We start from the raw sequence: 54,536 nt of genomic DNA, 5'->3' as shown, positions 1-54,536 counted from the left end.
TGGCCGACCGCCTCGGCGAACTGGTGCCCGTGCTCGGCGACGACGTCCGGGCCGGCCTCATCCGGCTGCGGCGCGACGTGCACAACCTGCGGCACGACCGGGCGGCGGCATGCCTCGGGGCGCTCCGTCCGCACCTGAACCCCGCGATACTCGCCGAGACCGAGAGCTGGTGTGCGCTCGGACTCCGCGCCGAGAAGTGCGAGGAAGCCGCCGCCCAGGCGCTGGAGAACGAGAAGACCCATGCCTCCCAGGGCTTCCGCGCGCTCTTCGAGCACGACGCGATGGCCCTGAGCATCCAGCTCTCCGGCGACCGCCTCTACCGCGGCCTGCGCGACTTCGTCGCCGGCGATGACCCCGCCTCCCTCAAGCCGAGCAAGGCCCGGCTGCGGGAGTCCTCCCTGGTCAACTTCGCCTACCGGGCCGCCCTCAAGCCCTCGCCCTTCGGCCGGTTCACCGAGATCGGCGCCTTCCCCCCGGACGATCCGGCCGCCGGAGCCCCCGCCCGCCGCGCACCGGGACCGACCGAGTCGGTCACCACCTTGAACCGGCTGCTCGTCAACTGGGTGCTCGCCGCACTGCCGCGCATCCCGGGCGGCCTGGAGTCGGGCCACCTGGTGCTGAACTCGACCCTGCGGGCCGGGCCCGAGTCGATCGAGTTCGTCGGCGTGGCCCCCGGAACCCGCGAGGACGGGAAGATGGCCACCGAGACCGTGCTGCGGATCCGCCGGGAGGCGATCTTCGGCGCGCTGCTCACCGCGATGCCCGACGGCTCGGCCCCCGCCGCCCCGGTGCTGCGTGAACTCACCGCGGTCACCGGCCAGGAGAAGGCGAGCCGCGACGTCGTGCACGGCCTGATCCGGGCCGGCGTCCTCTTCTTCCGCCCGGAGATCGACGACCACGACCCGGACTACTCGGCGAAGCTCGAAGCGACGCTCGCCGCCGGCGGCACACCGGAGACGGCCGCGCTGCGCGAACACTTCGGCGCCCTCCGGAAACTGGAGACGGACTTCGCCCGGGCCGGGGCCGCCGAACGCCAGCGCCTGCTCGACGCGGCGTACGCGGCGATCGGCGGCATCGCCGCACTGTGCAAGGTGTCGCCGCCCCCCGAGGACGTCCTGAAATCACCGGTCTTCGAGGACACGCCCGCCACCACCGCGCCCCGGTCCTGGCACCTGCCGACCGTCGAGCGGAGCCTGCCCGCCCTGACCGGCCTCTGGCGGCTGGCGACGATGCTGGACAACGGCCAGGTGAAGCGCATCGGTCTGCACGCCTTCGCCACCAAGGTGCTCGGCGACCGCGTCTCCATGCCCTTCCTGGACTTCTTCAGGGCCTTCTCCTCGCTCACCGACCAGGAACAGACCGATGTCTTCATGGGCCGCGACGTGCCGGCCGTCGCCGTCTACACCGCGCAGCGCGCGAAGGCCCTGGACACCGTCCGCGCGGGACTCGTGCCCGGGGACGGCACCGTCCACCTGGACCCGGCCGACATCGAGCGCGCCTGCGACGGGGTGAACGACCTGCTGGACACCGAGTCCGTGACCTTCCGGGCACAGTTCGCGCGCGGCGTCCTGCCGGGCCGCGACCGGACGCTGGTCGTCAACGGACTGCTCACCGGCTACGGCGTCTACTTCTCGCGGTTCGGCTCCTTCACCCGGGGCAGCGACGACTGGTCGCTGCCCGAGGCGCAGTGCGCGCACCTCGCCCGCCGCTTCCCCGGCCAGACCGACCTCAACTCGGTGCTCGGATTCAACTTCAACCTGCACCCGTCCGTGACCCCGCGGGTGGTGAACTACCCGGGCGCGGTGTCGCTCGGCGAGCAGCGCACCGTGTACGGACTGGACCGCCTGGAGGTCCGCGCCGACCCGGACACCCGGTCGCTGCGTCTGTGGGACCCGGAGGCGCGGGAGGTAATCGACCTCGTACCCATGAACTTCATGACCCCCGTCGGCGTACCGCTGCTCTACCGCCTGCTGGAGGCTCTCTCCCCGTCCAACCGCTATCTGTGGAAGCCCCTGGACGACATCCGGGACTCGGGCGGACCCGTGGCGTACGGAGAGAGCGTGCCGCGTCTGGTCGTCGGCGACGTCGTGGCCGACCGCCGCTCCTGGAACGTGGCCGCCGCCGACATCCCCATGCTCCAGGACCTGAGCCGGGACGACTTCCAGGCCCTCATGGCCTTCGACGCGTGGCGCCGCTCGCGCGGTCTGCCCCGGCACGCCTTCGTGCTGTGCCAGACGCCGGAGGAGCGCGACGTGATGGCCGGGCGCAGCCGGAAGGTGACCCGCCAGTGGGCCGACTACGCGCACCTGCGCCGCGCCAGCGTCCACAAGCCGATGTACGTCGACTTCCGGAACCCCTACCTGGTCCGGAGCTTCGCGAAGTCCGCGCTGTCGCGCGGCGATGTGCTCGTGTCGATCCGCGAGTGCCTTCCTTCGGTGGACGACTACGGCCCGGAGACGGGCTGGAACGCAGCAGAGGAGTTCTTCGTTGAACTATGCACCGACAAGTAGTGGGCCGACCGTGACGCACGAATGGCGGGTGGTGCACTTCTACGTGCCGCACTCCCTGCACACGCCCCTCCTGTGCGACGTGGTGTACCCACTGCTCCGCGACGAAGGTCTCCAGGACCACTTCTTCTTCCTGCGGTACTGGCAGGGCGGCCCCCATCTGCGGCTGCGCATGCGCTGCGGTCCCGGCGCCGGATCGGCCGATGCGGCCGAGCGGGTCGTGGCCGGCCTGGCCCGTGCCATGCCCGAGTTCGGGGCCGAGGCACAGGAGGAGTACGCACTCGGACTGACCCTCCAGGACGAGCTCGCGCGCCTGGAGAAGGAGACCTCCGCCGAGGGCCGCCCCCTCGGCTCGCTCGACCGGGTGCCGTACGCCCCCGAGTACCGCAAGTACGGGGGAGCGCAGGGGGTGGAGATCGCCGAGACCGTCTTCCGGAAGTCGTCGGTGGCGGTCCTGGACCTGCTGGCCGGCCAGCCGCGGGAGTGGGTGGCGGCGCGGCGGGCGCCGATCGGCGAGGCCGCACGCGTCATGGCGATGTTCCTCCACGGGGCCGGCTTCGGTCCGGCGGCGGCCGCGGTCTTCCTCCAGGAGTACGAGGAGTGGTGGCGCGCGTACGCGCCGGAGGCCGTGCACCAGGCATGGCCGCAGCTGTACGAAGGGGTCTCGGCGCAGATCACCGGCCTGTGCGCCTCGGTCTGGCGGGGCGCGGTCACCGACGACGTGTTCCACGCCATGTCGGTGGAGGCCACCGCACGCGCGCGTGCGGTGTGCGGTGCGCGACCGGACAGCGACGCCCGCGAACTGCTGCTCGACGGCACCCCGTACCCGGGCTGCCTCTCGAACTACATCCACACCACCAACAACCGGCTGGGGCTGGTGCCCGCCGCCGAGGGGCTCGTCGCCTACCTGCTGCGTCGCGGGCTCGATGACCTCGCGGCGCAGTAGGCCCGCGTCCGGCCGGCCGGACGGCCGCGGCGGTGCCGGAACCGGGCGGGCCTTCGGCCGGTGCGGAGCCTCCCCCGGGGGGCTCCGCCCGGCCGAAGGCGCCTTCGGCGGTGCGTTCTCGGGCGTCTCAGCAGGTCACGGGAAGCTTGTGCAGCCCGTACACGCCCATGCTGTCCTTGAACGGCAGCTCGCTGACCGGGGCCGCCAGCTTCAGGCCCGGGATACGGGCGAGCAGGGCGTTGAAGACGACCTCCAGCTCCAGCTTGGCGAGGTTCTGCCCGATGCACTGGTGGATGCCGTGGCCGAAGGCCAGGTGGTGCCTGCCGCCGCGCTCGAAGTCCAGCCGCTCCGGGTCGGCGTACACGGCCTCGTCGTGGTTGCCGGAGGCGCTGAGCCCGATGACGCCCTCGCCGGCCCGGATGAGCACCCCGCCGATCTCGATGTCGGCCGTCATGACGCGGGAGGTCACCTGGTCGGCGATGCTGAAGTAGCGGAGCAGTTCGTCGACGGCCTGCGGCGCCAGTTCGGGATCGGCCTTGAGCCTGGCCAGCTGGTCGGGGTTCTCCAGCAGGCCCACCACACCGAGCGAGATCATGTTCGCGGTGGTCTCGAAACCGCCGACGAGCAGGACGTTGGCCATTCCGATGAGCTCCGCGCGGTCGAACGTGCCGGTCTCGCGGTTCCGCACGACGAGCCTGCCGAGCAGGTCGTCACCGGGGTTCTCCTCCTGGGCGGCGACCAGCCCGGCGAAGTACTCGTGGAGCTCCTGGTGCGCGCTGTTGCGCTCCTGCGGGTCCACGTCGACCGAGACCAGCTTCCTGGTGCGGTCCTGGAAGAACGCGCGGTCGTCGTACGGCACCCCCAGCAGCTCGGAGATCACCAGCGACGGCACGGGCAGGGCCAGCGCCTCGACCAGGTCGACCGGCCCCTCGGCGGCGAGCATCGCGGAGAGGCACTCGTCCACGATCTCCTCGATGCGGGGCCGCAGTCGGAGCACCCGCTTGGCGGTGAACTCCGGGATCACCATCTTGCGCTGTGCGGTGTGCACCGGTGGGTCCATGGCCAGCATCACCGGCCGCAGCTGCTCCATGACTTCCGGCGGCGCGTCGAAGTGGAGCGGGTAGCCCGGGTCGGCCAGGTTCGAGCTGGCGTGCGGGCTCGCGAGCAACTGGCGTATGTGCTCGTGCCGGGTGAGCAGCCAGGCCGTCCGCCCGGAGGCCAGGGTGACCTGGCCGACCGGCTGCTCGGCGCGCAGGGAGGCGTACTCCCGCGGAGGCTGGAGCGGGCAGGTCCGGGGGTGGGGATAGGTGCTGTCCTGACGGTCGGTCACAGTGCTCTCCGCTGCTGGCCCAGAGGTTGATTTCCTGGATACTATCCAAACGGAGAGGCAAATTGAAGCTTTGTTCCATTGGGGTACGAGGATAGGCTCGCGGAGTTCCGTACGGTAATTCCGATGAGGTCTGCGGGGGAATGACACAGGGCCGGTCAAGGGGTTATTCTCCCTTTTTCGATGGCGGATTCGTCATGCGGCCGTATCGTGTTTCCCCTGTGGTCGAGATGATGTTCGCGGGGTCAGAAGAAGTTGCGGATCAGGGGGTCGAGCTATGTATCTTTCGATTGTCATGTGGGATCTGAAGAAGTCGGAAGCCACCGTGGAGAGCCTTCGGGACTACCTCCGGGACTATGCCGTGGACGCCTACTCGGAGCTCGACGGCATGCGGCTCAAGGCATGGTTCTCCGACGCCGGCCGCCAGCTCTGGGGTGCGGTCTACCTGTGGGACCGGGCCGACCAGATGCCGGGCATCTACAAGGTCAGCCAGGTGATCGACCTCATCGGCTACCCCCCGACCTCCGTGGGCGGATTCGCGCTGGAGGCGACGGCCGAGGGCAAGAGCGTCCACGAGACGCTGGCCGGTCTGGGTATCGCCCTGGAAGGCGGAGAGGCGTAGTCGCGGGGCCCCGGCGAGTGCGGCGCGGCCATGGTGCGGCGCCCTTTCGCACGTTCGACGCGGGCCATTCAGCGCGGGTTCGTGAGCGGCACATCTCGTAGGACAAGTGGTGCGGCGCGCGTGCTATGTTCCCTTGATGCCCAGCCTTGACGTCATCACTGAACGTTCAGATCCCGCCGTGCAGCGCATCATCGATGTCACGAAGCATTCAAGGTCCGTTGTCAAAACGGTGCTGATCGAGGACATCGAGCCCCTGCTGCAGAGCATCCGGGCCGGAGTGGAATTCATCGAGCTCTACGGGCTCGACACCGTGACCGTGCCGGGCGAGCTGCTCGACCTGTGCGCCCAGCGCGAGATCCCGGTCCGGCTGCTCGCGGCACCGGTGGCCAACCAGGTCTTCAAGACCGAGAAGAAGCCGAAGGTCTTCGGTCTCGCCCGGGTCCCGCGGCCCCACCGTCTCGCGGACCTCGCCGACCGGCCGGGCGACCTCGTCCTGCTCGACGGCGTCAAGATCGTCGGCAACATCGGCGCCATCGTGCGGACCGCTTTCGCGCTCGGCGCCTCGGGCATCGTCCTCGTGGACAGCGATCTCGGCACCATCGCCGACCGGCGGCTGATCAGGGCCAGCCGGGGATATGTCTTTTCCCTCCCGATCGTTCTCGTCTCACGGGAAGAAGCGCTCCAGTTCGTCAAGAACGGCGGAATGCGGCCCGTGGTCTTCGAGGCGGACGGGGATCTCACCGTCGGTGACCTCGGCGGCGTCGAGGAACGTGTCGTCCTCATGTTCGGCAGCGAGAAGACGGGCCCCTCCGGAGAGTTTTCCGGCATCGTCACGGAATCCGTGTCGATTCCGATGAACCCCGCCGCCGAGTCGCTCAACGTCTCCGTGTCGGCCGGAATCGCGCTGCACGGGCGGGCCCACCGGAATCTCGCCCCGCCGGCCACCGGTAAACGCTGAGCCGTCCTGACGCGAGCGTCGCCGGACGCGGAGCGGACGGCACGGCAGGGCCCCGGTACCTCGGAGCGGAGAGGTACCGGGGCCCTGCCGTTCGACGGGGCGTCCGGTCAGACGCCCGCCACCGACTGGATCCACGAGCGGTAGGCCGTGACGTTCGTGTACGCCGTCGTGGTCTGCCGGTCGCTGGTGGAGGCGACGCCCACCTGGATGCCGTTCGCCGTCATGGGGCCGCCGGAGTCGCCGCCGGCGGTGATGCCGTCGCCCCGGCGGGCGCAGATCGCCGAGCCGCCGTACGCGTCACCGCAGCCGCCGGTGACCGTCACGTTGGCCACCTTCAGGTAGCGGGACTGGCAGTTGGCCTCGGAGCCGCACCGGGAGGTCGCACCCCAGCCCCAGACCTGCACGTTCTGTCCCACGCGGACCGAACCCGGCTGGCCGAGGCGGGAGTAGGTGGCCTGCACCGAGCGGTCCAGCCGGACGAGGGCCAGGTCCGAACCGTGGGTGTAGGTCTGGACCCCGTTGGCCACCGTGCCGCCACTGTGCTGGTCCAGGCTGCCGATGCGGAACGACAGACCGCCGCCGGTGACGCAGTGCTTCGCGGTGAGGATCCAGGTGGGCGCGATGATCGTCGCCGAACAGGTCTCCCTGCCGTTGGAGAAGAGGCGCGCGGCCCACGGGGCGTTCTGCGCGTAGCCGCCGCCGATGATCTGGGTGGTCGGCGGCGGGGCGTCCCGCAGCGGGGGCTCGGGGGCGGCGGAGGCGGACGGTGCGAAGAGGGCGAGGACGCAGGCCGCCGCGGCGGCGGCAGCGGGCACGAGCCGGGATATACGCATGATTCCTCGTTTCGCGCGACACGCCTGGGTGGGCGTGTCCGTGGGGGATGGTGGGCAACAGGGTGCCGGAGCGCGACGAGGCCGGGGTACTAACGTTTGGCCATAACGCGGCCTTATGGGGCGGGAGTTGACGGAGACTCGGCGCTACGGCCGCCACACCCACGGCAGGGCGTCCGGCCCGAGCCCCACGACGACGGGCCGCCCGCCCGCCGCACCGAGGTGCAGGACGGCGCCGTCCAGGGCGACCGGCCCCCGGGACCGTACGGCGGTGCCCTCGGCGGTACGCACGTGGATGCGGCCCTCCGCGGACCGGCCGAGCAGGACCGGGCCGCTCGGTGAGGCGGCGGCGGACACCGGACCGTAGCCGCCGAACGCGGGCGCGGGGGCCGAGCCGGGCCGTACGACGGCGAGTCGCGCCCGCGCTTCCGGCCGGTAGTACAGCTCCACGGACCCGTCGGGCGCCGGGAGCGCGCCGGGCGCGTGCGCCGGCACGGGGGCGTCGGTGAGCTGGGTACGCGCGGTGACGTCCGTGTCCGGGGCGTCCTGGGTCCAGTGGTGCACGGCATGGTGCCCGGCCGCGTACACGTGGACGCGCCCCGCCGCGTCCACGACCGCGGTCGCTCCGTCCTGCACCTCGCCGCCGCCCATGTCGCGCCAGTCGCTCCAGCGTCCGGTGCCCGCGTCGCGCACCCGGGTGCTGAGCCCCTTCTCCGCGTTGCGGACGAAGAGGTGGACGCGGCCGTCCGGTGCGGCGACGGCCACCGGCGCCCCGATGCGGCGGCCGTGGTCGCGGCCGGCGGCGGGGTTGCCGAGACCCCGCCAGGCACGGAAGCCGCCGCCCGGGGAACGCTGTTCCAGGAGCACGATCTCGCGCTCGTTGTCCGCGCCGTGCCCGCCGAGCGCGGCGAACCGCAGCCCGAACAGCAACTGCCGTCCGTCCGCGGTCGTCGCGGAGCCCAGCACCGGGGCGAGCGGACCGCCGCCGAGATCGTCCGGAGCCTGTGCGATTCCGCTGCCCGGGGCGCTCTCCCTCCACCGCACGGCCCGCAGCCCCAGCACCCCGTACACGGTCAGCCGCCCGTCGGGGCCGGCGGCGACCACGGTCCGGGGCCCCGGGTAGCGGTGGTGGGTGGAGCGGACCCAGCCCTTCCGGTTGGTCAGGGGCCGGTCGCCGCCGACGTTGTAGTCACCGCACCCCGAGGGGTTGCCGCACTCCCAGTCGGGCGCGCCGCCGTACGGGACGAGGTGGGCGGCCTTCCGCTCCAGCACCGCGGGCGGCAGGTTCTTGGGCCAGTGCCGGTTGTAGTACCCGCGGAACGCCGCGACGACGAACGCGGGCACCGCCTCCCCGCGCCTCGTCGCCGCCGCTACCCAGCGGATCAGGGCGGCCCAGGCGAAGCACCCGGCCGCGGTGTGGTCGGCGTGGTCGGAGTAGCCGCGCTGCTCGCTGTCCCTGCGCCGTTCGTACTCGCTGCTGAACTGGAGGTCCGGGTCGGGGTCGAGGGTGTGCACGACGGTCGGCCGGTAGCTGTCCAGCAGCCCGACGAGGACGTCGATCAGGGACTCGTACGTATACGAACCGGCCCGCTCCAGCGGCGAGCCGTCCGCGACGACCGTACGCAGCACCAGCCGCCGGTCCCGCCAGAGACTGGGCAGCCCGAGACGGCCGCGCCCGGTGTGCATCGCGGTGTTGAGGAAGACCAGCTCCACCCGGCGCACCCCGTCGGCCAGCACGTTCAGTTCGGCCCGGTGGCCGCCGTCCAGCGTGAGCACGGACTTCTGCCAGGGGGTGAACCGGTCGAGTCCGAGCAGCTCGGCGTACGCCTGGCGCAGGCCCTGGTGCCGGGCGGAGGAGTACGCGGAACGGTCGGGCGCCGGGCGGGGGCCCCCGGGAATCCTGTTGCGGCCGTCGGCCTCGCCCGCGGTGAGATAGACGCAGACCACGGGGGTCCCGGCGTCGAGGGCCTCGCGGGTGTCCGGGTTCATGAAGTACAGGTCGTCGTCGGGGTGGGCCAGCACCTGCATGACCCGCGCCCGCCGGGTGCCGGCTATGGCGAGGCCGGGCGCGGGGTCGGGGGCCGGGTTCCGGCGGCGGGGAGCCGGGACCGAGCACCCGGCGAGCCCGGCCGTCGCGGCGGTGGTCCCGGCGGCGAGCAGGGCCGTACGCCGTGGCACGCCGGTCCGGGGCGCCCCGGTTTCCGGCAGGGCAGGTCGATTCGTCACGCCACGTGCTCCGTCCGCTTCCCCCGCAGCGGGCGAGCGGTCGCCCCGTCCTGCGTACTCCCCTGATGTCCGCGCGGGTCATCGGCCGACCGGGCCGCACCCGCGGGGGAGTAGACGGGGATCGGGGCGAGCGGGTTGCCCGGCCGATGGGCGGGATCGCGCACAGAGGGCGGTCCCGCCGGGAGGACGGGGGTGCGTACGGAGGGGCGGTCCCGCAGGGAGGGCGCCGGGGGCGAGCGGTTCCGCCGTGCGGGCGGCGGGCACGGAAGCGGGCGGGAGCGCACCGCCGGGGCCTGATCAGGGAAGCCGGGCCCGGAGCGGCGTCCGGGCCGCCCCCTGGGACGCGACCGGGCCCGGCACGCGTTCCGCGTGCCGGGCCCGGTCTGTCGGTCAGCCGCTGGTCAGTGACCCGCGGTCTTCTTCCTGCGGAGCATGAACACCGCTCCGGCGCCCAGGGCCACCAGGGCCACCGCGATGCCCGCGATCACCGGAGTGGCGCTGGAGCCACCGGTCTCCGCGAGGTCACCGCCGCCGGTCGTGCCGCCGGTCGTGGTGTCGCCGGTCGTGGCACCGGTCGTGCCGCCGTCCTCGCTCGGGCTCGGGCTGGAGGAGGGGGTCTCCCCGCCGCCACCGCTCGTGCTCGGGGCGGGCGTGCCCTGGGTCTCGCAGTCCAGGACACCCTGGAAGCGCTCCGAGAAGCCGTTGGGCCCGGTGACGGTGATGTCGTACGCCTCGTCCTCGCCGACCGGCACGGTCACGGTCTTGGACTCACCCGCGCCGACCGTGTGCTCGGCACCGGCCAGCTCGAAGGTGAAGGGGGTGTCGCCCTCGTTGGCGGCCGTGACGTCGACGCCGTTCTTGGCGCAGTTCTTCTCGGCGGTGACCGCGGGGATGGCGCCCTTCGTGGCCCAGTTCGCGGTCGCGTCCGCGGTGATCGTGGATTCGGTGGAGCCGGCCAGGATCTGGGTCTGGCTCTTGCTCGCGCTCGCGAACGCCCGGCCGACCGGGACCTGCGTGGTCGCCTTGGTCGTGAGCGAGGCCGTGCCGTCGGCCGCGCCCGCGGGAACGTCGAAGTACAGCTCGGTGCCGTTGACGGCCGACGTGACGGGCTTGCCGTCCTTGTCGGTCACCTTGACGCCGGCCGCCGAGGCGTCGGCGTTGGCGGCGACGGACACCTGGTTGGCGTCGGTGTGCACGGTCACCGGACCGAGCTTGCTGCCCGACTTGCCGGACACCACGTTCGGGTCCAGCGTCAGAGAGGTCTTCGGCTCCTGGAGGTTCTGGGCCTCGGCCTCCAGCCAGTCCGCGAGCTTCTCGGCCTGCTCGTTCTTGGCCTCGACCTTCGCGCCGTCCGAGATCCGCCAGATGGCGACCTGCGTGCCGGCGGCGGCCGTCTTGGCATCCAGCTCCCCGGCGCCCGCCTTCTGGGCGAGCGCCGTCAGGTCACTGGCCTGCGGGTAGGAGTTCTTGAGGATCCAGAGAATCTTGCCGGCGTCCTTGTTCGCGCCGAGCGACGTCTGGCCCCAGGGCGTTTCGAGGTACTTGGCCTTCTTCTGGGTCGGGTTGTGGATGTCGATGCAGTACGTCTGCAGTCGGCCACCGCCCTCGACGCTCAGTTCGAACAATCCCGCGGAGATGTCGGTGGTCTTGCCGTCACCGGTGTCGAGGCGGGCCGAGTCGAACGTCTTCAACCCGTCCAGAGTGGCGACCGCACCCCCCTGGTGATGGGTGTCGTCCTCGTCGGCCGAGGCGCTGCCGGCCCCGGCCAGGGAGCCCAGGGCCAGCAGACCGACCGCGGCCGCCGTTGCGGCTATCCGGCGACCGGCGGTTCCTCGCCCGGTCGCGACGGACGCTGAAAAAGGTGAAAACACAGAAGTCCCCTCCGGTGCGGCTCGTCCTTCGGGCGCGACGTGCGCGCCACACGAGGTACGTGGTGGGAGAGCCGCGAAAGCAGTCTCAAGTGCCCTGCGAGCACGGGCAGATCCTATGAAGCGGAAGATGTCCGATGTTCATCGTCGACATCATTTAAGCGTTCCGAATCAGAATCGTTATTGAGACCAAGCCGTGCCGGGGAGGCGGGAGGTGACGGCCCGTCGTGGGCCGGACCGTCCCCGAGAGGCGGACTGCCTGCCGAACGCCCCGCTCGTCGCGGGCAGTTGCGGTTTCGCGCGCCGTCCGACGAGCCCGGCGCACGCCCGGTGCGGGTGCGCCGGGCTCGAAGCGGAATCCCCGTCGGCCGCGGCCCGCCCCGCGCCGGGCGCCGGCGGGGAGGGGGGAGGGGAGGGGACCGGTCCGCGATCCGCCCGCCGACGGCGTCCTCCGCCGCCGGCGTGATCCGCGACGGATGTCCCGCCGCCACCGACGTAATCCGCGACGCCCGCGCCGACACGATCCGCCCCCGACGCCCAGCGGGTCCGTACCCCCAGGGGTACGCGCGCGCGAGGAGAGGGGTTCGCGTGGCCCTCGGCGCCGCCGGATGCGCGCCCGCGTTTGAGTCCGCGTCGGCGCGGGGTAGGATTTCCGACTCGATTGGCCAGGCCCGCGCCCCGTATGGCACACTGACCAGGTTGCTCGGTTGAGTGTCAATGCTGCGCGCCTCCCGCCGGGAGGACCGGAAGCGAGTCCCACAGTACTCGTCGGCCCTGTACGGGCCGGACGTACGGGAATCTTCCGGGAAGCAATGCAGGGCGCCGGCCAGGCACCCGGTGGGTGTTCCGCCCCCGGTTCCGCGGTCTCAGGGCCCGCGCCCCCTTGGTTGGGATCTTCTTCGGGAGATTTTCGTAGAGGGGATGCGACACGCCCGACCGCGTGGGTCGGAGGAGGAGTCCAGAGAACCCCTGGGTTCCAGAGCGTTACGAGAGACAGGACTACTAGTAGCCATGGCGGGACAGAAGATCCGCATCCGGCTCAAGGCCTACGACCACGAGGTCATCGACTCCTCGGCGAAGAAGATCGTCGAGACGGTGACCCGCACTGGTGCGTCGGTCGCGGGCCCGGTGCCGCTGCCCACTGAGAAGAACGTGTACTGCGTCATCAAGTCGCCGCACAAGTACAAGGACTCTCGCGAGCACTTCGAGATGCGCACGCACAAGCGCCTCATCGACATCCTCGACCCCACGCCGAAGACGGTTGACTCGCTGATGCGCCTCGACCTGCCGGCGGGCGTCGACATCGAGATCAAGCTCTGAGGGGACGGGCCGAGATGAGCAAGAACATCAAGGGCGTCCTGGGCGAGAAGCTCGGCATGACCCAGGTCTGGGACGAGAACAACCGGGTTGTCCCGGTGACCGTCGTCAAGGCCGGTCCGTGCGTCGTGACGCAGGTCCGTACGAACGACAGCGACGGCTACGAAGCGGTGCAGATCGCCTTCGGCGAGATCGACCCGCGCAAGGTGAACAAGCCCCTCAAGGGTCACTTCGCCAAGGCCGACGTCACCCCGCGCCGCCACCTGGTGGAGCTCCGCACCCCTGACGCCAGCGAGTACACGCTGGGCCAGGAGGTCACTGCCGAGGTGTTCGAGTCCGGCGTCAAGGTCGACGTCACGGGCAAGAGCAAGGGCAAGGGCTTCGCCGGTGTCATGAAGCGTCACAACTTCAAGGGCCTCGGCGCCGGGCACGGCACCCAGCGCAAGCACCGTTCCCCCGGTTCCATCGGTGGCTGCGCCACCCCTGGGCGTGTCTTCAAGGGCATGCGCATGGCGGGCCGCATGGGTAACGAGCGCGTCACCACCCAGAACCTGACCATCCACGCGGTTGACGCGGAGAAGGGTCTGCTCCTCATCAAGGGCGCGGTCCCCGGTCCGAACGGCGGCCTCGTCCTGGTCCGTACCGCGGCCAAGGGGGCTTGAGGTAATGAGCACCATTGACATCCTTTCGCCGGCAGGCGACAAGGCCGGTACCGTCGACCTCCCCGCGGAGATCTTCGACGCCAAGACCAGCGTTCCGCTGATCCACCAGGTCGTTGTCGCTCAGCTGGCGGCTGCCCGTCAGGGCACGCACAAGACCAAGCGCCGCGGTGAAGTCCGCGGTGGTGGCAAGAAGCCTTACCGCCAGAAGGGCACCGGCCGCGCCCGTCAGGGTTCGACCCGCGCCCCGCAGTTCGCCGGCGGTGGCGTCGTTCACGGCCCGCAGCCGCGTGACTACGCGCAGCGGACCCCGAAGAAGATGAAGGCCGCCGCCCTGCGCGGTGCCCTCTCGGACCGGGCCCGTCACTCCCGTATCCACGTCGTCACCGGCGTGGTCGAGGGTGCCGCCTCCACGAAGGCCGCCAAGACGCTGCTCGGCAAGATCTCGGAGCGCCAGAACCTGCTCCTGGTCGTCGACCGCGCCGACGAGGCCGCGTGGCTGTCCGCGCGCAACCTGCCCCAGGTGCACATCCTGGAGCCGGGCCAGCTCAACACGTACGACGTGATCGTCTCTGACGACGTGGTCTTCACCCAGGCCGCTTTCGAGTCCTTCGTGTCTGGCCCCCAGACCGCTGAGACCGAAGGGAGCGACGCCTGATGAGCGAGGCGACCGTTACCAGCAAGACGTACTCGGACCCGCGTGACGTTCTCGTCAAGCCCGTGGTCTCCGAGAAGAGCTACGCGCTGCTCGACGAGAACAAGTACACGTTCATCGTCGCGCCCGGCTCCAACAAGACCCAGATCAAGCAGGCCGTGGAAGCGGTCTTCTCGGTCAAGGTCACCGGGGTCAACACGATCAACCGGCAGGGTAAGCGCAAGCGCACCAAGACCGGCTTCGGCAAGCGCTCCGACACGAAGCGCGCCATCGTGACCCTCGCCGAGGGCGACCGTATCGACATCTTCGGCGGCCCGACCTCTTAAGTGAGGTCGAGTCGTCCGGAATCGGACGAGGACTGAGAAATGGGTATCCGCAAGTACAAGCCGACGACCCCGGGCCGTCGTGGCTCCAGCGTCGCCGACTTTGTCGAGATCACGCGGTCCACGCCGGAGAAGTCGCTGGTCCGCCCTCTGCACAGCAAGGGCGGCCGTAACAACGCCGGTCGTGTGACCGTTCGCCACCAGGGTGGTGGCCACAAGCGCGCCTACCGCGTGATCGACTTCCGTCGTCACGACAAGGACGGCGTGCCGGCCAAGGTCGCGCACATCGAGTACGACCCGAACCGCACCGCGCGCATCGCGCTGCTGCACTACGCGGACGGCGAGAAGCGTTACATCGTCGCTCCCCGTGGTCTGGCGCAGGGCGACCGCGTCGAGAACGGTCCGGGCGCCGACATCAAGCCGGGCAACAACCTGGCGCTGCGCAACATCCCGGTCGGTACGACCATCCACGCCATCGAGCTGCGGCCCGGCGGCGGCGCGAAGTTCGCCCGTTCCGCGGGTGCCTCCGTGCAGCTGCTGGCGAAGGAGGGCACCATGGCCCACCTTCGTATGCCGTCGGGTGAGATCCGCCTGGTCGACGCGCGCTGCCGCGCGACGATCGGCGAGGTCGGCAACGCCGAGCAGTCGAACATCAACTGGGGCAAGGCCGGCCGTATGCGCTGGAAGGGCGTGCGCCCGACCGTCCGCGGTGTCGCGATGAACCCGGTTGACCACCCGCACGGTGGTGGTGAAGGCAAGACCTCCGGTGGTCGTCACCCGGTCTCGCCGTGGGGTCAGAAGGAGGGTCGTACTCGTTCTCCCAAGAAGGCGAGCAACAAGTACATCGTCCGCCGCCGCAAGACGAACAAGAAGCGCTAGGAGCGGGTTTAGATGCCGCGCAGTCTCAAGAAGGGGCCCTTCGTCGACGGCCACCTCATCAAGAAGGTGGACGTACAGAACGACGCGGGGACCAAGAACGTCATCAAGACCTGGTCCCGTCGCTCGATGATCGTCCCGGCCATGCTGGGTCACACCATCGCGGTGCACAACGGCAAGATCCACGTCCCGGTGTTCGTCACCGAGTCGATGGTCGGCCACAAGCTCGGCGAGTTCTCGCCGACTCGCACCTTCCGCGGCCACGTCAAGGACGACCGGAAGTCGAAGCGCCGCTAGCGCGGGGTGGAAACGACTATGACTTACACCGAAGGGACAACCATGGAAGCCAGGGCCCAGGCGCGGTACATCCGCGTCACGCCCATGAAGGCCCGCCGAGTGGTGGACCTCATCCGTGGCATGGATGCCACGGAGGCTCAGGCGGTCCTGCGTTTCGCCCCGCAGGCCGCGAGCGTGCCGGTTGGCAAGGTGCTGGACAGCGCCATTGCCAACGCTGCACACAACTACGACCACACCGACGCCTCTTCGCTGGTCATCAGCGAGGCGTACGTGGACGAGGGTCCGACCCTGAAGCGGTTCCGTCCGCGTGCTCAGGGCCGGGCCTACCGGATCCGTAAGCGGACCAGCCACATCACCGTGGTCGTCAGCAGCAAGGAAGGAACCCGGTAATGGGCCAGAAGGTAAACCCGCACGGGTTCCGGCTCGGCATCACCACGGACTTCAAGTCCCGCTGGTACGCCGACAAGCTGTACAAGGACTACGTCAAGGAAGACGTCGCCATTCGTCGCATGATGACGAAGGGCATGGAGCGGGCCGGCATCTCGAAGGTCGAGATCGAGCGCACCCGCGACCGCGTCCGCGTTGACATCCACACCGCCCGCCCGGGCATCGTCATCGGTCGCCGCGGCGCCGAGGCCGATCGCATCCGCGGCGAGCTGGAGAAGCTGACCGGCAAGCAGGTCCAGCTGAACATCCTCGAGGTCAAGAACCCCGAGGTGGACGCTCAGCTGGTGGCCCAGGCCGTCGCCGAGCAGCTCTCCTCCCGCGTCTCCTTCCGTCGTGCCATGCGCAAGAGCATGCAGAGCTCGATGAAGGCCGGCGCCAAGGGCATCAAGATCCAGTGCGGCGGTCGCCTCGGCGGCGCCGAGATGTCCCGCTCGGAGTTCTACCGCGAGGGCCGCGTGCCCCTGCACACCCTCCGGGCCAACGTCGACTACGGCTTCTTCGAGGCCAAGACGACCTTCGGCCGCATCGGCGTGAAGGTCTGGATCTACAAGGGCGACGTCAAGAACATCGCCGAGGTTCGCGCCGAGAACGCCGCGGCCCGCGCCGGCAACCGTCCGGCTCGTGGCGGCGCTGACCGCCCGGCCGGCCGCGGTGGCCGTGGTGGCGAGCGTGGCGGTCGCGGCCGTAAGCCGCAGCAGTCGCCGGCAGCCGAGGCCCCCAAGGCCGACGCTCCCGCCGCCGCTGCTCCGGCTGCTGAGAGCACCGGAACGGAGGCCTGACCGAAATGCTGATCCCCCGTAGGGTCAAGCACCGCAAGCAGCACCACCCGAAGCGCAGCGGTATGTCCAAGGGTGGCACGCAGGTTGCGTTCGGCGAGTACGGCATCCAGGCGCTGACCCCGGCGTACGTGACGAACCGTCAGATCGAGTCCGCTCGTATCGCGATGACCCGTCACATCAAGCGTGGCGGCAAGGTCTGGATCAACATCTACCCGGACCGTCCCCTGACGAAGAAGCCCGCCGAGACCCGCATGGGTTCCGGTAAGGGTTCTCCCGAGTGGTGGATCGCGAACGTCAAGCCGGGTCGGGTGATGTTCGAGCTGTCCTACCCGAACGAGAAGATTGCTCGTGAGGCGCTCACCCGCGCTGCTCACAAGCTTCCGATGAAGTGCCGGATCGTTCGGCGCGAGGCAGGTGAGTCGTGATGTCGGCCGGTACCAAGGCGTCCGAGCTGCGCGAGCTGGGCGACGAGGAGCTCCTCAACAAGCTCCGCGAAGCCAAGGAAGAGCTGTTCAACCTCCGCTTCCAGGCGGCGACGGGCCAGCTCGAGAACCACGGCCGGCTCAAGTCCGTCCGTAAGGACATCGCCCGGATCTACACCCTGATGCGTGAGCGCGAGCTGGGCATCGAGACGGTGGAGAGCGCCTGATGAGCGAGAAGACTGTGACTGAGACGACTGACAACAAGAGCGGCTCCGCCGTGGGCGACCGCGGTTTCCGCAAGACCCGTGAGGGTCTGGTCGTCAGCGACAAGATGGACAAGACCGTCGTCGTCGCTGTCGAGGACCGCGTCAAGCACGCGCTGTACGGCAAGGTCATCCGCCGTACGAACAAGCTCAAGGCCCACGACGAGCAGAACGCTGCGGGCGTCGGCGACCGCGTCATCATCATGGAGACGCGTCCGCTGTCCGCCTCGAAGCGCTGGCGCATCGTCGAGATCCTCGAGAAGGCCAAGTAATTCCTGAGGGATTTTCCCCTCAGGTCAGTTCCGCCAGGCTCGGTGGGGTGCCTCCCCGGTAACGGAGAGGCACCCGCCGGGAACCGGCAGACGATCAGGAGATAGACGTGATCCAGCAGGAGTCGCGACTGCGCGTCGCCGACAACACGGGTGCGAAGGAAATTCTCACCATTCGTGTTCTCGGTGGCTCGGGTCGCCGCTACGCGGGTATCGGTGACGTCATCGTCGCCACCGTCAAGGACGCGATCCCCGGTGGCAACGTGAAGAAGGGTGACGTCGTCAAGGCCGTCATCGTTCGCACCGTCAAGGAGCGTCGTCGTCAGGATGGCTCGTACATCCGCTTCGACGAGAACGCCGCCGTCATTCTGAAGAACGACGGCGACCCCCGCGGCACCCGCATCTTCGGCCCGGTGGGCCGGGAGCTGCGCGAGAAGAAGTTCATGAAGATCATCTCGCTCGCGCCGGAGGTGCTGTAAGCATGAAGATCAAGAAGGGCGACCTGGTTCAGGTCATCACCGGTAAGGACAAGGGCAAGCAGGGCAAGGTCATCGTGGCCTACCCCGCTCAGGACCGCGTCCTCGTCGAGGGTGTCAACCGGGTCAAGAAGCACACCAAGGCCGGTCAGACGGCTCGCGGTTCGCAGACGGGTGGCATTGTGACCACCGAGGCCCCGATCCACATCAGCAACGTTCAGCTGGTCGTGGAGAAGGACGGCAACAAGGTTGTCACCCGCGTCGGCTACCGCTTTGACGACGAGGGCAACAAGATCCGCGTTGCCAAGCGGACCGGTGAGGACATCTGATGACTGCCACCACTGCGCCGCGTCTCAAGACGCGCTACCGCGAGGAAATCGCCGGCAAGCTGCGTGAGGAGTTCTCGTACGAGAACGTCATGCAGGTTCCCGGTCTGGTCAAGATCGTGGTCAACATGGGTGTGGGCGACGCCGCCCGCGACTCCAAGCTGATCGACGGTGCCGTCAAGGACCTCACCACGATCACGGGCCAGAAGCCGGCCGTCACGAAGGCCCGCAAGTCCATCGCGCAGTTCAAGCTGCGCGAGGGCCAGCCGATCGGCTGCCACGTCACCCTTCGTGGTGACCGGATGTGGGAGTTCCTGGACCGTACGCTGTCGCTCGCGCTTCCGCGTATCCGTGACTTCCGTGGCCTGTCGCCGAAGCAGTTCGACGGCCGTGGCAACTACACCTTCGGTCTCACGGAGCAGGTCATGTTCCACGAGATCGACCAGGACAAGATCGACCGGGTCCGGGGCATGGACATCACCGTGGTCACCACGGCGACCAACGACGACGAGGGTCGTGCCCTCCTTCGTCACCTCGGCTTCCCGTTCAAGGAGAACTGACCGTGGCGAAGAAGGCTCTGATCGCTAAGGCCGCCCGTAAGCCGAAGTTCGGCGTGCGCGGGTACACCCGCTGCCAGCGCTGCGGCCGGCCCCACTCCGTCTACCGCAAGTTCGGCCTGTGCCGCGTGTGCCTTCGTGAGATGGCTCACCGTGGCGAGCTGCCGGGCGTGACCAAGAGCTCCTGGTAACTCCCCTCTGCCCTCGGGCACAGGGAAGTTCCGGAGACTCTCGGTAAGCATCTGGGTCGGCAGGAGCCCGTCCTTTCATGCCGTAGGCTTGAAGGGTTGGGCGCCTGCCGCCCAAGACCGACTTACTACGCCGTAGGTCCCCGCGCCGCACCCGTCCCGCCACTGAGTGGGGAGAGGGATGGCGCATACAGGAAACCCCGGCGAGAGAGGCCGAAGGCCAACTCATGACCATGACTGATCCCATCGCAGACATGCTCACGCGTCTGCGTAACGCGAACTCGGCATATCACGACGATGTCTCGATGCCGCACAGCAAGATCAAGTCGCACATCGCGGAGATCCTCCAGCAGGAGGGCTTCATCACCGGCTGGAAGGTCGAGGACGCCGAGGTCGGCAAGAACCTCGTCCTCGAGCTGAAGTTCGGCCCGAACCGCGAGCGCTCGATCGCCGGCATCAAGCGCATCTCGAAGCCGGGTCTGCGTGTATACGCAAAGTCCACCAACCTGCCGAAGGTCCTCGGCGGTCTGGGCGTGGCGATCATCTCCACGTCCCACGGCCTCCTGACCGGTCAGCAGGCAGGCAAGAAGGGCGTAGGTGGGGAAGTCCTCGCCTACGTCTGGTAGTCGGGAAAGGAAGGAAAGCTCATGTCGCGAATCGGCAAGCTCCCCATCCAGGTTCCCGCCGGTGTGGACGTCACCATCGATGGCCGTACGGTCGCCGTGAAGGGCCCCAAGGGTTCCCTCACGCACACCGTTGCCGCGCCGATCGAGGTCTCCAAGGGTGAGGACGGCGTGCTCAACGTCTCCCGCCCGAACGACGAGCGTCAGAACAAGGCCCTCCACGGCCTGTCCCGCACGCTGGTGGCGAACATGATCACCGGCGTGACCACGGGTTACACCAAGGCGCTCGAGATCAGCGGTGTCGGTTACCGCGTCCAGGCGAAGGGCTCCAACCTGGAGTTCGCCCTGGGCTACAGCCACCCGATCCTCATCGAGGCTCCGGAAGGCATCTCCTTCAAGGTCGAGTCGCCCACGAAGCTCAGCGTCGAGGGCATCGACAAGCAGAAGGTCGGCGAGGTAGCCGCCAACATCCGCAAGCTGCGGAAGCCCGACCCGTACAAGGCCAAGGGCGTCAAGTACGCGGGCGAGGTCATCCGCCGCAAGGTCGGAAAGGCTGGTAAGTAGCCATGGCATACGGTGTGAAGATCGCCAAGGGCGACGCATACAAGCGTGCCGCCCTCAAGCGCCGCCACATCCGCGTCCGCAAGCACATCTCCGGTTCGCCGGAGCGTCCTCGCTTGGTCGTGACGCGTTCCAACCGCCACATCGTGGCCCAGGTCATCGACGACATCGCGGGCCACACGCTCGCGTCGGCGTCGACCCTGGACACCTCGATCCGTGGTGGCGAGGGTGACAAGAGCGCCCAGGCCCAGCAGGTCGGCGCCCTGGTCGCCGAGCGTGCCAAGGCCGCAGGCGTCGAGGCCGTCGTGTTTGACCGCGGTGGTAACCAGTACGCCGGGCGGATTGCCGCTCTGGCTGACGCCGCCCGTGAAGCCGGACTGAAGTTCTAAGCCCCGGTTCCTACGCACAGCGGACGTAACAGAGAGAGGTAAATCCAATGGCTGGACCCCAGCGCCGCGGAAGCGGTGCCGGTGGCGGCGAGCGGCGGGACCGGAAGGGCCGTGACGGTGGCGCTGCCGCCGAGAAGACCGCGTACGTCGAGCGTGTCGTCGCGATCAACCGCGTCGCCAAGGTTGTGAAGGGTGGTCGTCGCTTCAGCTTCACCGCGCTGGTCGTGGTGGGCGATGGTGACGGCACCGTCGGTGTCGGATACGGCAAGGCCAAGGAAGTTCCCGCGGCCATCGCCAAGGGTGTCGAAGAGGCCAAGAAGAACTTCTTCAAGGTCCCGCGCATCCAGGGCACCATCCCTCACCCGATCACGGGCGAGAAGGCTGCGGGCGTCGTCCTGCTCAAGCCGGCTTCCCCCGGTACCGGTGTTATCGCCGGTGGCCCGGTGCGTGCCGTGCTCGAGTGCGCCGGCGTTCACGACATCCTGTCGAAGTCGCTTGGCTCGTCCAACGCGATCAACATCGTGCACGCGACCGTGGCGGCCCTCCAGGGCCTGCAGCGTCCCGAGGAGATCGCGGCCCGCCGCGGTCTGCCCCTCGAGGACGTCGCCCCCGCGGCTCTGCTTCGTGCACGTGCGGGAGCGGGTGCGTAATGGCTCGCCTCAAGATCACGCAGACGAAGTCGTACATCGGCAGCAAGCAGAACCACCGCGACACCCTGCGTTCGCTCGGGCTCAAGCGCCTGAACGACTCGGTTGTCAAGGAGGACCGCCCCGAGTTCCGCGGAATGGTTCACACCGTCCGCCACCTCGTGACGGTTGAGGAGGTTGACTGACATGGCGGAGAACAGCCCGCTGAAGGCCCACAACCTCCGGCCTGCCCCGGGCGCCAAGACCGCCAAGACCCGTGTGGGTCGTGGTGAGGCGTCCAAGGGTAAGACCGCAGGCCGTGGTACCAAGGGTACGAAGGCTCGTTACCAGGTTCCGGAGCGCTTCGAGGGTGGCCAGATGCCCCTCCACATGCGTCTCCCGAAGCTCAAGGGCTTCAAGAACCCGTTCCGCACGGAGTACCAGGTCGTGAACCTGGACAAGCTCGCGACGCTCTACCCCGAGGGTGGAGAGGTCACGGTGGCCGACCTGGTCGCCAAGGGCGCTGTGCGCAACAACCACCTCGTCAAGGTCCTCGGACAGGGCGAGATCTCCGTGGCGCTGCAGGTTTCGGTTGACGCCGTCTCCGGCTCCGCCAAGGAGAAGATCACCGCCGCCGGCGGTACGGTCACCGAGCTCGTCTGAGCCGCGGGACAGAACTGAGCCTGGCCGGCCGTCTCCTCGGAGGCGGCCGGCCAGGCTTTTCTGTGTTTGTGCCGCTGTACGGGAACCGTAAAGGCTCGGGAAAGGTTGAACGGGTGTCCACCGCACCGGCGGTGGGGGAACTGAGGGCCCTTCACGTCCCAAATGGTGTGGCTTGGCCGGTCTTTCACGGCGCGAGCCGGGAGGCGGGTGGTGCACCGGTGTGCGGCGCGTGTTTCCCGCTCAGTCCCCGGCCGGGTAGGGTGGCGCCGTTAATCTTTTGTGGCCTCCTTACGATGTAGGGCTGCCTTGTATCCGATCCCATCCAGTCCCATCCAGACCCGTCGCCTCTGACGCATAGCGCGGGGGTCGCAGGAGGCACCGTGTTCACCGCGTTCGCCCGAGCGTTCAAGACGCCCGACCTGCGCAAGAAGCTGCTCTTCACGCTCGGCATCATCGTGATCTACCGGCTCGGGGCGCATGTCCCGGCCCCCGGCGTCGACTACGCGAAGGTGCAGCAGTGCATCGACCAGGCCGACTCGGGTGGCCTCCTCGGTCTGATGCAGATGTTCAGCGGTGGCGCCCTGTTGCAGATCACCATCTTCGCGCTCGGCATCATGCCGTACATCACGGCGAGCATCATTCTCCAGCTGCTGACCGTCGTGATCCCGCGCCTGGAAGCCCTGAAGAAGGAGGGGCAGTCCGGCACGGCCAAGATCACGCAGTACACGCGTTATCTGACGGTCGCGCTCGCCATCCTCCAGGGCACCGGCCTCGTCGCGACCGCCCGGAGCGGTTCGCTCTTCCAGAACTGCTCCGTGGGCAGTCAGATCGTCCCGGACAAGTCGGTCTTCACCACGATCATCATGGTCCTCACGATGACGGCGGGTACGGCCGCCGTCATGTGGCTCGGTGAGCTGATCACCGACCGCGGCATCGGCAACGGCATGTCGATCCTCATGTTCATCTCGATCGCCGCCACGTTCCCCGGCGCCCTGTGGGCCATCAAGGAGAGCGGCAAGCTGGCCGACGGCTGGATCGAGTTCGGCACCGTCATCCTCATCGGCTTCGTGATGGTCGGCCTCGTCGTCTTCGTCGAGCAGGCCCAGCGCCGCATTCCGGTGCAGTACGCGAAGCGCATGATCGGGCGCCGGTCCTACGGCGGTACGTCCACGTACATCCCGCTGAAGGTGAACCAGGCGGGTGTGATTCCGGTCATCTTCGCCTCGTCGCTGCTCTACATCCCGGCGCTGATCGTCCAGTTCTCCGGCTCGAACGCGGGCTGGGCGACCTGGATCCAGGACTACTTCGTGGACGGTACGCACCCGTACTACATCGCGACGTACTTCGTCCTGATCGTGTTCTTCGCCTTCTTCTACGTGGCCATTTCGTTCAACCCCGACGAAGTCGCCGACAACATGAAGAAGTATGGTGGCTTCATCCCGGGTATCCGGGCAGGCCGACCTACTGCCGAGTACCTGAGCTACGTGCTCAACAGGATCACTTGGCCGGGCTCGCTGTATCTGGGCCTGATCGCTCTGGTGCCGACGATGGCGTTGGCAGGCTTCGGCGGTGCTAACCAGAACTTCCCGTTCGGCGGGACGAGCATCCTCATCATCGTGGGTGTGGGTCTGGAAACCGTGAAGCAGATCGAGAGTCAGCTCCAGCAGCGCAATTACGAAGGGTTCCTCCGCTGATGCGAATCGTCCTCGTCGGGCCTCCGGGTGCCGGCAAGGGAACGCAGGCTGCGTACCTTGCCCAAAACCTGTCGATTCCGCACATCTCCACGGGCGACCTCTTCCGCGCCAACATGAGCCAGGGCACCGACCTTGGCAAGCAGGCCCGCGCCTACATCGACGCGGGACAGCTGGTGCCGGACGAAGTCACCATCGGGATGGCCAAGGACCGCATGGCCCAGTCGGACGCCGTGGGCGGCTTCCTGCTGGACGGCTTCCCGCGGAATGTGGGCCAGGCCGAAGCCCTTGACGTGATGCTCAAGGACGAGGGCGTGAAGCTTGACGCGGTCCTCGATCTGGAGGTCCCCGAGGAAGAGGTCGTGAAGCGGATCGCGGGTCGCCGCGTCTGCCGTCTGGACAGCGCCCACGTCTTCCACGTGACGTACAGCCCGCCGAAGGCCGAGGGCGTCTGCGACGTCTGCGGCGGCGAGCTGTACCAGCGGCACGACGACAGTGAGGACACGGTCCGCACGCGGCTGGAGGTCTACCACACGCAGACCGAGCCGATCATCGACTACTACCGGGCCCAGGGCCTGGTGGTGACCATCTCCGCACTGGGTGAGGTGGCTGACGTGACCGCCCGCGCCATGGAGGCGCTGAAGTCCTCCGACAAGGGCTGAGCGTCGCCCCGTACCACTTCGTTGTGCAAGCCGGCCGCGGCGCCTCTGGGCGCCGCGGCCGACTGCTTGCGCCCGTATCGTTGAACACGCCGAGCCGTACCCGCCACCGTCGATGCAGAGAGGCGCCGAGCAATGGTGCAGATCAAGACCCCCGAGCAGATCGCGAAGATGCGCGAGGCGGGCCTGGTGGTCGCAGCCATGCACGCCGCCACCCGTGAGGCCGCCGTGCCCGGCGCCACCACGCGGGACCTGGACCAGGTCGCCCGCAAGGTGATCGCCGACCACGGCGCGAAGTCGAACTTCCTCGGGTACGGCGGCTTCCCCGCGACCATCTGCACCTCGGTCAACGAGGTCGTCGTCCACGGCATCCCGGACGAGAAGACGGTCCTCAAGGACGGCGACATCATCTCGATCGACGCCGGCGCGATCATCGACGGCTGGCACGGCGACGCCGCGTACACGGCCTTCGTGGGCACCGGTCACGCTCCGGAGCTGGTCGAGCTGTCCCGGGTGACCGAGGAGTCGATGTGGGCCGGGATCGCCGCGATGAAGGTGAACAACCGCCTCGTCGACATCTCCCGGGCGATCGAGTCCTACATCCGCCGCCAGCCCCGCCCGGCGACCGGGAAGTACGGGATCATCGAGGACTTCGGCGGCCACGGCATCGGCACCGAGATGCACATGGACCCGCACCTGCTGAACTACGTCTCCCGTAAGCGCGGCAAGGGCATCAAGCTGGTCCCGGGCGTCTGCCTGGCGATCGAGCCCATGGTCTCCCTCGGCACGGCACGGACGGAGACCCTGAGCGACGACTGGACGGTCATCACGACGGACGGCACCTGGTCCTCGCACTGGGAGCACTCCATCGCGCTGACGGAGCAGGGACCGCTGGTCCTGACCGCCCCGGACTGCGGCAGGGCGAAGCTCGCGGAGTACGGCGTGGAAGCGGCTCCCGACCCTCTCGGGTGATGGGACCCCTCGGGGAGGTCTAAGGATCACCCCGGCTGGGCAAACTTGACGGATTCGTCTTTTGGAGTCCGCTGACGTAGACTGACTCGTCGGCTCTCGTGCATCAGTGTGCCCGCATATCAGCACACCGAAAAGCAAGAGAGCCGATCAAGGTAGCCGATTCGAAAGGCGAAGCGTGGCCAAGAAGCAAGGTGCCATCGAGATTGAGGGCACCGTGATCGAGTCCCTCCCGAACGCAATGTTCAAGGTGGAGCTCCAGAACGGTCACAAGGTCCTGGCGCACATCAGCGGCAAGATGCGGATGCACTACATCCGCATCCTCCCGGATGACAGGGTCGTGGTGGAGCTCTCTCCGTACGACCTGACGCGTGGCCGGATCGTCTACCGCTACAAGTAGATCTTGCCCGCACCCCGTTTCGGCGGGTGATGGCACTGACCCGGAGAACCTGACATCCCATGAAGGTCAAGCCGAGCGTCAAGAAGATCTGCGACAAGTGCAAGGTGATCCGCCGTCACGGTCGGATCATGGTCATCTGCGACAACCTGCGCCACAAGCAGCGCCAGGGCTGACGCACGACCGCCTGCATCTCGCAGTTCTTCGCGCGACGCACGTAATACGTACATACGCAGAGCCCGTCCAAGCCACGGCTGACGACACCTCCGGCGGGGGCCGGGGACCCGGACGTACCACTGCTCCACGGGAGCGGTCGGCGGCCGGGAGTGGCACTGCGGAAGACCCCCGATCTAACAACTGGAGCCATTGAATGGCACGCGTTTCAGGTGTTGACATCCCGCGCGAAAAGCGCGTGGAGGTTGCCCTCACCTACGTCTTCGGTATCGGGCGCACCCGGTCCAAGGAGATCCTCGCCAGCACCGGCGTGAACCCGGACACCCGCGTTCGCGACCTTGCCGAGGAAGACCTCGTCAAGATCCGCGAGCACGTGGACGCCAACCTCCGCACCGAGGGTGACCTCCGCCGCGAGGTCCAGGCCAACATCCGCCGCAAGGTCGAGATCGGCTGCTACCAGGGCATCCGGCACCGTCGTGGTCTGCCGGTCCACGGTCAGCGCACCAGCACGAACGCGCGTACCCGCAAGGGCCCGCGTCGCGCCATCGCCGGTAAGAAGAAGCCGGGCAAGAAGTAGTCCTCAGCGGACGCACTGCGGGCCTCCGGTTCTCCGGCCCCCGCAGCAACCAGCGGTCTTCGCTGTAGGACCGATCACCTCCCCTCTCCATCTGGAGTCAAGACATGCCCCCCAAGGGTCGTCAGGGCGCAGCCAAGAAGGTGCGTCGCAAGGAAAAGAAGAACGTCGCTCACGGGCACGCGCACATCAAGAGCACGTTCAACAACACCATCGTCTCGATCACGGACCCCTCGGGCAACGTGATCTCCTGGGCCTCCGCCGGCCACGTCGGCTTCAAGGGCTCGCGCAAGTCCACCCCCTTCGCCGCGCAGATGGCCGCCGAGTCGGCCGCCCGCCGCGCGCAGGAGCACGGCATGCGCAAGGTCGACGTCTTCGTCAAGGGTCCCGGCTCCGGCCGTGAGACCGCGATCCGCTCCCTCCAGGCCACGGGCCTCGAGGTCGGTTCGATCCAGGACGTCACCCCGACGCCGCACAACGGCTGCCGTCCGCCGAAGCGTCGTCGCGTCTGACCCGTCACGGCCGGTGACGGCCGTGCGTCAGTAGCGCCGGGTCCGGGCGGTACGCCTCTTACGGGGCGTACCGCCCGTACCCTTGTTACATCTGTCGGGCATCAAATAGTGGGTGCCCACGACTGAAGGATCACCGCATGCTTATCGCTCAGCGTCCGTCGCTGACCGAAGAGGTCGTCGACGAGTTCCGCTCCCGGTTCGTGATCGAGCCGCTGGAGCCGGGCTTCGGTTACACCCTCGGCAACAGCCTCCGCCGTACCCTCCTCTCCTCGATCCCCGGTGCCGCTGTCACCAGCATCCGGATCGACGGAGTCCTGCACGAGTTCACCACCGTGCCGGGCGTCAAGGAGGACGTGACCGACCTCATCCTCAACATCAAGCAGCTGGTCGTCTCCTCGGAGCACGACGAGCCCGTCGTGATGTACCTGCGCAAGCAGGGCCCCGGCCTGGTCACCGCCGCCGACATCGCGCCCCCGGCCGGTGTCGAGGTGCACAACCCCGACCTCGTTCTCGCCACGCTCAACGGCAAGGGCAAGCTGGAGATGGAGCTGACCGTCGAGCGCGGTCGCGGCTACGTCTCCGCCGTCCAGAACAAGCAGGTCGGCCAGGAGATCGGCCGCATCCCGGTCGACTCCATCTACTCGCCGGTGCTCAAGGTCACGTACAAGGTCGAGGCGACCCGTGTCGAGCAGCGCACCGACTTCGACAAGCTGATCGTCGACGTCGAGACCAAGCAGGCCATGCGTCCCCGTGACGCCATGGCGTCGGCCGGCAAGACCCTGGTCGAGCTGTTCGGTCTGGCGCGCGAGCTCAACATCGACGCCGAGGGCATCGACATGGGCCCGTCCCCGACGGACGCCGCGCTCGCCGCCGATCTCGCCCTGCCGATCGAGGAGCTGGAGCTCACCGTTCGGTCGTACAACTGCCTCAAGCGCGAGGGCATCCACTCCGTGGGTGAGCTCGTGGCCCGTTCCGAGGCGGACCTGCTCGACATCCGCAACTTCGGCGCGAAGTCGATCGACGAGGTCAAGGCCAAGCTGGCCGGTATGGGCCTCGCGCTCAAGGACTCGCCTCCCGGCTTCGACCCGACCGCCGCCGCCGACGCCTTCGGCGCCGACGACGATGCGGACGCCGGTTTCGTGGAGACCGAGCAGTACTGATCGCCTCCGGCGGGGGGTGCCCGGTTTTGAGGGCGCCCCCGGGCCGGGGCTGAGGCTTTGTCCTCAATCGCCGGACGGGCTGCAACACCGAGCCCGAACGGCAGCTACGACTTCCGGGAGGCGTCCGCCTCGCGGGAACTGACACCGGTACCTGATACGGCCGGTGCAGCACACAAGGAGAATCACCATGCCGCGTCCCGCAAAGGGTGCCCGTCTGGGCGGCAGCGCCGCGCACGAGCGTCTGCTCCTCGCCAACCTGGCGAAGTCGCTGTTCGAGCACGGCCGCATCACGACGACCGAGGCCAAGGCCCGTCGCCTGCGTCCGGTCGCCGAGCGCCTCGTCACCAAGGCGAAGAAGGGCGACATCCACAACCGTCGCCTGGTGCTCCAGACGATCACGGACAAGAGCATCGTCCACACGCTCTTCACCGAGATCGCTCCCCGGTACGAGAACCGCCCCGGTGGTTACACCCGTATCACCAAGATCGGCAACCGTCGCGGCGACAACGCCCCGATGGCGGTCATCGAGCTGGTCGAGGCGCTGACCGTGGCCCAGCAGGCCACCGGTGAGGCCGAGGCCGCGACGAAGCGTGCGGTCAAGGAAGACGCCCTCAAGAAGGACGAGGCCCCCGCGGCCGAGTCCGTCGAGGACGCCAAGCCGGCCGACGACGCGGAGTCCAAGGACGCCTGAGCGTCCTGACGACCACGGGACGGGCCCGCATCACCCTTCGGGGCGGTGCGGGCCCGTTCTGCTGAGCAGGAGCAGGGAGAGGATGGCTCGGTGAGTGACGAGGCACAGCCCGGTTACGTACGGGTGCGGCTGGACCTGTCCTACGACGGCAAGGACTTCTCGGGCTGGGCGAAGCAGACCAGCCGGCGCACGGTGCAGGGGGAGATCGAGGACGCGCTGCGGACCGTGACCCGCTCCGCCGTGAGTTACGACCTGACGGTGGCGGGGCGGACGGACGCCGGGGTGCACGCGCGCGGCCAGGTGGCCCACGTGGACCTGCCGGAGGCGGTGTGGGCCGAGCACGAGGAGAAGCTGCTGCGACGGCTGGCGGGGCGGCTGCCGCTGGACGTCCGGATCTGGCGGGCGGCGCCCGCCCCGGCCGGGTTCAACGCCCGGTTCTCCGCGCTGTGGCGGCGGTACGCGTACCGCGTCGGGGACCGGCCCGGCGGCGTCGATCCGCTGACCCGGGGTCATGTGCTCTGGCACGACCGGCCGTTGGACGTGGACGCGATGAACGAGGCGGCCGCGCTGATGGTGGGGGAGCACGACTTCGCGGCGTACTGCAAGAAGCGCGAGGGCGCGACGACCATCCGTACGCTCCAGAAGTTCGGCTGGCTGCGGGACGCGGACTCCGGGGTCCTCACGGCGACCGTCCAGGCGGACGCGTTCTGCCACAACATGGTGCGGGCGCTGATCGGGGCGGCGCTGTTCGTCGGCGACGGGCGGCGGCCGGCCGGCTGGCCCGCGGAGGTGCTCGCCGCGCAGGTGCGCGACCCCGGGGTGCACGTGGTGCGCCCGCACGGGCTGACGCTGGAGGAAGTGGCCTACCCGGCGGACGCGTTGCTGGCGGCCCGTGCCGAAGAGGCCAGGAACATACGGACGTTGCCGGGGGCGGGCTGCTGCTGAGCGGGAGTCCCCCGGGCACGGCCCCGGGGGCTCGTGCCGCGCTCGTGCCCGTGCCCGGCGGGAGGGTCAGCCGTTGGGGCCGGCGACGGCCTGGGACGCCTGGAGCCGGCCGCGGTGGTGGATCTGGCGGAAGGTGAAGTTCGTCAGGTCCTTGTTGACGGCGTAGACGGCGCGGTCGGCGGTGGTGACCCGCTTGCCGTCGAGGAAGCCGCCGACGGTGAAGTAGGCGTAGCGTCCGTAGGAGTTGGCGGTGCGCAGGCAGACCGTGCCGCCCCGGCAGAAGGTGTCCACGCCTCCGCCGCTGAGGGAGGCGAGCCCACCCGAGGACTGGTCGACGGCCTTCTTCGCACGGGCCTCCGTGTCGAAGACGGCGATGCCGACCGTGACGGCCACCCCGTCCTTGCGGTAGGTCGCCCGGATGAGCTGCCGGCAGCCGTTGTCCGTGAGGACCTGGCCGAGGGCCCCCTGCGTGCCCGTCGCACACGTCGTCTTGCTCGTCGCGCCCTTGAGGTGGACGCGGTCGCCCATGGTGAGCTTCTTGCCGGGGAAGAACCCGTCGACGGTGATCGGCGCCTTGTCCTTCTCGACGCTGGATATGTAGTCCTTGGGGTCAGGCGGGGGCGGCGGGGCGACCGAGGAGAAGGAGGGCGCGGGCGCGGAGGTGTCCTCGGGGAGCTCGGCGGGCGCCGGCAGTTGGCCGGCGCTCTTGTCGCCCCCGTCCTTGCCGCCGCCGTTCGTCGTGACCACGGCCGTCGTCACGATCGCGCCGATCGCCACGGTGGCCAGCACGCCGCCGCCGATCATCAGCAGTCTCCTGCGCCGGCCGCGCGCCGCGGACTCCTCCGCCAGCGCCGCCCAGTCCGGAGTCCCGCCGCCGCCGGGCCCCCAGGAGGCCCCCCCATGCCCAAAGCTCATGCGCGCAGTTTAGGGCTATCGGTAATCCAGTTGGGCCGGCGCTTCGCGGACCGTGACAATGCTCTGTATGGGACATCTCGAAGCAGGCCACCTGGAGTACTACCTACCGGACGGGCGGGTGCTGCTCGGCGATGCCTCGTTCCGGGTGGCCGACGGGGCCGTCGTCGCGCTCGTCGGGGCGAACGGGGCGGGCAAGACGACCTTGCTGCGGCTGCTCGCCGGCGAGCTCCAGCCGCACGGAGGCTCGGTGTCGGTGAGCGGCGGGCTGGGCGTGATGCCGCAGTTCGTCGGCTCCGTACGGGACGAGCGGACGGTGCGGGACCTCCTGGTCTCCGTCTCCCAGCCCCGCGTCCGGGACGCGGCGAAGGCGGTGGACGCGGCCGAGGAGAGGATTCTCACGGTCGACGACGAGGCCGCGCAGATGGCGTACGCGCAGGCGCTGAGCGACTGGGCCGAGGCGCGCGGCTACGAGGCCGAGACGGTCTGGGACATGTGCACGATGGCCGCGCTGGGCGTCCCGTACGAGAAGGCGCAGTGGCGCGAGGTGCGCACGCTCAGCGGCGGCGAACAGAAGCGGCTGGTGCTGGAGGCGCTGCTGCGCGGGCCCGACGAGGTGCTGCTGCTGGACGAGCCGGACAACTACCTGGACGTGCCGGGCAAGCGGTGGCTGGAGGAGAGGCTGAAGGAGACCCGTAAGACGGTCCTCTTCGTCTCGCACGACCGGGAGCTGCTCTCGCGCGCCGCCGAGAAGATCGTCAGCGTCGAGCCGAGCGCGGCGGGCAGCGACGTCTGGGTGCACGGCGGCGGCTTCGCCACCTACCACGAGGCGCGCAAGGAGCGGTTCGCCCGCTTCGAGGAGCTGCTGCGCCGCTGGCAGGAGGAGCACGCCCGGCTGAAGGCGCTCGTCCTGCGGATGCGGCAGCAGGCGGCGAACAGCCCCGACATGGCGAACCGCTACCACGCGATGCAGACCCGCTTCAAGAAGTTCGAGGAGGCGGGCCCGCCGCCGGAGCCGCCGCGCGAGCAGGACATCAGGATGCGGCTGCGCGGCGGGCGGACCGGGGTGCGGGCGGTGACCTGCAAGAACCTGGAGCTGACCGGGCTGATGAAGCCGTTCGACCTGGAGATCTACTACGGGGAGCGGGTCGCGGTCCTCGGCTCCAACGGGTCGGGCAAGTCGCACTTCCTGCGGCTGCTGGCGGGGGAGCCGGTGGCGCACACGGGGGAGTGGAAGCTCGGGGCGCGGGTCGTGCCCGGGCACTTCGCCCAGACCCACGCGCATCCGGAGCTGCTCGGCAGGACGCTGGTGGACATCCTCTGGACCGAGCATGCCAAGGACCGGGGCGGGGCGATGTCGGTGCTGCGGCGGTACGAGCTGGAGCGGCAGGGGGACCAGCCCTTCGAGAAGCTGTCCGGCGGGCAGCAGGCACGGTTCCAGATCCTGCTCCTGGAGCTGGCCGGCACCACGGCGCTGCTGCTGGACGAGCCCACGGACAACCTGGACCTGGAGTCGGCGGAGGCGCTGCAGGACGGCCTGGAGGTGTACGACGGCACGGTGATGGCCGTCACGCACGACCGGTGGTTCGCGAAGTCCTTCGACCGCTATCTGGTCTTCGGCTCGGACGGGGTCGTCCGGGAGACGACGGAGCCGGTGTGGGACGAGCGGAGGGTCGCGCGGGCCCGATGACCGCGCCGGGCGGCGGGCGGCGGGGTCGTTTTGACCCGTGCGGGGGGTCCCCGGTAGGCTTCCGGTTTGTTATACGTATTGGCTTCGTCGTTCTCACGCGAAGGGCCTTACGTAGGTTCCCTGGAGCAGTTACCAGTGGCTCGCATACGGGCAGCGTCCCCGGCACTGTGAGCCCCAGCTGCATATCGCTTCAGGGGTGCCGTGTGTCTGGATCCCATCCACTGAAGAAGCGAAGGCTGCGAAGTGCGTACGTACAGCCCCAAGCCCGGCGATGTCACTCGCCAGTGGCACATCATTGACGCTCAGGACATCGTCCTGGGCCGTCTGGCCACCACGGCCGCGAACCTCCTCCGAGGCAAGCACAAGGCGATTTACGCCCCCCACATGGACATGGGCGACTTCGTCATCATCATCAACGCCGACAAGGTGCACCTGTCCGGCAACAAGAAGACCCAGAAGATGGCGTACCGCCACTCGGGCTTCCCGGGCGGCCTCCGTTCGGTGCGCTACGACGAGCTCCTCTCGAAGAACCCCGAGAAGGCCGTCGAGAAGGCCATCAAGGGCATGATCCCCAAGAACACCCTGGGCCGTCAGATGATCTCGAAGCTCAAGGTCTACGCGGGCGACCAGCACCCGCACGCTGCTCAGCAGCCGGTCCCGTTCGAGATCACCCAGGTCGCGCAGTAGTTCCGGCCACCCCCTAAGGCATACAGAAAGATCTGAGGAGAATCGTGGCCGAGACCACTGTTGAGACGACCGCCGACGACACGGCGGGCACCGAGGGCGAAGAGACCTTCGCCGAGGTGACCACCTTCGAGTCGGAGGTCCCCGTCGAGGGCGAGTACACCTCCGAGTCGCTCGCGGGCCGCTTCGGCGACCCGCAGCCCGCGGCCGGCCTTGGCCGTCGCAAGAACGCCATCGCCCGCGTCCGGATCATCCCGGGCACCGGCAAGTGGAAGATCAACGGTCGCACCCTTGAGGACTACTTCCCCAACAAGGTGCACCAGCAGGAAGTCAACGAGCCCTTCAAGGTTCTCGAGCTCGACGGCCGCTACGACGTCGTGGCCCGCATCTCGGGTGGTGGCGTCTCCGGTCAGGCCGGCGCCCTGCGCCTCGGTGTGGCCCGCTCGCTGAACGAGGCGGACGTGGACAACAACCGCGCCACGCTGAAGAAGAACGGCTTCCTCTCCCGCGACGACCGTGCGGTCGAGCGCAAGAAGGCCGGTCTCAAGAAGGCCCGTAAGGCCCCGCAGTACAGCAAGCGCTAAACAGCGCCCGCTCGACTGTCACGTTCGCCCCGGCGGCACACTCCGTGCTGCCGGGGCGTTCGTCTATCAGCCCTCCTGGGCGTATAACGGCATAAGACGTTCATCGGCCCGCACGGGGCCTGCGGCCCGGTGAGCGCCGTCGCGCATCTCGGGGCCCGGTCATGCCATGCTGCCCGGCGCGTCCTTGTGCGTTTTTTCGTCACTTTCGTTGTTTGGTTGCTCAGCTCGTTGGCTGTGCAGCGGTTTGTGGTTTTCGGAGCACTTCGGAGGACACCAGTGGGACGACTCTTCGGTACGGACGGAGTGCGGGGTGTCGCCAACGCCGATCTGACGGCCGAGCTCGCGCTCGGCCTCTCGGTCGCTGCGGCGCACGTACTCGCCGAGGCGGGGACCTTCGCGGGCCATCGCCCGACCGCCGTGGTCGGACGGGATCCGCGGGCATCCGGAGAGTTCCTGGAGGCCGCCGTCGTGGCGGGCCTGGCCAGCGCCGGTGTGGACGTGCTGCGCGTCGGCGTGCTGCCGACGCCGGCCGTGGCGTATCTGACCGGCTCGCTCGGCGCGGACATCGGGGTGATGCTCTCCGCCAGTCACAACGCGATGCCCGACAACGGCGTGAAGTTCTTCGCGCGCGGCGGCCACAAGCTGGCCGACGAGCTGGAGGACCGGATCGAGACGGTCTACGAGCAGCACCGCACCGGTGAGCCGTGGAGCCGTCCGACCGGCGCCGGAGTCGGCCGGGTCACCGACTACACGGAGGGCTTCGACCGGTACGTGTCCCACCTCATCGGTGTCCTGCCCAACCGGCTCGACGGTCTCAAGGTCGTCCTGGACGAGGCACACGGCGCCGCCGCCCGGGTCTCGCCCGAGGCGTTCGCGCGGGCCGGGGCAGAGGTCGTCACCATCGGGGCCGAGCCGGACGGCCTGAACATCAACGACGGCTGCGGCTCCACCCACCTGGAGCTGCTGCGAGCCGCCGTCGTCGAGCACGGGGCCGACCTCGGCATCGCGCACGACGGCGACGCCGACCGCTGCCTCGCCGTGGACGCCGCGGGCGAGGAGGTCGACGGTGACCAGATCCTCGCCGTGCTGGCCCTGGCGATGCGGGACGCCGGTCAGCTGCGCAAGGACGCGGTCGTCGGCACCGTGATGTCGAACCTCGGCTTCAAGCTGGCCATGGAACGCGAAGGCATCCGGCTCGTCCAGACGGCGGTCGGCGACCGGTACGTCCTGGAGTCGATGAAGGCGGAGGGCTTCGCGCTCGGCGGCGAGCAGTCCGGGCATGTCATCGTCCTGGACCACGCCACGACCGGCGACGGCACGCTGACCGGCCTGATGCTGGCGGCCCGCGTCGCCGCCACCGGCCGGAGCCTCGCCGAGCTGGCCGGGGTCATGCAGCGCCTGCCGCAGGTCCTCATCAACGTCCCCGACGTCGACAAGACCCGGGTGAACACCTCGCCCGAGCTGGCCACCGCGGTCGTCGAGGCGGAGCGCGAGCTGGGCGAGACCGGGCGCGTGCTGCTGCGCCAGTCGGGCACCGAGCCGCTGGTGCGGGTCATGGTCGAGGCCGCCGACATCGAGCAGGCGCGGGCCGTCGCGGGCCGGCTGGCCGATGTGGTGAAGGCCGCGCTGGGCTGAGGTCCCGCTTCAGGACCCGGCGTACGGGTCTCTCGCGTACGGAAGCCCCTGGCGTACCCGCCAGGGGCTTCCGCGCGCGCCGAACCTTCCATGGAGGCCCAGTGGCTCGACTGCTGGTCGGCCGGGGCTCGCTCGCAGACCGGGTTGGCCATCGGTGTCGTCCCGTGGTCGCCCCGGCGTCCGCCGCACGGGCGAGCGCCGGTCGGCCCGGCGGCGGATGCTGAGCCCGTACTCCGCACGCGAAGATCGACGACGTCGCATCTCGCCGGGGAGGGCACATATGACCACGCAGGCCAGGGCCGCAGCAGCAGCGACGGCGGCCGAGCTGCCAGCCGGCGGGCCGGCCGTCCGCGAAGCCGCCGAGCCCGTGCCCCGCTGGGCGGTCCGGGTGGCCCATGCCATCCCGCTGTGTGTCCTGCCGTCCGGGCTGTGGCGGGTCGCGCTGGTGCTGGGTCTGGCCGGCTACGACACGGACTGCCCGTGGGCGGTGTGGGAACGCCCGTACGTGTTCGGCCCGAAGCCGGATAGCCGGTCCGACCGGGCCTGCCGTTGCGCGGGCCGGGGCCGAAGCGGTCAGAGCTTGCGCAGCGACAGCCTCTGGACCTTGTGGTCCGGACCCTTGCGGAGCACCAGAGTGGCACGACCGCGCGTCGGGGCCACGTTCTCCAGCAGGTTCGGCTTGTTGATGGTCCGCCACATGGTGCGCGCGTAGTCCAGCGCCTCCTCCTCGGAGACCTGGGTGTACTTGCGGAAGTACGAGGACGGGTCCTGGAAGGCCGTGGCGCGCAGCTTGCGGAAGCGGTTCAGGTACCAGGTCTCGATGTCCTCGGCGCGCGCGTCCACGTACACGCTGAAGTCGAAGTAGTCGGCGAGCCCGACCCTGGTGCGGCCGTCGCTGCCGGGCAGCGCGGGCTGGAGGACGTTGAGGCCCTCCACGATGAGGATGTCGGGGCGGCGCACGGTGAGCCGCTCGCCGGGGACGATGTCGTAGATCAGGTGCGAGTAGACGGGCGCGGTGACCTCGTCCTTGCCCGCCTTGATGTCGGCGACGAAGCGGGTCAGGGCACGGCGGTCGTAGGACTCGGGGAACCCTTTGCGGGAGGTCAGCCCGCGCGCCTGGAGCTCCTTCATCGGCAGCAGGAACCCGTCCGTGGTCACCAGTTCGACGCGCGGGTGCTCGGGCCAGCGGGCCAGCAGCGCCTGGAGGATACGGGCGCTGGTGGACTTGCCGACGGCGACACTGCCCGCGACCCCTATGACGAACGGGGTGCCGCGCTGGGCCCCGTGCCCGTTCCCGGCGTCCCCGAGGAAGGTGTTGAGCGCGCCGCGCAGCCCGGAGGTGGCCTGGACGTACAGGTTGAGCAGCCGGGAGAGCGGCAGGTAGACGTCCCGCACCTCGTCCAGGTCGATGACGTCACCGAGTCCCCGCAGCCGCTCCACCTCGTCGGCGGTCAGCGGCAGCGGGGTCTTGTCCCGCAGCGCGCTCCACTCGTCGCGCGAGAGGTCGACGTAGGGGGTCGGCGCGTGCTCGGTGCGACGGTGGGGGCTCCGTGCGGGTGAGGTGATCACCTGTTCATTGTTGCGGGAGTTTGAACGGAGTGGGGGGTGGGGTCGGTCACGTGGGTGGCGATCCGACACCAGACGCCGGACCACCGTGCATCACCTTGCAGCGCAATATACCGAGCGGTACCGTGGGGGCAAGCTGGTCGCTGCGGGCGGCTGGAAGTGGAGCCAGGTGACCTGGGGCAGACCGGGAGCCTGGCTCGGCGTCTTTTCTGAGCTCCCTCCCTTTTCAGCAGTCGGTGGACACGTCGAAGTCGATCAGTGTCTCGCCCAGTAGATCCGTGTAGCAGCTGTCACCCAGCCGCTCGGTGCGTACGGCTCCCGCGACGATGTCCGAGATCCACAGCAAAGGCTCCTTGGCGCCGGGAATGTGTTCCGCTCGCATGAAGGTGCCCCCGGGGAGCACGGTCTGCCGGATTGCGGCTACGGTGCGAACGTCCCGGGCGTTGAGTTCCTCCTGTCGTGCCTCCAGATAGAGATGAGAGATGCCAAAGCCGTGAAGCTCCACGGCGAGGGCGCTCAGACACTTGCTGCGAGCTCTCTCCTGCCTGCGCTGGGGAACGGGTGCGCTGATCGACACGACGTGCAGCCCTTTCTGGGCAGCCACGATCTGAGTGGCGTCTTTGCGCTCGGCGCGGTCCATCTCGGTCCAGTGCAGCTTCGCCGTGTGACGCGGTCCCTTCAGACTCCGCATGGCCCGTCGGGCGTCGGCTTCGGAGGCAGGATCGAGCATCGTGCCGGCGATGATTAGAAGCCGTCGGACTCGTGCTCGCGGAAAGACTCGTCCAGCCAGGCGGTTTTCACCTCATCGTTGCCGGTGTGGGTACGCGGACGTTCCCCCCTGAAGGTGCCGATGAGGTCACCTCCCCCGCCGGGTGGCCGCAGCAGCAGATTCCTCGGGCCCGTTGCAACCCGCCCTTTCGCTCGCGCTGCCGGCGAGGCCCATGACGGCCTGCTTACGGGGCTTTTGGGGCTTGCGGGGACGCATGATGGCAGCGCGCTGGTACTGGTAGGCCATGGTGAAGCCGCTGGGCGCCAGCGGGGCTTTCCTGAACTCTTTTCGGCGCTCGACGAGACCGAGTTCAAGCAGCCCCTTCAAACCGCGCTCGTGGGTGTCGGCCGACCATCCGTACCACTTCGGAGCCATCTCGGCGGGAAACTTCGACCAATTCTTCTCGCGCAGAATCACCAGGAGCAACGCAAGGGGCGGGAGGTCGACCCGCTCGTCGTAGCCCTTGGACCAAAAGGCGGAGGGGATCCGCAGGTACAGGTCCGCCTCTGTCTTGCCCAGCGGCCGTTCGTAGGGGGGAGCCGCTTCCGTCCTCGTGCAGCAGAGTGACCGTGATCGTCGTGCCGGAACGGCTGCAGGTGATCAGGTTCCGCTGCTGGAGCCGACGCAGAGCCCGCCAGGCGCCCGTGCGGGCGGCCTGCTCGGTGGTTGTTCGGTCGATGTCCATCATTCGTGCCCACACGGCGCTGTCGTGCCTGGTCGTCCAGCCGGCGGTGCCGTTGCTGCATGCGGCCACGATGAGGAGATACGCCTTCAACCCGCGCAGGTCCCGCCCGGTCACGAACCTGCTGAGCGGTCCGTGTCGGCTTGCAGCGGTTCTGGGGGCCTGGACGAACGTCTTGCGCTGGGACACATTGGCGCGGATCGAGCGGCGGAGGATTTCCGTGCGGGTGTCGCGACCAGTCGCCTTCACCGCCTGCACATCCCGCTCGCTGAGCGAAGTCGTCTTCAAGCCGCCGAAGTTAGACGAACTGCCGTCGGCAGAACAACCAGTTCAGCCCCTCGCCCCCCGTCCGCGTGAGCGGGTACATGAGAGAGCCAAGTTGAGAGATCAAGGTGAAAGGACAACCTGTAACCACTGTGTGATTACTGCTTGGGGTCGAGTACGTTCCAACCTCCGGTTCTGTACGGTGCGGCACCGCCGGCACCGGCGGCGCAGCGCTCATCCCCGACCACTTCGACTTGTTGCTCCGTTACCCACACCGAGATACCGAGATCACCCCACCGGGCCAGGCGAGACGTCGGGCTGCGCACCGACATCGCCATCGCGTTGCGCAGGCGCCAAAGATTGCCGTCGGCGCGGACGGCCACGGGCCCGGGGTCCGCTCCCCTGCGCCGGACACCAGGCCCGCGCCCGGGTTGGTGAGCCGTACGGGTCAGGGCTTCTGGCCCTTGGCGTCGACGACGGCCGCCTTGGTCCTCGCGACGTTGATCAGGATGTCGCCGCGCTTGTGGACCATGGGTTCGAGGCCGTCAGGTCCGGCGATCTCATGTGTCCTGGTGACCACGTCGCGCTGTCCCGCGTAGCTGTAGTCCACCGGGTCGATGAGGATCTCGCGCCGGCTGTCCTCCCGGTCGTACTCGCGGGTCACGGCGATGACCTGGCGGCCGGAGGCATCCCGGATCAGGTGGCCGGTCACCTCGACGCCTCCGACCGTGGCCATCGCCCGGTAGATCCTGGCCATCGCGTCCGGTGGGAGCGGGTACGACTGGAGCAGGACCGACAGGGCGCGGAAGCTGTGCTCGTCCTCGGCCTCGCGGGGGCCGTCGGGTCCGCTGCCGGTGGGCCAGACCTCGCGCAGCTTAGCGAGAAGCGCCTCGGGGTCTTCCGGCAGATCAGTGGCGATCCGGTAGGACTCGCGGGCGGTCCGGTGGTCGGTGTCCGACTCGTCGTTCTCCGCGGCCTTGTCGTCGTACGGGAGCCAGGAGTCGGGGCTGTAGGACCACTGCGTGTCCTCCCGGAGCTCGGCAGGCAGCTCCGCCCATTGCTCCGCCTGCTCGGGATTCTCCTCCCGGAGGTAGATCCACTGGTCCGACCGGGGCTCCGGAGGAACCTCCTGCCGCTCCAGGAAGTCGGCGGCCCGCCCCAGAGCGGCCTCCGGGCTGGACAGGTCGAGGTCGCCGGCCACGGTCGCCGGTCCCGACTGCCGGGGGCCCGGGGTGTCGACGATCTGAGTGACGAAGAGCGCCGCCGCGGTGATCGCCACCACCGCGCCGAGCGAGGCGATCCGCCAGTCGGCCCGCTGCCGGAAGGTGCGGCGGCCCTTGCCCGCGATGGTGTCGGTCAGCCGCTTGCGCCCAGGAGCCAGAGCGGCGCGGTCGGGTACGGGCGCGTCGGCGCGCAGCTCACGCAGCTGGGTCATTTCGTCCATGACGGGGTCAGCTCCTGTTCGGCCGAAGTGAACGCGGGGTCGGTGCTCAGCGCTTCGCGGACCTTGCGGCGGGCCCGGTTCAGCCGGGACCTGACCGTGCCCAGCGGTATCCGCAGCGCATCGGCGACCTCCTGGTAGCCGAGGTCCGCCCAGGCGACGAGGAGCAGGACGTGCCGGTCGCCGGGGGAGAGCGAGGCCAGCGCCCCCGCCAGGGGGGCCTGGACGGCGAGCCGGTCGTCCGAGCGGTCGCTCCAGGACGCGGCGACCGGGTCGTGGCCCGTCCGGGCGAGCGCCTTCAGCGCGCGGACCTCGGTACGGCGCTGCTTGCCTATGAGGTTGGCGGCGATGCCGTACAGCCAGGGCCGGGCCAGCCGGTGGGCGGTGTCGTAGCGGCCCCGGGTGCGGAACGCGATGAGGAACGTCTCCGCCGTGATGTCGTCCGCCGCGCCCTCCCCGAGGCGGCGGGCGGCGTAGCGGTGGATGTCCGGGGCGTGCCGGTCGTACAGCCCGGCGAACAGTTCGGGCTCGTCGAGGGACCGGGTGATGACGTCCGCGTCGTCTCTGCCGTCGCTTGCTGCGCCGGGGCGTGCCGGAGGTGGTCCGGTCACTGCGCCTCCAGGGGTGCGTCGGTCGGTGTGGCTGTCACCCCCTGTTGCCCGCAGCGGCCGGAAAGGTTCACGGGTGGAACGGTTCACGGGCGGAACGGTTCACGGGCGGCGAGGCGTCCCGCGAGACGCTTCACCGCCCGCCTGCCCTACGCGTCCTGCGGATACCAGCGCAGCTCCACCGTGTTGCCGTCCGGATCGAGCACGTAGACCGAGGTGGCCGAGCCCCGGGCCCCGAAGCGGGGGACCGGGCCCTCCTTCACCGTGAACACCCCGGAGTCGATGACCTTCTGCCAGTCGAGCGGGTCGACGACGAGACAGATGTGGTCCACGTTCGACTCGCCGCGGGGACGGTCGAGCAGGTCGATGATCGTGGTGGGGCTGACCCGGACCGAGGGGAACGGCACCTCGCCCGCCCGCCACTCCTCGACCCGGACGGGCTCCAGACCGAGCGGCCCGCAGTAGAACGCGAGGGCCCGTTCGACGTCCCCGACGTTGAGGACGAGGTGGTCGAAGTCCTTGACCCGCACGGCCGGCGGTACGGACATGGCTCAGACCTCCGATGCGTACGTGACGAAGTCCGCCCAGGCGGCCGGGGTGAAGCCGAGGTGCGGGCCGCCGGCGGGGAGCTGCTTGGAGTCGCGTACGTGGATGGTGGCGGGGGCGGCGGCGACCTCGACGCAATCAGGGCCGTCGTTGGTGCTGTAGCTGCTCTTGTACCAGGTCAGCTCGGTGCTGTTCATGTCTCTCCCAGCAGTTTTTCGATGAATTCCCGTGACAGCCGAGGAGTGAGGGCCTGCGCCCGGATCAGGTTGTACCGCATCTCCAGGATCTGCACCTCGCGTGGGTTGGTGATCAGCCCGCTGATGAGCTGGACCTCGTTGTGCCCGACCGTCTTTCCGTCCTTGAGCTTAAGGATCCGGTGTGAACCGCCGAGACCCGCGTGCTCCTCCGCCTCCATCGGCATGACCTGGATCTCGACATGCCGCAACTGGCTCAACTCAAGCAGGCGTTCGAGCTGGCGGCGCAGGACCATTCTGCCTCCGGTCCGCCTCCGAAGGGTTGACTCCTCCTGGACAAAGGTCAGCAATGGCGCGGGACGCCGGTCGAACACAACCTGCCGGGCCATGCGGGCCGCCACCAGACGCTCGACGTCGTCCTCGCTGTACGCGGGCCGTCGCTCGCGGTACAGAGCGCGCGCGTACTCCTCGGTCTGGAGCAGCCCGTGGATAACCACCCCGGCGTACGCGCCGAGTTCGACGGCCTCCGCCTCCAGCTTCGTCAGGTCGCGGACCTTCTTCGGATACCGCGCCTCCTCCACGTCCTTCTTCATCGCCGAGATCTTGCCGCCCGCGCCCACAGCGTCATCGGTCCGGTCCAGGAACTCCGGCTTCCGGATGCGCCGGCCGCCCTCGACCTTGAAGACCAGATTCTCGCTGTACCCGATGGCCGTGCCCAGCTCGGCGGCCCGCAATCCGGCCGCCTCGCGCCAGAGTTTGATCTGCCGGCCGACCGCCGCGATGACCGCCCCGGAGTCGTCCTCCAGGCCGAAGTCCCGGTCCTCGTCGTCCCCGTCGAGCGCCGTGCGGTTCTCGCGGTCCTGGTTGTCCATGTCAGCCATGCGACAGATGCCTCCACCCGTGTGCGTGTGCTGGGCGTGTACGGCGGGGACGGAGCCCGGCACACCGGGGACAGTCACTGTCCGTACGCGCGTCAGTGCTTCTCAGGGTAGATACGACTGGACACTCTGAGTGACATGAACCAGAGAATCACCCAACCGAGGGCACGCACCGGACAGTTCGCCGTCCAGCTCTCCGCGACCCGCCGTGGTGCCCGACTCGCCCGCCTGCTCGCCACCGAACAACTGCGCTCCTGGGGGCTGCCGCTGGAGGACGCGAGCCTGGTGATCGGTGAACTGGCGACCAACGCGGCGCTGCACGGGTACGTCCCGGGGCGGGACTTCCGGATTCTGCTCAGCGTGTACGAGGACATCCTGCGGATCGAGGTCATCGACACCCGGGGTGACCGGGACCCGGCGAGGCGTGACCCGGCCGCCGACTCCGAGAGCGGGCGCGGGCTGTTGCTCGTCGAGGCGTTGTCGGTGCGGTGGGGCACGGAGCACGGGCCGTTCCCGCGCAAGACGGTCTGGGCGGAGGTGGCCCTCACCGGATCGTGACTGCCGCGACCCGGTGCACCGCGATCCGGTGGGCCGGGATGCGGGTGACCGCGACGTGGTGGACCGCGTCGCGGTCGGCCGCGACATAAAAGCTTTTTAGTACTTGCCTTTGAGTACTGGGGAGATAACCCAACCCCACCCTGACCGGCCAGCGGCCGCCCCGGGCGCGCAGGCGTGTGAGCGCGCGAGGGCGTCGTCACTCACACGGGTGAAGTGTGCCAACCGGGCTGGATCTATGACCTGTTGGCGGGCATATGCTCACGCTGACCACCACCCCAGACATGAGTCGGCCCCCGGCCGGGACTGGCATCCCGACCGAGGACCTGACCACCGAGGAAGTAAGGGCTTCCCGATGGATACCCAGCAGGTTAGCGCGCCCTCGCGCGCCCCGTCCGCCGGTGTTGTACACATCAACATCCGGCTCACCGACGGTTACTCGATCATCTCCAACCGGCTCTCCCAGCACCGGGGCATGTCCCTGCTGGCCATCGGCCTCGGCACCCACATCCAGTCGCTGCCCGCCGGGAGGCGCGTCGGCGTCAAGGCGCTCGCCGCGGTCTTCCCGGAGAGCGAGGCACGCATCGCCGCCGCGCTGCGGGAGCTGGAACACCACGGGTTCCTGCGCCGCACCCGCGAGCGCGTCCAGGGCGGGCGGGTCGCCACGCGTACGGAGTCGTACAACCACCCGGAGGCGGCGGTCCGGCGGGCGGTGGTTCAGCGGGTGGGCACCCAGCGAACGGGGGGCGAGTCCGCCGCCCGTCTCGGCCCAGCTCCCGCCCCGGCCTCTGCCCCTGCCCCGGCCCCCGCTTCCGTACCGGTGCCCGCCCCCGCTTCGGTACCGGTGCCCGCGCCCGTACGCGTACCGGAGCCCGTACCCGTACCGGCGACGGAGCCGGTCGTGGTGCTGGAGACCTTGCCCGCGCCCCGGCTCGTGCCGCCGCCCACCGCGCCCAAGCCGCCACCCCCGCCGCTGCCCTTCCCCTGCGGGCCCAGCGCCGCGTTGTTCTCCGAGGCCGCCCGTCTGCTCTCCGGGCTCCGTGCCACCGCGCCCCTGTTCGTCCTCTCCGAGGGGGACGTGGAGCGGCTCGCCCCCGGGGTCGCCGCCTGGCTGGAGCGGGGGATGCGGCCCGAGGCCGTACGGGCCGCCCTCACCGAAGATCCCCCCGTGCCTCTCCGGCACCCCGCGAAGCTCCTGCGGCACCGGCTGGTCGCGCTCCTGCCGCCGCGCCTGCCCGCTGCCGCGCCCGTCGTCCCCTTCCAGACCTGCGACGCCTGCGACCGGGCCTTCCGGTCGTCCGCGCCCGGGTGCTGCGGGGAGTGCCGTGCGGCGCGCGCGTACGCCGTCGAGCCGTCCCTCCTCGGCGCTTGACGGCAGGACCGCGGCACAGCGCAGGAGCGCGATACAGCGCGCCCGTTCAGTCGATGTGCGCGCAGACGCTGTCCGTGGCGACCACCGGGCCCGACACGGTCTTGGTGCCCGTCGGGCTGATGCCGATCGTGTAGACGCCGTCGACGACGTACATCCCCCGCGCGAGGTTGCCGTCCCCGACGCCCACCAGCACCGGGCCCGCCACCCGCCAGAACTGGGCCCCGGAGGCGTACACGTCGACCAGGGCGGAGCCGCTCACGTCGGCGTCGTAATGGGCTCCGGTCTCCTTGTTCGTCACCCGGACCACGAGGTCGCCCCGGTAGGCGTTGCGGGTGACGCCCTTGGCGGGCGAGGGGAGTTCACGCCGCACGACCTCGTCCACGATCGGCTCGCCGTGGATGGCGAACGCGCACCGCTCGCCCGCCGCGACGTCCCAGGGAGCCGAGGGGGCCGGCGCCCAGCCGGGGGCGGGCGGCGGCGAGGCGGCCGGGGCCGCCGAGGCGGGGCCGGAGCCGAGCATGACGACGGCCGCGCAGGCCGTGCCGAGAGCGCCGAGGGCGATGGTGCGCATGAGAACTCCCCATGGGTCGGAGGACGGGATCGCGTGCCTCCGCAGGATGCGCCGGGCCGCTCACCACAGGCTCACCACGACGCGGTCGCGGGCGCCCCGGGCCCCGGCCCGCGCCGCGTGAGGCACACGACCGCCGGTGCGCCGCTCGCGGGGAGCCGCCCGTCCCGGCCCCGCGAGGTCTCCCCGCACCGCCGGGTTCCGGCCCAGCGCTTCGCGGCCGTACGGCGGGGGTGGCCCCGCGAGGAGGGCCGGATGGATGCTTTCCCGATGGAACTCCAGTTGCTCGGACCGTTCGCCGTCCTCGACCGGGGACGCCCGGTGCTCGCGGGGCTGCGCCGTCAGGAGCGGTGCCTGCTGGCGATCCTCGCCCTGGAGGCGGGCCGGACCGTTCCGACCGGCAGGCTCATCGACCTGCTCTGGAACGGCGAGGCCCCCGCCGGGGCCAGGTCCGCCGTGCACACGTACATCGGCAGGCTGCGCGCCTCCCTCGGGCCCGGCGGCGTACACCTGGAGACGCGGAGCGACGGCTACCTCCTGCGTCCCGACGGCCACGTGTTCGACACCCGGGCCTTCGAGGAGGGAGTGCGGGAGGCCGCCGCCGCGGTGGACGACGAGGAGCGGGTGCGCCGCTACGACCGGGCGCTGGCGCTGTGGCGGGGCGAGCCGCTCGCGGATGTCGCGGGCGAGGCCCTGCGCGACCGGATCGGCCGGCGGCTCGCCGCGCTGCGGCTCTCGGCGGTGGAGGAGCGCGCCCGGCTTCTGCTCTCGCTGGGGCGGCACGAGCGCGTGGCCGCCGAGCTGCCCCCGCTCGCCGAGGAGCACCCCGAACGGGAACGCCTCGTCGCGGACAGCATGGTCGCGCTGCACCGCAGCGGACGGCCGGCGGACGCCCTCCGGCTCTACCGGGCCACGTGCGCCGCCCTGCGGTCCGCCTTCGACGCCGAGCCGGGGCGTGACCTGCGGACGCTGTACGACCGGGTACGCCGGGACGACCCGGCCCTGCGGCGGCCCGTGACGCCCGTCTACGTCGTACGGGTACGGGGGGAGTGGCTGCCGTGGAACACCAGCGGCGACCCGGCCCTGGAGTTCTGCAACACCTACGCCGGGTGGGGCGGCGAGCGGCGGCCCGGCTCGGAGTGGCTGCGCGGCTACCGCACGCTCGCGGTCTGGGCCGGGCACCTGGGCCTCCTCGACGACCGTACGGCCACCCGGCTGCTGCGGCGGGCGGAGGAGCGGCCCGAGGAGGCGGGCACCGTACTGGCGGCGGCACGGGAGTTCCGGAGCGCGCTGTACGCCTGTCTCGCGGAGGAAGGGGGCGGGAGCGGGGGCCGGTCCTTCGGCCGGGTCGCCGAAGTGGTCCAGGAGGCCATGCGCCACGCCGTGTTCCTCCGGGGCGACGACGGCCTCGGGCGCTGGAGCCCCGGTCCGGCTTCGGGACTCCGGCTCCCGCTGCACGCCGTGGCCCAGCGCGCCGCGGACCTGCTCGCGGACCCCCGCCGCCTCACCGTCCGCGTCTGCCCGGGGAGGGACTGCGGGTGGCTCTTCCTCGACGCGGGCGGCCGGCGCCGCTGGTGCAACATGGGTGTCTGCGGGCGGGCGGCGGCGGAAGCGGACGGCCGCCGGCCCCCCTCGTGAAACGGCCCCCCTCGTGAAGCGGCCCCCTCGTGAAAGGGAGTCGCGTACCGGAGGGGCGTACCGGGGCCGTGGACCGAAGTCGTGAAAAAGATCCGGGCGGCGTGTCGATCGGGCCCGGTCCCGTTCGTCGTCATCGTGCAGGGCGACCCGCAGCGGCGGGCGCGACACACGCGACACACAGACGAGAAGGAGCCGACCATGAAGTACATGCTGCTGATCCACAGCGGAGCCGTCGACGAGCAGGGCGGCGCACCCCAGTGCACCGTCGAGGACTGGATGGCCTACGACAAGGACGTACGCGACGCGGGGATCCACGTCTCCGGGGAGTCGCTGGCCGACCTGGTGACCGCGACCACCGTGCGGGTCTCGCCGACCGGGGAGCGGACCGTGACGGACGGGCCGTTCGCCGAGACGCGGGAGCTGCTGGGCGGGTTCCTCGTGATCGACGTGCCCGACCTCGACGCCGCCCTCGACTGGGCCGCGCGCTGCCCCGGCTCGCGGGACGGTGGGTCGGTCGTCGTCCGGCCGGTCGCGGACTTCGGGGCCTGAGAGCCGTGCCGGGTGAGGGCGGGCTCCCGGGGGAGGGCCGCGTGCCGGGCGAGGACTCACTCCCGGGCGGGGGCCGCGTGGCCGCCGAAGCCGTCGAGGCGGTGTTCCGGGAGGAGCGCGGGCTGCTGCTGGCCTCCCTCGTCCGCCGGTTCGGGGACCTCGACCTGGCCGAGGAGGTGACGTCCGAGGCGATCGAGGCCGCGCTGCGGCACTGGCCCGCCGAGGGCGTCCCCGCCCGCCCCGGGGCCTGGCTGCTGACGACCGCCCGGCGGCGGGCGGTGGACCGGCTGCGGCGCGACCAGGCGTACGCGGCCCGGCTCGCCGTGCTGAGGGCCGACGCGGAACGCGCCGAACCCGCCCCCGCCGCAGACGCGGCGGGAGCCGGCGAACTGCCGGACGAGCGGCTCCAGTTGTTCTTCACCTGCACGCATCCCGCCCTCGCGGCCGAGGACCGCACCGCCCTGACCCTGCGCTGCCTCGCCGGGCTCACCACGCCGGAGGTGGCGCGGGCCTTCCTCGTGCCGACGGCGACCATGGCCCAGCGCATCGTGCGGGCGAAGAAGAAGATCCGCGAGGCCCGGATCCCCTTCCGGGTGCCCGGCCCCGACGAACTGCCGGAGCGGCTGCCCGGGGTGCTCCAGGTCGTCTACTCGGTCTTCACCGAGGGGTACGCGGCCAGCTCGGGCCCCCGTCTCCAGCGGCTCGACCTGGCCGAGGAGGCGATCCGGCTGGCCCGGATACTGCGCCGGCTGCTGCCCGCCGAACGGGAGAGCGCCGGGCTCCTCGCGCTGCTGCTCCTCGTCCACGCCCGGCGCGACGCGCGGACCGGCCCGGAGGGCGAGCCGGTGCTGCTGGAGGACCAGGACCGGGGGCGCTGGGACCGGCCGATGATCGAGGAGGGCCGCGCGCTGGTGGTCGAGGCGCTGACCGGCGGACCGGCCGGGCCGTACGGGGTGCAGGCCGCCATCGCCGCCCTGCACGACGAGGCGACGGACGTGGCGGCCACGGACTGGCCGCAGATCGTGGCCCTGTACGACGTGCTCCTCACGCTCACGCCGTCCCCCGTGGTGGCGTTGAACCGCGCCGTCGCGGTGGCGATGCGGGACGGGCCCGAGGCCGGTCTCGCGCTGCTGGACGCGTTGGCGGGGGAGCCGAGGCTGCGGGCGTACCCGCCGTATCCGGCGGCACGGGGTGACCTGCTCGGCCGGCTGGGGCGGGACGGGGAGGCCGCTGCCGCGTACCGGGAGGCGCTGGGGCTCGCGGGCACCGAGCCGGAGCGGGCCGCGCTGCGCCGGAAGCTGGGGGAGTAGGAGCGGGGCGTCTCGTTCCTACAGCAACAGGAACACCACGACCACCGCGAACGTCACCGCCAGAATCCCGTAGAGGCCGGTCTTCCACTTCGGGAACTCGTACGCCTCACCGGCCAGGGCCGCCGCCCTGGGCCACGATCCACCACTGACCCGTCGTCAAACTCTGCGCCGACACCCTGTGTCTCCCGACTGTTCCGTGTGCCGCCTCGCCCGAAGCGGCTCGGCGGAGCCATTCTCCCGTCGGCTCCCGTTCGGCCGGACAGGGGTGGTGGCCGGAACCCTTATCTTGACCTGGTCATGACATGCGGTCATCCTGTGCCCGTCGCACAGCTCCACCCCCCCACCCGACGGACCCAGGAGATGCCAGCATGCGACTCGTCACCGCACGGAGACCCCGGCCGACGAAGGCCCGACGCAACACCGCCCTGACCGCCCTGCTCGCCCTCGCCCTCGCGGCCCCCGCCACCGCCGTGGCGACCGCCGGGACCTCGGCCCCGAACGCGGCCGTCGCCGCGGACGAGCGGACGCTCCAGTACGAGATCACCGGGCGCACCACCCCCGCCGCCCGTACCGACATCGCCCGCGCGGGCGTCTCGATCGACGAGGTCCACGACCACGGCGTCGTGATCACCGCGGACGCCGCACAGGCCGGGAAGCTCCGGGCACGCGGCCACGTGCTGGAAGCCCTGCCCGCCCCGGTCGCCGAGCCGCACGCGGCGGACGGTGCGAACGTCCTCGACTTCCCGCCCGCCGACTCCCGCTACCACAACTACGCGGAGATGAGCGCGGAGATCGACGCGCGCATCGCCGCCCATCCCTCGATCATGAGCAAGCGCGTCATCGGCAAGACCTACCAGGGCCGCGACATCATCGCGGTCAAGGTCAGCGACAACGTCGCCGCCGACGAGGCCGAACCCGAGGTCCTCTTCACCGCCCATCAGCACGCCCGCGAGCACCTGACCGTGGAGATGTCGCTCTACCTGCTCCGTGAACTGGGCCGGGGCTACGGCTCCGACTCCCGGATCACCCGGGCGGTCGACGGCCGCGAGCTGTGGATCGTGCCGGACATGAACCCGGACGGCGGCGAGTACGACATCGCCTCCGGCTCGTACCGCAGCTGGCGCAAGAACCGTCAGCCCAACTCCGGCTCCAGCGCGATCGGCACCGACCTCAACCGCAACTGGGCCTACAAGTGGGGCTGCTGCGGCGGCTCCTCCTCCAGTCCCTCGTCGGACACCTACCGCGGGGCGGGCCCCGAGTCCGCGCCCGAGACGAGGGTCGTGGCGGACTTCGTCCGCAGCCGGGTGATCGGCGGGAAGCAGCAGATCACGGCGGCCATCGACTTCCACACGTACAGCGAACTGGTGCTGTGGCCCTTCGGCTACACGTACGACGACACCGCCCCCGGCATGACCGCCGACGACCGCGACGCGTTCGCCGCCGTGGGCCGCAAGATGGCCGCGAGCAACGGCTACACCGCCGAGCAGTCCAGCGACCTGTACATCACCGACGGATCCATCGACGACTGGCTGTGGGGCTCGCAGAGGATCTTCGGCTACACCTTCGAGATGTACCCCCGCTCCTCCTGGAGCGGCGGCTTCTACCCGCCCGACGAGGTCATCGAGCGCGAGACGTCCCGGAACCGGGACGCGGTGCTCCAGCTGATCGAGAACGCGGACTGCATGTACCGGTCGATCGGCAAGGAGGCGCGGTACTGCTCCTGACGGGGCTGGTCCCGACGGGCTGATCCCGCTCCGCGCGGGCCGGGGACCGGTGGTGTCCCGCGCCGCCGTCACCCGGCCGCGCGGGACTCCGGGCGAGGTCGTGGAGTGTGCTCGCCGAGATCCGGGGCGTGCCGGGCTCGCCGAGATCCCGCGTGCCGGGCGACCGTCCGGTAGAGCACTCATACGAGGCCCGAGGTGTCGAGCAGGTGGACCACCGCCCGTCCTTCTCCGCCCGGTGCCGCCGTTCGGCGTCCTCGACCGGCCCCCCCGCCACGCGTCATCCGATGGGGGACATGTGCAAGGAGTCGTACGGCACCGACATTCCTCCCGCGAGACGCTTCCGGCCTTAGGGTGCCGCTATGTGCGGAATCGTGGGTTATGTCGGTAGACAGTCGGCGCAGGACGTCGTCGTCGCGGGACTCAAGCGCCTCGAATACCGGGGCTACGACTCGGCGGGCGTCGCCGTGCTCGCGGACGGCGGGCTCGCCGCGGCGAAGAAGGCGGGCAAGCTCGTCAATCTGGAGAAGGAGCTGGGGGACCGGCCGCTGCCGGCCGGCCGGACCGGCATCGGGCACACCCGCTGGGCGACGCACGGAGCGCCCACCGACGTGAACGCCCACCCGCACCTGGACAACGCGGGCCGGGTCGCCGTCGTACACAACGGGATCATCGAGAACTTCGCGGCCCTGCGGCGCGAACTGACCGGGCGGGGGCACGCCCTGGAGTCGGAGACGGACACCGAGGTCGTCGCTCATCTGCTGGCCGAGGCGTTCTCGGCGGGCGGGGACCTGGCGGACGCGATGCGGCAGGTGTGCCGGCGGCTGGAGGGGGCGTTCACCCTCGTCGCCGTGCACGCGGACCAGCCGGACGTGGTGGTCGGCGCCCGGCGCAACTCGCCGCTCGTCGTGGGCGTGGGGCAGGACGAGTGGTTCCTCGCCTCCGACGTGGCCGCCTTCATCGCGCACACCCGGTCGGCCGTCGAGCTGGGCCAGGACCAGGTCGTCGAGCTGAGCCGCGAGGGCGTCGTCGTCACCGGGTTCGACGGGGAACTCGCCGACGTGCGCGCCTACCACGTCGACTGGGACGCGTCCGCCGCCGAGAAGGGCGGGCACGCCTCCTTCATGCTCAAGGAGATCGCCGACCAGCCCCGGGCCGTCGCCGACACCCTCCTCGGCCGGATCGACGGGGAGGGCGCCCTCCACCTCGACGAGGTGCGCATCCCGGACGCCGAACTGCGGGAGGTCGACAAGGTCGTCATCGTCGCCTGCGGGACCGCGTTCCACGCCGGGATGATCGCCAAGTACGCCATCGAGCACTGGACCCGGCTGCCCTGCGAGACCGAACTGGCCAGCGAGTTCCGCTACCGGGACCCGATCCTGGACCAGCGGACCCTCGTCGTCGCCATCTCGCAGTCCGGCGAGACCATGGACACCCTGATGGCGCTGCGGCACGCCCGCGAACAGGGCTCGAAGGTGCTCGCCATCTGCAACACCAACGGGTCGACGATCCCCCGGGAGTCCGACGCCGTCCTCTACACGCACGCCGGGCCGGAGGTCGCCGTCGCCTCCACCAAGGCGTTCCTCACCCAGCTCGTCGCCTGCTACCTCGTGGCGCTCTACCTCGGCCAGGTGCGCGGCACCAAGTGGGGCGACGAGATCCGCACCGTCGTCCGGCAGCTCTCCGCCGTCTCCGGCGACGTCGAGCGCGTCCTGGCGACGATGGAACCCGTGCGCGAGCTGGCCCGCTCCCTCGCCCACCACGACACCGTGCTGTTCGTCGGCCGGCACGTGGGCTACCCGGTCGCCCTCGAAGGCGCGCTCAAGCTCAAGGAACTCGCCTACATGCACGCCGAGGGCTTCGCGGCCGGCGAGCTGAAGCACGGACCGATCGCGCTCATCGAGAAGGGCCTCCCGGTCGTCGTCATCGTCCCCTCGCCGCGCGGGCGTTCCGTGCTCCACGACAAGATCGTGTCCAACATCCAGGAGATCCGGGCCCGGGGCGCGCGCACCGTCGTCGTCGCCGAGGAGGGCGACGAGGCGGTCGTCCCGTACGCCGACCATCTCATCACCGTCCCCGCAACGCCTACGCTGCTTCAGCCGCTGGTCGCCACCGTGCCGCTCCAGGTCTTCGCCTGCGAGCTCGCGACGGCGCGCGGCAACGAAGTGGACCAGCCGCGCAACCTGGCGAAGTCCGTGACCGTGGAGTGACCCCGGACACCCCGGGGCGATGGGGATGGCGAGGGCGGGTTCGTGATCATTGGGGTCGGGATCGACGTGGCCGAGATCGAGCGGTTCGGCACCGCGCTGGAGCGTACGCCCCAGTTGGCCGACCGGCTCTTCGTGGCGAGCGAGCTGACACTGCCCAGCGGCGAGCGGCGCGGCATCGCCTCGCTCGCCGCCCGGTTCGCCGCGAAGGAGGCCCTGGCCAAGGCCCTCGGCGCACCCGGCGGGCTGCTCTGGAGCGACGCGGAGGTCTGGGTCGAGGAGAGCGGGCAGCCCCGGCTGCGGGTCCGCGGCACGGTCGCCGCCCGCGCCGCCGAACTGGGCGTGCGCGGCTGGCACGTCTCGCTCAGCCATGACGCCGGGGTGGCGTCGGCGGTGGTCATCGCGGAAGGCTGAGCCCCGCGCCGCCGAGGGACGGCGCCACGGGGTGGCGTCGGCTCCCGTGATCGCGGAGGGTGGGACCCATGCGACGTGCCTACAGCGTGGAGACCGTACGGGCCGCCGAGGCCGCCCTCATGCGGCGGCTGCCGGAGGGCGCCCTGATGCGGCGGGCCGCCGCCGGACTCGCCGTGGCCTGCGGCGATCTGCTGCGGCGCAACGGCCGGGTGTACGGGTCCCGGGTCCTGCTCCTGGTGGGCAGCGGCGCCAACGGCGGCGACGCCCTGTACGCGGGCGCCCGCCTGGCCCGCCGGGGCGCGGGCGTGCGGGCCCTGCTGCTCGCCCCCGACCGGGCCCACCCCGGCGGCCTCGCCGCGCTGCTCGCGGCCGGCGGGCGGGTCGTCGACGGTCCGGACGGGCTCGGCGTGCTCGACCTCGTCGTGGACGGCATCACCGGCATCGGCGGGCGCGGCGGGCTGCGCGAGGACGCCACCGGGCTGCTGCACACGGTGACCCGGGACCGTACCCCGGTCATCTCCGTCGACCTGCCGAGCGGGGTGGAGGCCGACACCGGCGAGGTGCACGGCGACGCCGTCCGGGCGGACGCGACGGTCACCTTCGGCACCTACAAGCCCGGCCTCCTGATCGACCCGGCCGCCGAACACGCCGGCGCCCTGCGACTGGTGGACATCGGGCTCGGCCCGGAGCTGCCCGAGCCGCCCGACCTGGAGGCGCTCCAGTACGCGGACGTCGCCGCGCTGCTGCCGGTGCCGGGCCCGGAGAGCGACAAGTACCGGCGCGGGGTCGTCGGCGTCGTCGCCGGGTCCGCGCGCTACCCGGGTGCGGCGGTGCTCGCGGTCGCGGGCGCGCTGCGCGGCGGGGCCGGGGCCGTGCGGTACGTCGGACCGGGCGCCGACGCGGTGACCGCCCGGTTCCCCGAGGCGCTGGTGCACGCCGGGCCGCCGTCGAAGGCCGGGCGGGTGCAGGCATGGGTGGTCGGCCCCGGGCTCGGCGACGGCCGGAACGCGGAGGCGGCCGTCGCCGACGTGCTCGCCGCCGACGTCCCCGTACTGGTCGACGCGGACGGGCTGCGGCTGCTGGACGCGGAGACCGTGCGGACCCGGTCCGCCCCCACCGTCCTGACCCCGCACGCGGGAGAGGCCGCCGCCCTGCTCGGCACGGCCCGTGAGGAGGTCGAGGCCGGGCGGCTCGCCGCGGTACGCGAACTGGCCGCCCGCTACCGCGCCACCGTGCTCCTCAAGGGCTCCACGACCCTGGTCGCGGAGGCCCGCGACACCCCCGTACGGGTCAACCCGACCGGCACGTCCTGGCTCGCCACGGCGGGCAGCGGCGACGTGCTCTCCGGGCTGACGGGCTCCCTGCTCGCCGCCGGGCTCGCCCCGCGCGACGCCGCCTCCGTGGGCGCGTACCTCCACGGGCTCGCCGCCCGGCGCGGCTCGGACGGGGCCCCGGTCTCCGCGCAGGACGTCGCGGACGGCATCCAGGCCGCCTGGCGCGACGTGCGGGCGGGCTGAGCCGGGGCCAGGGTGGAGACCTCGGAGACAGGGAGGATTCCACGGTGAGCGCTACCGCACCCGTACGCGTACGCAGGGCCTACGACCCGGTGGAGGACGACGACGGCACCCGGGTCCTGATCGACCGCCTCTGGCCCCGCGGGGTCTCCAAGGAGAAGGCGGCGATCGACGTGTGGCTGAAGGACATCACCCCGTCGGACGACCTGCGCTCCTGGTACCACCACGACCGCGAGGCCCGCCACGAGGAGTTCGTCGAGCGCTACCGCGCCGAACTGGACGACCGGACCCACACGGAAGCCGTCGAGCGGCTCGTCTCCCTGATGGGCGAGGGCGGCCCCGTCACCCTGATCACCGCCGCCAAGGACGTCGACGACAGCCACGTCCCGGTCCTGGTCGACCACCTGGAGCACCTGAGGAAGCGGAAGGCGCACTGACCCGGGACCGCGCCGGCCGACGCCGT

General features: G+C 70.3%; 63 protein-coding genes (1 of these 63 cut by a window edge). 49 read left to right on the top strand and 14 right to left on the bottom strand.

Annotated features, from left to right (window positions below):
* Together ACIQMU_RS04930 and ACIQMU_RS04925 are read left to right on the top strand one after the other, a co-directional pair.
* A protein-coding gene (locus ACIQMU_RS04930) for a lantibiotic dehydratase (protein WP_402688210.1) crosses the window boundary here: on the top strand, positions 1 to 2,510 show its 3' portion. The gene continues 148 nt to the left of window position 1, outside the view; only the last 2,510 of its 2,658 coding nucleotides appear in the window; its start codon lies off the left edge, out of view; it ends in the stop codon at positions 2,508 to 2,510.
* A 10-nt stretch (positions 2,511 to 2,520) separates the two neighbouring features.
* Positions 2,521 to 3,453 (top strand): lantibiotic dehydratase C-terminal domain-containing protein, encoded by a 933-nt coding sequence (locus tag ACIQMU_RS04925; protein ID WP_352240228.1) that lies wholly within the window; start codon positions 2,521 to 2,523, stop codon positions 3,451 to 3,453.
* Positions 3,454 to 3,580: 127 nt separating this feature from the next.
* Here the strand turns inward: ACIQMU_RS04925 and ACIQMU_RS04920 are convergent, their stop codons facing one another.
* Positions 3,581 to 4,783 (bottom strand): cytochrome P450, encoded by a 1,203-nt coding sequence (locus tag ACIQMU_RS04920; RefSeq protein WP_402688209.1) that lies wholly within the window; start codon positions 4,781 to 4,783, stop codon positions 3,581 to 3,583.
* Positions 4,784 to 5,057: 274 nt separating this feature from the next.
* Here ACIQMU_RS04920 and ACIQMU_RS04915 point away from each other — a divergent pair, with 274 nt between their 5' ends.
* Together ACIQMU_RS04915 and nshR are read left to right on the top strand one after the other, a co-directional pair.
* Positions 5,058 to 5,402: a hypothetical protein gene (locus ACIQMU_RS04915; RefSeq protein ID WP_352240230.1), complete on the top strand. Its 345-nt coding sequence runs from the start codon at positions 5,058 to 5,060 to the stop codon at positions 5,400 to 5,402.
* Between the two features lie 136 nt (positions 5,403 to 5,538).
* Positions 5,539 to 6,360 (top strand): NshR/TsnR family 23S rRNA methyltransferase, encoded by an 822-nt coding sequence (nshR, locus tag ACIQMU_RS04910; RefSeq protein WP_352240231.1) that lies wholly within the window; start codon positions 5,539 to 5,541, stop codon positions 6,358 to 6,360.
* Between the two features lie 107 nt (positions 6,361 to 6,467).
* Here the strand turns inward: nshR and ACIQMU_RS04905 are convergent, their stop codons facing one another.
* The 3 genes from ACIQMU_RS04905 to ACIQMU_RS04895 form a co-directional block, all read right to left on the bottom strand.
* Complete coding sequence (locus ACIQMU_RS04905; protein ID WP_352240232.1) at positions 6,468 to 7,193, bottom strand: trypsin-like serine protease; 726 nt, start codon at positions 7,191 to 7,193, stop codon at positions 6,468 to 6,470.
* Between the two features lie 144 nt (positions 7,194 to 7,337).
* Positions 7,338 to 9,368, bottom strand: coding sequence for a PIG-L family deacetylase (locus ACIQMU_RS04900; RefSeq protein WP_402688252.1), 2,031 nt, complete (start codon positions 9,366 to 9,368; stop codon positions 7,338 to 7,340).
* A 449-nt stretch (positions 9,369 to 9,817) separates the two neighbouring features.
* Positions 9,818 to 11,287 (bottom strand): LAETG motif-containing sortase-dependent surface protein, encoded by a 1,470-nt coding sequence (locus ACIQMU_RS04895; RefSeq protein ID WP_402688208.1) that lies wholly within the window; start codon positions 11,285 to 11,287, stop codon positions 9,818 to 9,820.
* Between the two features lie 1,008 nt (positions 11,288 to 12,295).
* Here ACIQMU_RS04895 and rpsJ point away from each other — a divergent pair.
* The 31 genes from rpsJ (at position 12,296) to truA (ending at position 29,772) form a co-directional block, all read left to right on the top strand.
* The gene (rpsJ, locus tag ACIQMU_RS04890) at positions 12,296 to 12,604 is read left to right on the top strand and encodes a 30S ribosomal protein S10 (RefSeq protein ID WP_003948644.1); all 309 of its coding nucleotides are present in this window, start codon (positions 12,296 to 12,298) and stop codon (positions 12,602 to 12,604) included.
* Positions 12,605 to 12,618: 14 nt separating this feature from the next.
* Positions 12,619 to 13,263, top strand: coding sequence for a 50S ribosomal protein L3 (gene rplC, locus ACIQMU_RS04885; protein ID WP_003966960.1), 645 nt, complete (start codon positions 12,619 to 12,621; stop codon positions 13,261 to 13,263).
* 4 nt (positions 13,264 to 13,267) lie between these two features.
* A complete protein-coding gene (gene rplD / locus ACIQMU_RS04880; RefSeq protein WP_030561902.1) occupies positions 13,268 to 13,918 on the top strand; it encodes a 50S ribosomal protein L4 in 651 nt (216 codons plus the stop codon).
* Positions 13,918 to 14,241, top strand: coding sequence for a 50S ribosomal protein L23 (gene rplW / locus ACIQMU_RS04875; RefSeq protein WP_007446738.1), 324 nt, complete (start codon positions 13,918 to 13,920; stop codon positions 14,239 to 14,241). Before rplD ends, rplW begins: the two co-directional genes overlap by 1 nt.
* A 39-nt stretch (positions 14,242 to 14,280) precedes the next feature.
* Positions 14,281 to 15,117, top strand: coding sequence for a 50S ribosomal protein L2 (rplB, locus tag ACIQMU_RS04870; protein WP_097866722.1), 837 nt, complete (start codon positions 14,281 to 14,283; stop codon positions 15,115 to 15,117).
* A gap of 12 nt (positions 15,118 to 15,129) precedes the next feature.
* The gene (gene rpsS, locus ACIQMU_RS04865) at positions 15,130 to 15,411 is read left to right on the top strand and encodes a 30S ribosomal protein S19 (protein ID WP_103509564.1); all 282 of its coding nucleotides are present in this window, start codon (positions 15,130 to 15,132) and stop codon (positions 15,409 to 15,411) included.
* Between the two features lie 42 nt (positions 15,412 to 15,453).
* Positions 15,454 to 15,801, top strand: coding sequence for a 50S ribosomal protein L22 (gene rplV, locus ACIQMU_RS04860; protein WP_004571827.1), 348 nt, complete (start codon positions 15,454 to 15,456; stop codon positions 15,799 to 15,801).
* Positions 15,801 to 16,637 (top strand): 30S ribosomal protein S3, encoded by an 837-nt coding sequence (rpsC, locus tag ACIQMU_RS04855; RefSeq protein ID WP_007446736.1) that lies wholly within the window; start codon positions 15,801 to 15,803, stop codon positions 16,635 to 16,637. The genes rplV and rpsC overlap by 1 nt, the downstream gene beginning before the upstream one ends.
* 5 nt (positions 16,638 to 16,642) lie before the next feature.
* On the top strand, positions 16,643 to 17,062 hold the full coding sequence (gene rplP / locus ACIQMU_RS04850) for a 50S ribosomal protein L16 (protein ID WP_003966953.1): 420 nt from the start codon (positions 16,643 to 16,645) through the stop codon (positions 17,060 to 17,062).
* The gene (gene rpmC, locus ACIQMU_RS04845; RefSeq protein WP_003966952.1) at positions 17,062 to 17,286 is read left to right on the top strand and encodes a 50S ribosomal protein L29; all 225 of its coding nucleotides are present in this window, start codon (positions 17,062 to 17,064) and stop codon (positions 17,284 to 17,286) included. Before rplP ends, rpmC begins: the two co-directional genes overlap by 1 nt.
* Entirely contained in the window at positions 17,286 to 17,594 is a 309-nt protein-coding gene (gene rpsQ, locus ACIQMU_RS04840; protein ID WP_352240234.1) for a 30S ribosomal protein S17, read from the top strand. The genes rpmC and rpsQ overlap by 1 nt, the downstream gene beginning before the upstream one ends.
* 107 nt (positions 17,595 to 17,701) lie before the next feature.
* Positions 17,702 to 18,070 carry a 50S ribosomal protein L14 gene (rplN, locus tag ACIQMU_RS04835; RefSeq protein ID WP_003966950.1) on the top strand — a complete coding sequence of 123 codons (369 nt, stop codon included), beginning with the start codon at positions 17,702 to 17,704 and terminating at the stop codon, positions 18,068 to 18,070.
* Positions 18,071 to 18,072: 2 nt separating this feature from the next.
* Positions 18,073 to 18,396, top strand: coding sequence for a 50S ribosomal protein L24 (gene rplX / locus ACIQMU_RS04830; protein ID WP_007446729.1), 324 nt, complete (start codon positions 18,073 to 18,075; stop codon positions 18,394 to 18,396).
* Positions 18,396 to 18,953, top strand: coding sequence for a 50S ribosomal protein L5 (rplE, locus tag ACIQMU_RS04825; RefSeq protein ID WP_003966948.1), 558 nt, complete (start codon positions 18,396 to 18,398; stop codon positions 18,951 to 18,953). Before rplX ends, rplE begins: the two co-directional genes overlap by 1 nt.
* A gap of 2 nt (positions 18,954 to 18,955) precedes the next feature.
* Entirely contained in the window at positions 18,956 to 19,141 is a 186-nt protein-coding gene (locus ACIQMU_RS04820) for a type Z 30S ribosomal protein S14 (RefSeq protein WP_003948630.1), read from the top strand.
* 224 nt (positions 19,142 to 19,365) lie between these two features.
* Positions 19,366 to 19,764 carry a 30S ribosomal protein S8 gene (rpsH, locus tag ACIQMU_RS04815; RefSeq protein WP_007446728.1) on the top strand — a complete coding sequence of 133 codons (399 nt, stop codon included), beginning with the start codon at positions 19,366 to 19,368 and terminating at the stop codon, positions 19,762 to 19,764.
* A gap of 21 nt (positions 19,765 to 19,785) precedes the next feature.
* Positions 19,786 to 20,325, top strand: coding sequence for a 50S ribosomal protein L6 (rplF, locus tag ACIQMU_RS04810; protein WP_352240235.1), 540 nt, complete (start codon positions 19,786 to 19,788; stop codon positions 20,323 to 20,325).
* 2 nt (positions 20,326 to 20,327) lie between these two features.
* Positions 20,328 to 20,711 (top strand): 50S ribosomal protein L18, encoded by a 384-nt coding sequence (rplR, locus tag ACIQMU_RS04805; RefSeq protein WP_015610732.1) that lies wholly within the window; start codon positions 20,328 to 20,330, stop codon positions 20,709 to 20,711.
* A 47-nt stretch (positions 20,712 to 20,758) separates the two neighbouring features.
* Entirely contained in the window at positions 20,759 to 21,361 is a 603-nt protein-coding gene (rpsE, locus tag ACIQMU_RS04800; RefSeq protein ID WP_030084329.1) for a 30S ribosomal protein S5, read from the top strand.
* Positions 21,361 to 21,543, top strand: coding sequence for a 50S ribosomal protein L30 (rpmD, locus tag ACIQMU_RS04795; protein ID WP_003966943.1), 183 nt, complete (start codon positions 21,361 to 21,363; stop codon positions 21,541 to 21,543). Before rpsE ends, rpmD begins: the two co-directional genes overlap by 1 nt.
* A gap of 1 nt (position 21,544) precedes the next feature.
* Complete coding sequence (rplO, locus tag ACIQMU_RS04790) at positions 21,545 to 22,000, top strand: 50S ribosomal protein L15 (protein ID WP_003966942.1); 456 nt, start codon at positions 21,545 to 21,547, stop codon at positions 21,998 to 22,000.
* Between the two features lie 380 nt (positions 22,001 to 22,380).
* A complete protein-coding gene (secY, locus tag ACIQMU_RS04785; RefSeq protein WP_352240237.1) occupies positions 22,381 to 23,694 on the top strand; it encodes a preprotein translocase subunit SecY in 1,314 nt (437 codons plus the stop codon).
* Positions 23,694 to 24,353 carry an adenylate kinase gene (locus ACIQMU_RS04780; RefSeq protein WP_352240238.1) on the top strand — a complete coding sequence of 220 codons (660 nt, stop codon included), beginning with the start codon at positions 23,694 to 23,696 and terminating at the stop codon, positions 24,351 to 24,353. The genes secY and ACIQMU_RS04780 overlap by 1 nt, the downstream gene beginning before the upstream one ends.
* Positions 24,354 to 24,485: 132 nt before the next feature.
* Complete coding sequence (map, locus tag ACIQMU_RS04775) at positions 24,486 to 25,322, top strand: type I methionyl aminopeptidase (protein ID WP_352240239.1); 837 nt, start codon at positions 24,486 to 24,488, stop codon at positions 25,320 to 25,322.
* 175 nt (positions 25,323 to 25,497) lie between these two features.
* Positions 25,498 to 25,719, top strand: a complete 222-nt coding sequence (infA, locus tag ACIQMU_RS04770; protein WP_003956442.1) for a translation initiation factor IF-1 — start codon at positions 25,498 to 25,500, stop codon at positions 25,717 to 25,719.
* 59 nt (positions 25,720 to 25,778) lie between these two features.
* Positions 25,779 to 25,892 (top strand): 50S ribosomal protein L36, encoded by a 114-nt coding sequence (gene rpmJ / locus ACIQMU_RS04765; protein WP_352240240.1) that lies wholly within the window; start codon positions 25,779 to 25,781, stop codon positions 25,890 to 25,892.
* Positions 25,893 to 26,086: 194 nt separating this feature from the next.
* Positions 26,087 to 26,467, top strand: coding sequence for a 30S ribosomal protein S13 (gene rpsM, locus ACIQMU_RS04760; protein WP_352240241.1), 381 nt, complete (start codon positions 26,087 to 26,089; stop codon positions 26,465 to 26,467).
* Between the two features lie 104 nt (positions 26,468 to 26,571).
* Positions 26,572 to 26,976, top strand: a complete 405-nt coding sequence (rpsK, locus tag ACIQMU_RS04755) for a 30S ribosomal protein S11 (protein ID WP_003956432.1) — start codon at positions 26,572 to 26,574, stop codon at positions 26,974 to 26,976.
* A gap of 137 nt (positions 26,977 to 27,113) precedes the next feature.
* Positions 27,114 to 28,136, top strand: coding sequence for a DNA-directed RNA polymerase subunit alpha (locus ACIQMU_RS04750; protein ID WP_003966937.1), 1,023 nt, complete (start codon positions 27,114 to 27,116; stop codon positions 28,134 to 28,136).
* Between the two features lie 187 nt (positions 28,137 to 28,323).
* The gene (gene rplQ, locus ACIQMU_RS04745; protein ID WP_018960210.1) at positions 28,324 to 28,827 is read left to right on the top strand and encodes a 50S ribosomal protein L17; all 504 of its coding nucleotides are present in this window, start codon (positions 28,324 to 28,326) and stop codon (positions 28,825 to 28,827) included.
* Between the two features lie 90 nt (positions 28,828 to 28,917).
* Positions 28,918 to 29,772: a tRNA pseudouridine(38-40) synthase TruA gene (gene truA / locus ACIQMU_RS04740; RefSeq protein WP_402688207.1), complete on the top strand. Its 855-nt coding sequence runs from the start codon at positions 28,918 to 28,920 to the stop codon at positions 29,770 to 29,772.
* Positions 29,773 to 29,838: 66 nt separating this feature from the next.
* Here the strand turns inward: truA and ACIQMU_RS04735 are convergent, their stop codons facing one another.
* Positions 29,839 to 30,687 carry a hypothetical protein gene (locus ACIQMU_RS04735; RefSeq protein ID WP_352240243.1) on the bottom strand — a complete coding sequence of 283 codons (849 nt, stop codon included), beginning with the start codon at positions 30,685 to 30,687 and terminating at the stop codon, positions 29,839 to 29,841.
* Between the two features lie 67 nt (positions 30,688 to 30,754).
* Between ACIQMU_RS04735 and ACIQMU_RS04730 the strand changes: the two genes are divergently transcribed.
* The 4 genes from ACIQMU_RS04730 to glmM all read left to right on the top strand — a co-directional run bounded on the left by ACIQMU_RS04730 (position 30,755) and on the right by glmM (position 35,277).
* Complete coding sequence (locus ACIQMU_RS04730; protein ID WP_352240244.1) at positions 30,755 to 32,374, top strand: ATP-binding cassette domain-containing protein; 1,620 nt, start codon at positions 30,755 to 30,757, stop codon at positions 32,372 to 32,374.
* A 243-nt stretch (positions 32,375 to 32,617) separates the two neighbouring features.
* Positions 32,618 to 33,061, top strand: a complete 444-nt coding sequence (gene rplM / locus ACIQMU_RS04725; protein ID WP_352240245.1) for a 50S ribosomal protein L13 — start codon at positions 32,618 to 32,620, stop codon at positions 33,059 to 33,061.
* 44 nt (positions 33,062 to 33,105) lie between these two features.
* Positions 33,106 to 33,642, top strand: coding sequence for a 30S ribosomal protein S9 (gene rpsI, locus ACIQMU_RS04720; protein ID WP_388535395.1), 537 nt, complete (start codon positions 33,106 to 33,108; stop codon positions 33,640 to 33,642).
* A gap of 276 nt (positions 33,643 to 33,918) precedes the next feature.
* Positions 33,919 to 35,277 (top strand): phosphoglucosamine mutase, encoded by a 1,359-nt coding sequence (gene glmM, locus ACIQMU_RS04715; protein ID WP_352240246.1) that lies wholly within the window; start codon positions 33,919 to 33,921, stop codon positions 35,275 to 35,277.
* Between the two features lie 573 nt (positions 35,278 to 35,850).
* On the opposite strand, the gene coaA is transcribed toward glmM, so the two are convergent.
* From coaA to ACIQMU_RS04675, 8 genes are all read right to left on the bottom strand, one after another.
* On the bottom strand, positions 35,851 to 36,846 hold the full coding sequence (gene coaA, locus ACIQMU_RS04710) for a type I pantothenate kinase (protein WP_164615680.1): 996 nt from the start codon (positions 36,844 to 36,846) through the stop codon (positions 35,851 to 35,853).
* A gap of 223 nt (positions 36,847 to 37,069) precedes the next feature.
* A complete protein-coding gene (locus tag ACIQMU_RS04705; protein WP_402688206.1) occupies positions 37,070 to 37,573 on the bottom strand; it encodes a hypothetical protein in 504 nt (167 codons plus the stop codon).
* Between the two features lie 126 nt (positions 37,574 to 37,699).
* Complete coding sequence (locus ACIQMU_RS04700; protein ID WP_352240249.1) at positions 37,700 to 38,029, bottom strand: hypothetical protein; 330 nt, start codon at positions 38,027 to 38,029, stop codon at positions 37,700 to 37,702.
* A 977-nt stretch (positions 38,030 to 39,006) separates the two neighbouring features.
* Positions 39,007 to 40,002 (bottom strand): CU044_5270 family protein, encoded by a 996-nt coding sequence (locus ACIQMU_RS04695; protein WP_352240250.1) that lies wholly within the window; start codon positions 40,000 to 40,002, stop codon positions 39,007 to 39,009.
* The gene (locus tag ACIQMU_RS04690) at positions 39,990 to 40,610 is read right to left on the bottom strand and encodes a sigma-70 family RNA polymerase sigma factor (protein ID WP_352240251.1); all 621 of its coding nucleotides are present in this window, start codon (positions 40,608 to 40,610) and stop codon (positions 39,990 to 39,992) included. The genes ACIQMU_RS04695 and ACIQMU_RS04690 overlap by 13 nt, the downstream gene beginning before the upstream one ends.
* 146 nt (positions 40,611 to 40,756) lie before the next feature.
* Positions 40,757 to 41,155 (bottom strand): VOC family protein, encoded by a 399-nt coding sequence (locus tag ACIQMU_RS04685; protein WP_352240252.1) that lies wholly within the window; start codon positions 41,153 to 41,155, stop codon positions 40,757 to 40,759.
* A 3-nt stretch (positions 41,156 to 41,158) separates the two neighbouring features.
* A complete protein-coding gene (locus ACIQMU_RS04680) occupies positions 41,159 to 41,350 on the bottom strand; it encodes a DUF397 domain-containing protein (RefSeq protein ID WP_352240253.1) in 192 nt (63 codons plus the stop codon).
* Positions 41,347 to 42,228: a helix-turn-helix domain-containing protein gene (locus ACIQMU_RS04675; protein ID WP_402688205.1), complete on the bottom strand. Its 882-nt coding sequence runs from the start codon at positions 42,226 to 42,228 to the stop codon at positions 41,347 to 41,349. The genes ACIQMU_RS04680 and ACIQMU_RS04675 overlap by 4 nt, the downstream gene beginning before the upstream one ends.
* 135 nt (positions 42,229 to 42,363) lie before the next feature.
* Between ACIQMU_RS04675 and ACIQMU_RS04670 the strand changes: the two genes are divergently transcribed.
* Positions 42,364 to 42,783, top strand: coding sequence for an ATP-binding protein (locus ACIQMU_RS04670; RefSeq protein WP_352240255.1), 420 nt, complete (start codon positions 42,364 to 42,366; stop codon positions 42,781 to 42,783).
* 352 nt (positions 42,784 to 43,135) lie between these two features.
* Positions 43,136 to 44,152 carry a hypothetical protein gene (locus ACIQMU_RS04665; protein WP_402688204.1) on the top strand — a complete coding sequence of 339 codons (1,017 nt, stop codon included), beginning with the start codon at positions 43,136 to 43,138 and terminating at the stop codon, positions 44,150 to 44,152.
* 46 nt (positions 44,153 to 44,198) lie between these two features.
* Here ACIQMU_RS04665 and ACIQMU_RS04660 read toward each other — a convergent pair whose 3' ends face one another.
* The gene (locus ACIQMU_RS04660; RefSeq protein WP_402688203.1) at positions 44,199 to 44,723 is read right to left on the bottom strand and encodes a hypothetical protein; all 525 of its coding nucleotides are present in this window, start codon (positions 44,721 to 44,723) and stop codon (positions 44,199 to 44,201) included.
* A 267-nt stretch (positions 44,724 to 44,990) separates the two neighbouring features.
* Here ACIQMU_RS04660 and ACIQMU_RS04655 point away from each other — a divergent pair, with 267 nt between their 5' ends.
* The 8 genes from ACIQMU_RS04655 (at position 44,991) to ACIQMU_RS04620 (ending at position 54,510) form a co-directional block, all read left to right on the top strand.
* Positions 44,991 to 46,358, top strand: a complete 1,368-nt coding sequence (locus ACIQMU_RS04655) for a BTAD domain-containing putative transcriptional regulator (RefSeq protein ID WP_402688251.1) — start codon at positions 44,991 to 44,993, stop codon at positions 46,356 to 46,358.
* A gap of 198 nt (positions 46,359 to 46,556) precedes the next feature.
* Positions 46,557 to 46,907, top strand: a complete 351-nt coding sequence (locus ACIQMU_RS04650) for a YciI family protein (RefSeq protein WP_032792637.1) — start codon at positions 46,557 to 46,559, stop codon at positions 46,905 to 46,907.
* Positions 46,908 to 46,948: 41 nt separating this feature from the next.
* The gene (locus ACIQMU_RS04645) at positions 46,949 to 48,217 is read left to right on the top strand and encodes an RNA polymerase sigma factor (RefSeq protein WP_402688202.1); all 1,269 of its coding nucleotides are present in this window, start codon (positions 46,949 to 46,951) and stop codon (positions 48,215 to 48,217) included.
* Positions 48,218 to 48,585: 368 nt separating this feature from the next.
* A complete protein-coding gene (locus ACIQMU_RS04640) occupies positions 48,586 to 49,941 on the top strand; it encodes a M14 family metallopeptidase (RefSeq protein WP_352240258.1) in 1,356 nt (451 codons plus the stop codon).
* Positions 49,942 to 50,300: 359 nt separating this feature from the next.
* Positions 50,301 to 52,148 carry a glutamine--fructose-6-phosphate transaminase (isomerizing) gene (glmS, locus tag ACIQMU_RS04635; protein WP_402688201.1) on the top strand — a complete coding sequence of 616 codons (1,848 nt, stop codon included), beginning with the start codon at positions 50,301 to 50,303 and terminating at the stop codon, positions 52,146 to 52,148.
* A gap of 42 nt (positions 52,149 to 52,190) precedes the next feature.
* Positions 52,191 to 52,559 (top strand): holo-ACP synthase, encoded by a 369-nt coding sequence (locus tag ACIQMU_RS04630; RefSeq protein ID WP_352240260.1) that lies wholly within the window; start codon positions 52,191 to 52,193, stop codon positions 52,557 to 52,559.
* A gap of 68 nt (positions 52,560 to 52,627) precedes the next feature.
* Positions 52,628 to 54,076, top strand: a complete 1,449-nt coding sequence (locus ACIQMU_RS04625; protein ID WP_402688200.1) for an NAD(P)H-hydrate dehydratase — start codon at positions 52,628 to 52,630, stop codon at positions 54,074 to 54,076.
* 44 nt (positions 54,077 to 54,120) lie between these two features.
* Positions 54,121 to 54,510 (top strand): DUF488 family protein, encoded by a 390-nt coding sequence (locus tag ACIQMU_RS04620; protein WP_352240262.1) that lies wholly within the window; start codon positions 54,121 to 54,123, stop codon positions 54,508 to 54,510.
* Positions 54,511 to 54,536: the final 26 nt, after the last annotated feature.

It is taken from the genome of Streptomyces sp. NPDC091649 (assembly GCF_044756785.1).
GTDB lineage: Bacteria > Actinomycetota > Actinomycetes > Streptomycetales > Streptomycetaceae > Streptomyces.
The sequence above is the reverse complement of the archived record's forward strand: the minus strand, read 5'-3'. Positions and strand labels throughout refer to the sequence as shown.

Coding starts and splice junctions, on each gene's coding strand:
- map (WP_352240239.1), top strand. CDS start 24,486: ATGGTGCAGATCAAGACCCCCGAGCAGATCGCGAAGATGCGCGAGGCG.
- ACIQMU_RS04670 (WP_352240255.1), top strand. CDS start 42,364: ATGAACCAGAGAATCACCCAACCGAGGGCACGCACCGGACAGTTCGCC.
- ACIQMU_RS04905 (WP_352240232.1), bottom strand. CDS start 7,193: ATGCGTATATCCCGGCTCGTGCCCGCTGCCGCCGCCGCGGCGGCCTGC.
- ACIQMU_RS04655 (WP_402688251.1), top strand. CDS start 44,991: ATGGAACTCCAGTTGCTCGGACCGTTCGCCGTCCTCGACCGGGGACGC.
- ACIQMU_RS04665 (WP_402688204.1), top strand. CDS start 43,136: ATGGATACCCAGCAGGTTAGCGCGCCCTCGCGCGCCCCGTCCGCCGGT.
- ACIQMU_RS04695 (WP_352240250.1), bottom strand. CDS start 40,002: ATGGACGAAATGACCCAGCTGCGTGAGCTGCGCGCCGACGCGCCCGTA.
- nshR (WP_352240231.1), top strand. CDS start 5,539: ATGCCCAGCCTTGACGTCATCACTGAACGTTCAGATCCCGCCGTGCAG.
- ACIQMU_RS04625 (WP_402688200.1), top strand. CDS start 52,628: ATGCGACGTGCCTACAGCGTGGAGACCGTACGGGCCGCCGAGGCCGCC.
- rpsM (WP_352240241.1), top strand. CDS start 26,087: ATGGCACGCGTTTCAGGTGTTGACATCCCGCGCGAAAAGCGCGTGGAG.
- rpmD (WP_003966943.1), top strand. CDS start 21,361: ATGGCTCGCCTCAAGATCACGCAGACGAAGTCGTACATCGGCAGCAAG.
- ACIQMU_RS04660 (WP_402688203.1), bottom strand. CDS start 44,723: ATGCGCACCATCGCCCTCGGCGCTCTCGGCACGGCCTGCGCGGCCGTC.
- rpsQ (WP_352240234.1), top strand. CDS start 17,286: ATGAGCGAGAAGACTGTGACTGAGACGACTGACAACAAGAGCGGCTCC.
- rplQ (WP_018960210.1), top strand. CDS start 28,324: ATGCCGCGTCCCGCAAAGGGTGCCCGTCTGGGCGGCAGCGCCGCGCAC.
- rplV (WP_004571827.1), top strand. CDS start 15,454: ATGGAAGCCAGGGCCCAGGCGCGGTACATCCGCGTCACGCCCATGAAG.
- rpmC (WP_003966952.1), top strand. CDS start 17,062: ATGTCGGCCGGTACCAAGGCGTCCGAGCTGCGCGAGCTGGGCGACGAG.
- ACIQMU_RS04730 (WP_352240244.1), top strand. CDS start 30,755: ATGGGACATCTCGAAGCAGGCCACCTGGAGTACTACCTACCGGACGGG.
- ACIQMU_RS04735 (WP_352240243.1), bottom strand. CDS start 30,687: ATGAGCTTTGGGCATGGGGGGGCCTCCTGGGGGCCCGGCGGCGGCGGG.
- ACIQMU_RS04680 (WP_352240253.1), bottom strand. CDS start 41,350: ATGAACAGCACCGAGCTGACCTGGTACAAGAGCAGCTACAGCACCAAC.
- ACIQMU_RS04780 (WP_352240238.1), top strand. CDS start 23,694: ATGCGAATCGTCCTCGTCGGGCCTCCGGGTGCCGGCAAGGGAACGCAG.
- rplF (WP_352240235.1), top strand. CDS start 19,786: ATGTCGCGAATCGGCAAGCTCCCCATCCAGGTTCCCGCCGGTGTGGAC.
- ACIQMU_RS04915 (WP_352240230.1), top strand. CDS start 5,058: ATGTATCTTTCGATTGTCATGTGGGATCTGAAGAAGTCGGAAGCCACC.
- rplW (WP_007446738.1), top strand. CDS start 13,918: ATGAGCGAGGCGACCGTTACCAGCAAGACGTACTCGGACCCGCGTGAC.
- ACIQMU_RS04640 (WP_352240258.1), top strand. CDS start 48,586: ATGCGACTCGTCACCGCACGGAGACCCCGGCCGACGAAGGCCCGACGC.
- rplC (WP_003966960.1), top strand. CDS start 12,619: ATGAGCAAGAACATCAAGGGCGTCCTGGGCGAGAAGCTCGGCATGACC.
- rplO (WP_003966942.1), top strand. CDS start 21,545: ATGGCGGAGAACAGCCCGCTGAAGGCCCACAACCTCCGGCCTGCCCCG.
- rpsJ (WP_003948644.1), top strand. CDS start 12,296: ATGGCGGGACAGAAGATCCGCATCCGGCTCAAGGCCTACGACCACGAG.
- rpsK (WP_003956432.1), top strand. CDS start 26,572: ATGCCCCCCAAGGGTCGTCAGGGCGCAGCCAAGAAGGTGCGTCGCAAG.
- ACIQMU_RS04750 (WP_003966937.1), top strand. CDS start 27,114: ATGCTTATCGCTCAGCGTCCGTCGCTGACCGAAGAGGTCGTCGACGAG.
- rplR (WP_015610732.1), top strand. CDS start 20,328: ATGGCATACGGTGTGAAGATCGCCAAGGGCGACGCATACAAGCGTGCC.
- rplB (WP_097866722.1), top strand. CDS start 14,281: ATGGGTATCCGCAAGTACAAGCCGACGACCCCGGGCCGTCGTGGCTCC.
- rplD (WP_030561902.1), top strand. CDS start 13,268: ATGAGCACCATTGACATCCTTTCGCCGGCAGGCGACAAGGCCGGTACC.
- rplX (WP_007446729.1), top strand. CDS start 18,073: ATGAAGATCAAGAAGGGCGACCTGGTTCAGGTCATCACCGGTAAGGAC.
- rplE (WP_003966948.1), top strand. CDS start 18,396: ATGACTGCCACCACTGCGCCGCGTCTCAAGACGCGCTACCGCGAGGAA.
- ACIQMU_RS04675 (WP_402688205.1), bottom strand. CDS start 42,228: ATGGCTGACATGGACAACCAGGACCGCGAGAACCGCACGGCGCTCGAC.
- rpmJ (WP_352240240.1), top strand. CDS start 25,779: ATGAAGGTCAAGCCGAGCGTCAAGAAGATCTGCGACAAGTGCAAGGTG.
- rplP (WP_003966953.1), top strand. CDS start 16,643: ATGCTGATCCCCCGTAGGGTCAAGCACCGCAAGCAGCACCACCCGAAG.
- ACIQMU_RS04685 (WP_352240252.1), bottom strand. CDS start 41,155: ATGTCCGTACCGCCGGCCGTGCGGGTCAAGGACTTCGACCACCTCGTC.
- rpsS (WP_103509564.1), top strand. CDS start 15,130: ATGCCGCGCAGTCTCAAGAAGGGGCCCTTCGTCGACGGCCACCTCATC.
- ACIQMU_RS04650 (WP_032792637.1), top strand. CDS start 46,557: ATGAAGTACATGCTGCTGATCCACAGCGGAGCCGTCGACGAGCAGGGC.
- ACIQMU_RS04705 (WP_402688206.1), bottom strand. CDS start 37,573: ATGCTCGATCCTGCCTCCGAAGCCGACGCCCGACGGGCCATGCGGAGT.
- rpsE (WP_030084329.1), top strand. CDS start 20,759: ATGGCTGGACCCCAGCGCCGCGGAAGCGGTGCCGGTGGCGGCGAGCGG.
- glmS (WP_402688201.1), top strand. CDS start 50,301: ATGTGCGGAATCGTGGGTTATGTCGGTAGACAGTCGGCGCAGGACGTC.
- rpsH (WP_007446728.1), top strand. CDS start 19,366: ATGACCATGACTGATCCCATCGCAGACATGCTCACGCGTCTGCGTAAC.
- rpsC (WP_007446736.1), top strand. CDS start 15,801: ATGGGCCAGAAGGTAAACCCGCACGGGTTCCGGCTCGGCATCACCACG.